44 protein-coding genes, 1 tRNA gene and 7 pseudogenes (1 of these 52 only partly in view) are annotated in these 57,671 nt (G+C 49.2%); 28 read left to right on the forward strand and 24 right to left on the reverse strand.

Annotated features, from left to right (window positions below):
• The 3 genes and pseudogenes from gndA to ON05_RS29950 form a co-directional block, all read right to left on the reverse strand.
• Positions 1-1,332, reverse strand: partial view of an NADP-dependent phosphogluconate dehydrogenase gene (gene gndA / locus ON05_RS29940; protein WP_010470771.1) — the 5' portion only. Its footprint begins 99 nt before the window's first position; the window shows 1,332 of its 1,431 coding nt (coding positions 1-1,332); it begins with the start codon at positions 1,330-1,332; its stop codon lies off the left edge, out of view.
• A 721-nt stretch (positions 1,333-2,053) separates the two neighbouring features.
• Positions 2,054-2,332 carry a hypothetical protein gene (locus ON05_RS29945; protein ID WP_262562478.1) on the reverse strand — a complete coding sequence of 93 codons (279 nt, stop codon included), beginning with the start codon at positions 2,330-2,332 and terminating at the stop codon, positions 2,054-2,056.
• Positions 2,319-2,516, reverse strand: a pseudogene (locus ON05_RS29950) (IS1 family transposase); the annotation flags it as partial. The pseudogene ON05_RS29950 and the gene ON05_RS29945, both read right to left, overlap by 14 nt.
• Before the next feature lie 51 nt (positions 2,517-2,567).
• On the opposite strand from ON05_RS29950, the gene ON05_RS29955 reads away from it, so the two are divergent.
• Positions 2,568-3,657 (forward strand): ISAs1 family transposase gene (locus tag ON05_RS29955; RefSeq protein WP_262561039.1). Its coding sequence is split into 2 segments (ribosomal slippage): positions 2,568-3,107 and positions 3,109-3,657, totalling 1,089 coding nucleotides; the frame shifts between segments, so codons are not numbered across the junction.
• A gap of 11 nt (positions 3,658-3,668) precedes the next feature.
• Here ON05_RS29955 and ON05_RS29960 read toward each other — a convergent pair.
• Positions 3,669-4,489: pseudogene (locus tag ON05_RS29960) on the reverse strand (IS1 family transposase); the annotation flags it as partial.
• Positions 4,490-5,178: 689 nt separating this feature from the next.
• On the opposite strand from ON05_RS29960, the gene ON05_RS29965 reads away from it, so the two are divergent.
• Genes ON05_RS29965 through ON05_RS29970 form a run of 3 tightly spaced genes read left to right on the forward strand, consistent with a single transcriptional unit; the run spans position 5,179 to position 6,385 of the window.
• Positions 5,179-5,400 (forward strand): hypothetical protein, encoded by a 222-nt coding sequence (locus tag ON05_RS29965; RefSeq protein WP_010477382.1) that lies wholly within the window; start codon positions 5,179-5,181, stop codon positions 5,398-5,400.
• Positions 5,401-5,412: 12 nt separating this feature from the next.
• Entirely contained in the window at positions 5,413-5,757 is a 345-nt protein-coding gene (locus ON05_RS38790) for a Uma2 family endonuclease (RefSeq protein WP_201767991.1), read from the forward strand.
• A gap of 4 nt (positions 5,758-5,761) precedes the next feature.
• On the forward strand, positions 5,762-6,385 hold the full coding sequence (locus ON05_RS29970) for a Coq4 family protein (protein ID WP_010477385.1): 624 nt from the start codon (positions 5,762-5,764) through the stop codon (positions 6,383-6,385).
• 80 nt (positions 6,386-6,465) lie between these two features.
• On the opposite strand, the gene malQ is transcribed toward ON05_RS29970, so the two are convergent.
• Positions 6,466-7,986, reverse strand: coding sequence for a 4-alpha-glucanotransferase (gene malQ, locus ON05_RS29975; protein WP_010477387.1), 1,521 nt, complete (start codon positions 7,984-7,986; stop codon positions 6,466-6,468).
• 15 nt (positions 7,987-8,001) lie between these two features.
• Positions 8,002-9,108 (reverse strand): FAD-binding oxidoreductase, encoded by a 1,107-nt coding sequence (locus tag ON05_RS29980; RefSeq protein WP_010477389.1) that lies wholly within the window; start codon positions 9,106-9,108, stop codon positions 8,002-8,004.
• A 205-nt stretch (positions 9,109-9,313) separates the two neighbouring features.
• Here ON05_RS29980 and ON05_RS29985 point away from each other — a divergent pair, with 205 nt between their 5' ends.
• Both ON05_RS29985 and ON05_RS29990 read left to right on the forward strand, forming a co-directional pair.
• The gene (locus ON05_RS29985) at positions 9,314-9,547 is read left to right on the forward strand and encodes a DUF4327 family protein (RefSeq protein WP_236619078.1); all 234 of its coding nucleotides are present in this window, start codon (positions 9,314-9,316) and stop codon (positions 9,545-9,547) included.
• 334 nt (positions 9,548-9,881) lie between these two features.
• The gene (locus tag ON05_RS29990; protein ID WP_010477395.1) at positions 9,882-10,103 is read left to right on the forward strand and encodes a GNAT family N-acetyltransferase; all 222 of its coding nucleotides are present in this window, start codon (positions 9,882-9,884) and stop codon (positions 10,101-10,103) included.
• A gap of 21 nt (positions 10,104-10,124) precedes the next feature.
• On the opposite strand, the gene ON05_RS29995 is transcribed toward ON05_RS29990, so the two are convergent.
• Positions 10,125-10,667, reverse strand: coding sequence for a cofactor assembly of complex C subunit B (locus ON05_RS29995; protein WP_029315473.1), 543 nt, complete (start codon positions 10,665-10,667; stop codon positions 10,125-10,127).
• Positions 10,668-10,980: 313 nt separating this feature from the next.
• Here ON05_RS29995 and sigC point away from each other — a divergent pair, with 313 nt between their 5' ends.
• Both sigC and ON05_RS30005 read left to right on the forward strand, forming a co-directional pair.
• A complete protein-coding gene (gene sigC, locus ON05_RS30000) occupies positions 10,981-12,252 on the forward strand; it encodes an RNA polymerase sigma factor SigC (protein WP_010477398.1) in 1,272 nt (423 codons plus the stop codon).
• Between the two features lie 224 nt (positions 12,253-12,476).
• Positions 12,477-12,926, forward strand: coding sequence for a Fur family transcriptional regulator (locus tag ON05_RS30005; RefSeq protein ID WP_010477400.1), 450 nt, complete (start codon positions 12,477-12,479; stop codon positions 12,924-12,926).
• On the opposite strand, the gene ON05_RS30010 is transcribed toward ON05_RS30005, so the two are convergent.
• The 4 genes from ON05_RS30010 to ON05_RS30025 are packed head-to-tail and all read right to left on the reverse strand — an operon-like array spanning position 12,902 to position 18,916.
• Positions 12,902-13,510, reverse strand: coding sequence for an ACP phosphodiesterase (locus tag ON05_RS30010; protein ID WP_010477402.1), 609 nt, complete (start codon positions 13,508-13,510; stop codon positions 12,902-12,904). The genes ON05_RS30005 and ON05_RS30010 overlap by 25 nt on opposite strands.
• On the reverse strand, positions 13,507-15,234 hold the full coding sequence (locus ON05_RS30015; protein WP_010477404.1) for a solute carrier family 26 protein: 1,728 nt from the start codon (positions 15,232-15,234) through the stop codon (positions 13,507-13,509). Before ON05_RS30015 ends, ON05_RS30010 begins: the two co-directional genes overlap by 4 nt.
• 59 nt (positions 15,235-15,293) lie before the next feature.
• Entirely contained in the window at positions 15,294-16,355 is a 1,062-nt protein-coding gene (locus ON05_RS30020) for a hypothetical protein (RefSeq protein ID WP_010477406.1), read from the reverse strand.
• Between the two features lie 17 nt (positions 16,356-16,372).
• Positions 16,373-18,916, reverse strand: coding sequence for a glycogen/starch/alpha-glucan phosphorylase (locus ON05_RS30025; RefSeq protein ID WP_010477408.1), 2,544 nt, complete (start codon positions 18,914-18,916; stop codon positions 16,373-16,375).
• A gap of 500 nt (positions 18,917-19,416) precedes the next feature.
• Here ON05_RS30025 and msrB point away from each other — a divergent pair, with 500 nt between their 5' ends.
• The 4 genes from msrB to ilvN all read left to right on the forward strand — a co-directional run bounded on the left by msrB (position 19,417) and on the right by ilvN (position 22,075).
• Positions 19,417-19,812: a peptide-methionine (R)-S-oxide reductase MsrB gene (gene msrB, locus ON05_RS30030; RefSeq protein WP_010477409.1), complete on the forward strand. Its 396-nt coding sequence runs from the start codon at positions 19,417-19,419 to the stop codon at positions 19,810-19,812.
• A 119-nt stretch (positions 19,813-19,931) separates the two neighbouring features.
• Positions 19,932-20,486 carry a DUF4333 domain-containing protein gene (locus ON05_RS30035; RefSeq protein WP_236619079.1) on the forward strand — a complete coding sequence of 185 codons (555 nt, stop codon included), beginning with the start codon at positions 19,932-19,934 and terminating at the stop codon, positions 20,484-20,486.
• A 43-nt stretch (positions 20,487-20,529) separates the two neighbouring features.
• Positions 20,530-21,501 carry an alpha/beta fold hydrolase gene (locus tag ON05_RS30040; protein ID WP_010477413.1) on the forward strand — a complete coding sequence of 324 codons (972 nt, stop codon included), beginning with the start codon at positions 20,530-20,532 and terminating at the stop codon, positions 21,499-21,501.
• A 55-nt stretch (positions 21,502-21,556) separates the two neighbouring features.
• Positions 21,557-22,075: an acetolactate synthase small subunit gene (gene ilvN / locus ON05_RS30045; protein WP_010477416.1), complete on the forward strand. Its 519-nt coding sequence runs from the start codon at positions 21,557-21,559 to the stop codon at positions 22,073-22,075.
• A gap of 42 nt (positions 22,076-22,117) precedes the next feature.
• Here the strand turns inward: ilvN and ON05_RS30050 are convergent, their stop codons facing one another.
• Both ON05_RS30050 and ON05_RS30055 read right to left on the reverse strand, forming a co-directional pair.
• On the reverse strand, positions 22,118-23,050 hold the full coding sequence (locus tag ON05_RS30050) for a Ycf66 family protein (protein WP_050857518.1): 933 nt from the start codon (positions 23,048-23,050) through the stop codon (positions 22,118-22,120).
• A 444-nt stretch (positions 23,051-23,494) separates the two neighbouring features.
• On the reverse strand, positions 23,495-23,617 hold the full coding sequence (locus tag ON05_RS30055; protein WP_010477420.1) for a photosystem II reaction center X protein: 123 nt from the start codon (positions 23,615-23,617) through the stop codon (positions 23,495-23,497).
• A 268-nt stretch (positions 23,618-23,885) separates the two neighbouring features.
• On the opposite strand from ON05_RS30055, the gene ON05_RS30060 reads away from it, so the two are divergent.
• Positions 23,886-24,170: a YggT family protein gene (locus tag ON05_RS30060; protein WP_010477422.1), complete on the forward strand. Its 285-nt coding sequence runs from the start codon at positions 23,886-23,888 to the stop codon at positions 24,168-24,170.
• 85 nt (positions 24,171-24,255) lie between these two features.
• Here the strand turns inward: ON05_RS30060 and accC are convergent, their stop codons facing one another.
• From accC to rpmI, 4 genes are all read right to left on the reverse strand, one after another.
• Positions 24,256-25,605: an acetyl-CoA carboxylase biotin carboxylase subunit gene (accC, locus tag ON05_RS30065; protein ID WP_010477424.1), complete on the reverse strand. Its 1,350-nt coding sequence runs from the start codon at positions 25,603-25,605 to the stop codon at positions 24,256-24,258.
• A gap of 276 nt (positions 25,606-25,881) precedes the next feature.
• Complete coding sequence (locus ON05_RS30070) at positions 25,882-27,828, reverse strand: hypothetical protein (RefSeq protein ID WP_010477426.1); 1,947 nt, start codon at positions 27,826-27,828, stop codon at positions 25,882-25,884.
• A 288-nt stretch (positions 27,829-28,116) separates the two neighbouring features.
• Complete coding sequence (rplT, locus tag ON05_RS30075; protein ID WP_010477428.1) at positions 28,117-28,467, reverse strand: 50S ribosomal protein L20; 351 nt, start codon at positions 28,465-28,467, stop codon at positions 28,117-28,119.
• Between the two features lie 84 nt (positions 28,468-28,551).
• A complete protein-coding gene (gene rpmI / locus ON05_RS30080) occupies positions 28,552-28,749 on the reverse strand; it encodes a 50S ribosomal protein L35 (RefSeq protein WP_010477430.1) in 198 nt (65 codons plus the stop codon).
• 293 nt (positions 28,750-29,042) lie between these two features.
• Between rpmI and clpB the strand changes: the two genes are divergently transcribed.
• Positions 29,043-31,667, forward strand: a complete 2,625-nt coding sequence (clpB, locus tag ON05_RS30085; RefSeq protein WP_010477432.1) for an ATP-dependent chaperone ClpB — start codon at positions 29,043-29,045, stop codon at positions 31,665-31,667.
• 103 nt (positions 31,668-31,770) lie between these two features.
• Here the strand turns inward: clpB and ON05_RS30090 are convergent, their stop codons facing one another.
• Entirely contained in the window at positions 31,771-33,243 is a 1,473-nt protein-coding gene (locus tag ON05_RS30090) for a NuoM family protein (protein WP_012162623.1), read from the reverse strand.
• A complete protein-coding gene (gene nuoL / locus ON05_RS30095; RefSeq protein ID WP_010477437.1) occupies positions 33,170-35,185 on the reverse strand; it encodes an NADH-quinone oxidoreductase subunit L in 2,016 nt (671 codons plus the stop codon). The genes ON05_RS30090 and nuoL overlap by 74 nt, the downstream gene beginning before the upstream one ends.
• 670 nt (positions 35,186-35,855) lie before the next feature.
• Between nuoL and ON05_RS30100 the strand changes: the two genes are divergently transcribed.
• From ON05_RS30100 to ON05_RS30125, 6 genes and pseudogenes are all read left to right on the forward strand, one after another.
• Positions 35,856-37,961, forward strand: coding sequence for an FAD-dependent oxidoreductase (locus ON05_RS30100; RefSeq protein ID WP_010477440.1), 2,106 nt, complete (start codon positions 35,856-35,858; stop codon positions 37,959-37,961).
• A 324-nt stretch (positions 37,962-38,285) separates the two neighbouring features.
• Complete coding sequence (gene ftsH2, locus ON05_RS30105) at positions 38,286-40,178, forward strand: ATP-dependent zinc metalloprotease FtsH2 (RefSeq protein WP_010477442.1); 1,893 nt, start codon at positions 38,286-38,288, stop codon at positions 40,176-40,178.
• Between the two features lie 151 nt (positions 40,179-40,329).
• Positions 40,330-41,142 (forward strand): carbon-nitrogen hydrolase family protein, encoded by an 813-nt coding sequence (locus tag ON05_RS30110; RefSeq protein WP_010477444.1) that lies wholly within the window; start codon positions 40,330-40,332, stop codon positions 41,140-41,142.
• A gap of 119 nt (positions 41,143-41,261) precedes the next feature.
• On the forward strand, positions 41,262-41,420 hold the full coding sequence (locus ON05_RS30115) for a hypothetical protein (protein WP_175307262.1): 159 nt from the start codon (positions 41,262-41,264) through the stop codon (positions 41,418-41,420).
• Positions 41,421-41,548: 128 nt separating this feature from the next.
• Positions 41,549-42,125 (forward strand): annotated as a pseudogene (locus ON05_RS38795) (cation:proton antiporter); the annotation flags it as partial.
• Between the two features lie 307 nt (positions 42,126-42,432).
• Positions 42,433-44,361, forward strand: a complete 1,929-nt coding sequence (locus ON05_RS30125) for an N-acetylmuramoyl-L-alanine amidase (protein ID WP_010477450.1) — start codon at positions 42,433-42,435, stop codon at positions 44,359-44,361.
• Here ON05_RS30125 and mdh read toward each other — a convergent pair.
• Positions 44,358-45,329: a malate dehydrogenase gene (gene mdh, locus ON05_RS30130; RefSeq protein ID WP_010477452.1), complete on the reverse strand. Its 972-nt coding sequence runs from the start codon at positions 45,327-45,329 to the stop codon at positions 44,358-44,360. The genes ON05_RS30125 and mdh overlap by 4 nt on opposite strands.
• A 61-nt stretch (positions 45,330-45,390) precedes the next feature.
• Complete coding sequence (locus tag ON05_RS30135; protein ID WP_010477454.1) at positions 45,391-45,600, reverse strand: NAD(P)H-quinone oxidoreductase subunit O; 210 nt, start codon at positions 45,598-45,600, stop codon at positions 45,391-45,393.
• A 251-nt stretch (positions 45,601-45,851) separates the two neighbouring features.
• Here ON05_RS30135 and ON05_RS30140 point away from each other — a divergent pair, with 251 nt between their 5' ends.
• Positions 45,852-46,319 carry a DUF4079 domain-containing protein gene (locus ON05_RS30140; RefSeq protein ID WP_010477456.1) on the forward strand — a complete coding sequence of 156 codons (468 nt, stop codon included), beginning with the start codon at positions 45,852-45,854 and terminating at the stop codon, positions 46,317-46,319.
• 411 nt (positions 46,320-46,730) lie between these two features.
• Here ON05_RS30140 and ON05_RS30145 read toward each other — a convergent pair.
• Positions 46,731-48,258: pseudogene (locus ON05_RS30145) on the reverse strand (IS5 family transposase).
• Positions 48,259-48,691: 433 nt separating this feature from the next.
• Between ON05_RS30145 and ON05_RS30150 the strand changes: the two are divergent.
• From ON05_RS30150 to ON05_RS30165, 4 genes are all read left to right on the forward strand, one after another.
• Entirely contained in the window at positions 48,692-49,156 is a 465-nt protein-coding gene (locus ON05_RS30150; protein WP_010467652.1) for a cupin domain-containing protein, read from the forward strand.
• Complete coding sequence (locus ON05_RS30155) at positions 49,157-51,139, forward strand: ComEC/Rec2 family competence protein (protein WP_262562482.1); 1,983 nt, start codon at positions 49,157-49,159, stop codon at positions 51,137-51,139.
• Positions 51,139-51,402: a hypothetical protein gene (locus tag ON05_RS30160; RefSeq protein ID WP_262562483.1), complete on the forward strand. Its 264-nt coding sequence runs from the start codon at positions 51,139-51,141 to the stop codon at positions 51,400-51,402. The genes ON05_RS30155 and ON05_RS30160 overlap by 1 nt, the downstream gene beginning before the upstream one ends.
• 59 nt (positions 51,403-51,461) lie before the next feature.
• Positions 51,462-51,548 (forward strand) — tRNA-Ser (locus ON05_RS30165).
• A gap of 37 nt (positions 51,549-51,585) precedes the next feature.
• Here ON05_RS30165 and polA read toward each other — a convergent pair.
• Positions 51,586-54,526 (reverse strand): annotated as a pseudogene (polA, locus tag ON05_RS38800) (DNA polymerase I).
• A 523-nt stretch (positions 54,527-55,049) separates the two neighbouring features.
• Here polA and ON05_RS30175 point away from each other — a divergent pair.
• Positions 55,050-55,352, forward strand: coding sequence for a hypothetical protein (locus tag ON05_RS30175; RefSeq protein WP_262562484.1), 303 nt, complete (start codon positions 55,050-55,052; stop codon positions 55,350-55,352).
• Positions 55,353-55,482: 130 nt separating this feature from the next.
• Here the strand turns inward: ON05_RS30175 and ON05_RS38805 are convergent.
• Positions 55,483-56,601, reverse strand: a pseudogene (locus ON05_RS38805) (phosphoserine transaminase).
• 199 nt (positions 56,602-56,800) lie between these two features.
• Here ON05_RS38805 and ON05_RS30190 point away from each other — a divergent pair.
• Together ON05_RS30190 and sixA are read left to right on the forward strand one after the other, a co-directional pair.
• Complete coding sequence (locus ON05_RS30190) at positions 56,801-57,094, forward strand: DUF3288 family protein (protein ID WP_010467646.1); 294 nt, start codon at positions 56,801-56,803, stop codon at positions 57,092-57,094.
• Between the two features lie 11 nt (positions 57,095-57,105).
• A pseudogene (gene sixA, locus ON05_RS38810) lies at positions 57,106-57,592 on the forward strand (phosphohistidine phosphatase SixA).
• Positions 57,593-57,671: the final 79 nt, after the last annotated feature.

Raw genomic sequence — 57,671 nt, forward strand, 5'->3', positions numbered from 1 at the left:
CTGAGTTAGGTTTTGGGGCAAGCGATCACGACGGTAGCTGTCGAAGTAATCCAAAGAGGCACTAAAGGCCGGGACCGGAATCCCGAGCTGAGCTGCCGTGGCCATCACTTCCCGCCAAGCCTGCTGACGGTCCAAAATGGTCTGCCGAAACTCAGGAGCAAGCAGCAGATTGGCCAAGGCTGGATCGTCAGCAAAGGCCGATTTAATTTTGTCCAAGAAGCCCGCCCGAATAATGCAGCCCCCTTTCCAAATCCGAGAGATTTCACTTAAATTCAAATTAAAATTAAACTCCCGTGACGCCGCACTCATCAAGGCCATTCCCTGAGCATAGGAACAAATCTTAGAGCAATACAGGGCATCTCGAACTTTGCCGATAAAGGCTTGCTTGTCGCCACTAAAAGTAGCAGTGGGTCCCGTCAGGATTTCAGCCGCCTTGACTCGCTCATCCTTAAAGGATGAGGTAATGCGGGCATTGACGGCTGCTGTAATCGTGGGGATGGGCACACCCAATTCCAAGGCACTCATCACCGTCCAGCGGCCTGTTCCTTTCTGGCCTGCCTTATCCAAAATCAGCTCTACCAAAGGCTGCTGGGTACCAGGATCAACATAGGTGAAAATTTCAGCCGTAATTTCAATCAAAAAGGAATTCAGCTCATCCGTGGTGTTCCACTCGCTAAAGACCTCATGCAGTTCCGTATGACTCAGTCCTAGAACATTTTTGAGCAGGTCATAGGCTTCAGCGATCAGCTGCATATCGCCATACTCAATGCCGTTATGGACCATTTTGACGTAGTGACCAGCACCCCCCGGACCAATGTAGGTGACACAAGGTCCGTCATCTACCTGAGCAGCAATCTTTGTCAGAATCGGGGACAGATCTTTGTAGGCAGCTTCTGTACCACCGGGCATTAGGCTAGGACCGTTGAGGGCACCTTCTTCACCGCCACTCACACCCATGCCAATATACCGGAGGCCGACCGCTTCCAGTTCTTCTGTGCGTCGCACGGTGTCCCCATACAAGGAGTTGCCGCCATCAATCAGAGCATCGCCGGGTTCCAGCAAGGGCTTGAGCTGCTGAATTACGGCATCCACCGGGGCTCCAGCTTTGACCATAATCAGAATCCGTCGTGGACGTACGAGGGATGCGACCAGTTCTTCCGGTGTAAACGCGGCGACTACTTGTCGTCCCTGGGCCCGCTCTGCCATAAAGGCATCTGTTTTTGCTCGTGTGCGATTGTAGACAGCAATGGGAAAGCCATTTCGCTCAACGTTGAGGGCTAAATTTTCCCCCATAACGGCGAGGCCAATTAGTCCAAATTGTTGCTGGGACATAAGGAATTTGCTCTAAATAGTGAGAGTCACAATGCGTTGACTACAGGGTAGCTCGATCCCCATGGGAACTACTGGAAGAAGAGATTAAAAGACGCCAAGAATCAGGTGAGAATCGGTCAGACAAGACTGATCAGACTTTAGGTGCCAGCGGTCTAGAATCAAAACAGTTAGGCAAGCTCAAGTCTCAGCCGATGCGTCTTGGGCCAGTGTTCAAGAGGTCAAATGAGTTTGGAGGATTTGATAGCAGATAACAAAACAGCGATTCCAAGCATTGAAGAAGGGCAGCAAGCTCTTGAGATGCTAAGAGTGAGCAACCAACAGTTGGAACTCACCGCTATAGCATTGGACGAACTGATAACCACAGTAGAGGGAGGTCTAAGCTGCCAACATCACCAGAGCTTGGAGAAAAGCAGGACAACAACCTTCAGCAACACTGCCACCTAACGGTGGTCGTCAGGGGCATGAGCAAAAAGTAAAAATATCCACATCAATGCTGGTCTCTTAGCAGCATCTAACAGGCTAAACCTCTTATCTAGTTATAGGCTTTAGGATAAACGCAGATAGAAGATCCAAATGCTTATTAAATCAGGATTAAGGGAATATAGAGCCTGTTAATAGACCAGTGCCAAACATAACGCAAAACAAACGATAGTATCGATAAAAATTTGCTGTTTTCTATGATTTTGAATAACTTTATTCAAAATGCAAAAAGATAATTCCTTTACATTAATAGTTCAGATGTTTTTGAGAAAAGTTGATTAGAATCTGTTTGAATAATTGAGCTTAATTCTAATAAAGGCAATATTTCTTGTTCTTCTTGTTCAACATCTTGATAAAACTTAGAACACTCTCTTTCCAATTCATCATAGATGATACTTAATTTCCCATTGAGTCGCTGTGAGATATCAATTTCTAGCTGAGATTTTCCAGCTTCAATGGCCTTATCAAATTTTTTGACTATTTTGTGGCGTTGCGGCACTGGTCTACTAACAGGGCACATACCTAAACCCTTTATTGGTGAGGAGTTCTAGTGTGCTCAACGGACGAGAACAAAATCCCATCTCCATTGCTGGTGTGGTCTGCTTACTGAGCCCCCAATGGGGTCTAACCCAGTTATGAATCAGGCGTTGTACATCTAGCACTCGCTGTAACCCCGACCGCTTCTTAGCCAGGGTTGTTTTACGTTACTCCTAGAAAAAATAGGATGGTTCTACTGACCAACAGTAGAGAGACCGATGAGCCATCTAATCGATACTTTGAAGCAAGTCCCGGATTTCCGCAGTGCCCATGGCCGTATTCATCCGTTATGGCTGCTGTTGCTATTGATGGTGATGGGCATGCTTGCTGGATATCAAGGGTACCGTCCGTTAGAAACCTTTGTGAGCGATTATCGCCAGCCTTTAAGTGAGCTATTGGGGCTTGAGAGCCTCGAAGTTCCGTCTCACTGTACCTTTCGTCGAGTGATGAAGGGGCTTGACTTCCAAGCGTTGAGCCACCAATTTGAAGCATGGATGCTCTCGAAAGCCCAGACTCACTCTCCCGATAATTATGCAGCCTCCATTGATGGCAAACGGATTCGTCAGGGGCTGACAGATGCCAAGGGGAAGCAGCGTTTTGTAGGGTTGGTGAGTTTATTTGCGGTGGAAGCAGGCATCACCCTCAAGCTCGAAGCCCTCACTCAGGAGGATAATAGCGAAATCAAAGTCGTCCAGGCTTTGTTGGAAACCCTTCAACTCGATGGCTTGCTGATTACCATGGATGCCTTACACGCCCAAAAAAACACTTGAGAAGATTGTGGCCTCGGGTAACGACTATCTTGTGGCGGTCAAATCCAATCAGGGAAGACTTTACGACCACCTCCAGACTTACTTTGAGTGTCTTAAACCCATGGCTGAGCACATCCACTCCGCCCAAAGTAGAGGACGAGATGAACATCGGTGTATACAGGTTTATGAGCCTGTCGGCATAGCCTTACAGGAATGGGAGGCAATTCGCTCTGTGCTTTGTGTCCAACGATGGGGCACTCGCAAAGGAAAGGAGTATCACAATACCGCCTATTACATCAGTTCAGCTGCCACCTCACCCCAGCATTGGCAATCTCTGGTCCGAGAACATTGGGGCATTGAAAATCGGTTGCATTGGCCGAAGGATGTTGTTTTTGGCGAAGATGATTATCGACTCGAAGATGAACAAGCACTGCTCAATTGGTCAGTGCTTAGAACTATTGGGATTAATATCCTGCGGCTAAACGACTATCAATCCCTCAAAACCGCGATGACTAAGCTTGCTAATCGGGTCGATATTATTTTTTCGCTGCTAACTTAAAACAGCCCTGGCTTCTTAGCGTAGAGATTCTGCCGTCTTCGATAAGCACTACATCGTCTCCTCAAGGCAGCATTGTGAGCCTCATTATGATTGGCATGGACCTCAGACCCTAGACTGATAGCGGTAAAGGGATGCTCTGCTTTCACCCACTCTACTCGCCGATTCCCCTGAGACCCTTTAACTTTCATCGCGACTTCTAACCCCTCTCGCCAAACCTTGCGATGCCCATAGTCAGGATGACACTCCTCACCATTGAGATAGACATTGGCGAGCTTCCAAAGTTCTTGTCCATAACGCCTCTCACCATCGGTAAACCATCGAATCCCATCACAGGCTTTGACCCACTCCCAAGCTGAGTAAACGCCATTTGCAAAAGTTGTGCATCCTTGAGGCCAGCTTGTGCTGTCAACCAATAGCGGCTTTCGCGTTCAAGGAAATGGATGGTCCAGCCCTGGGATTGGCTGGGGGGAAGATTTTTGCCTACACGCGTGTAAACTTCATCCCCTTCTACCGTCACATCAGAGGCTGCTGGTGCGGGAGGTGACCAGTTCTGTGCTTGGTCTGCTAGGCGTTTTTCCCAACGCATAATGGTGGTATGAGATTTACCGAAAGTTCGACCTGCAGCACGAATACCCATCCCTTCGGTGCGAGCTTTGATGGCATAGCTCACTACTGAACTAGCGGTGCGTAAGCGAGCCATTGGGGTACCCGTGCGTTCGTTGAAACGCCGATTGCAATCCTTACACTGATATCGCTGGACTAATGTCCCATCTTGCAGGCTATCAAAGCCGCGCTTTAGGATCTTCTCGCTTAGACAATATGGGCATTCCATTGATCTACATTAGGTTGCGTCGGAAGCATTATAGCTAGATCCTGCTAACAGACCAGTGCCTGTGAAAAGTACAAAGAATACACATAAGTCTTCTTTCATCAGTAAAAATCCGTTCATCTAGTTCAATAGACTCTTGCCTATATATCTGACTTGTTAAAATCAGTTACTAGGGCCTCAAAAGTTTAAGAAGATAGCAGCGAACGGAAGCCCAGTGGAGGCGAGAGATATAGTAAATAGTTCATCTCTGGGTTCTCTTGGACGAGTGTTCTGCCTGCATGGCATTATTCAGATTACTATTCCTGTAATTACAAGTTAAGAGAGTGAAGCGATAGCTTTGAACCACCAACAGGACAAGTCACTGCTAGCAATAATCTGCCAATTTAATATTTTTCCTGAGAATTCAACTATTGAAGAGATTATAGGAGTAAAGAAACAGAATAAAAATGCTTGTTAGTGCTCTTTTGTGATGTTTTAGCTATTAAGTTTGGTGAAGAAAGTGATCAAGATACAGCAAAAAAAGCGGAAAAGACTAATTTCAAAAGACTTGAGAACTTAATATTTCTTCCAGGTACTCCTTGATAATAGATTAGCCGCTCCTCTAGGGGAATTTGAATATCTGAATCAAGCCGCCTTGATCAATCTTAGAAATCAGGCCCGATACAATAGTGACAGTGTAAGTTATCCCGAATATGACACTTTCGCAGTCAATCCTCACTCAACCTATTGAGCATCTATGGTCCGTTGCTGACTATCACCGCATGGTCGAAGCGGGCATTTTGGGTGATTGCCATGTAGAACTGCTCCGAGGCAAAATTGTCGATCAGACACCCGAAGGTCCACTTCACACCCATAGTAGTGAAGGAACTGCTCAGTTTCTCCACCAACATCTTCAAGGACAGGCGTGGATCTGAGAGGCACGTCCAATTACCCTAAACACTTCTGAACCGGAGCCAGATCTTGCCATTGTTCGCTTACCCTGGTCCCAATATCGTCAGCGTCATCCAAACCCAAGTGAAGTATATTGTCTGATCGAAATCTCTGACTCTAGCATAGCGATTGATTCTGGCTATAAGCTCAAAATCTATGCTAGTGCTGGAATCCCTGAATATTGGATTGTTAATTTACGCAAACAACAAGTCAGTGTCTATCGACAGCCTGAGTCAGATCATTATCGTTCTGTAGAAACTTACCAAGATGGTGAGCTGATGCCCTTAGCCTTTCCAACGTTAAGGGTTTCTGTTTCGCTATTACTCGCTCAAGAGATCTAAAGATATGGATAGCAGTCATCAGTTAGTCTCTCGACAGCGCTTCTCTCTTTTTTCCCTAGCCGTACAAGCCTATCGCCAAGGCAAACTGGGGGACGTTGCCGCTTATAAATCTGCAATATTAGGCACTAAAGCCTATCCAGATATTGCGGAAACGCTCTCTAGATTAAAAACCTGCTGTCCCACCATTGACTTAACAGCCTTAAGAACCCTACCAGAAGGAACCTTTGGACAAATCTATGCCCAGCATATGGATGAATGTCATCTGACGCCTTTGGAGATTAGCGCAGATGTCATAGCTTCATTGCCAGACCAATCTTTGGGACTACGCTATACCCTTCTGCATGATGTGTTTCATGTGCTGCTAGGGTATGACACCAGCCTTATAGGAGAAATGGGGGTATGGGCTTTTGTCGATGCTCAGCACTATAGTCCTAGCTATAAAACAGCCGCCTGGCTGGCCCATTACTTATATCCTCTGGTCATTCCACATCGATACAGACAACTACGTGCCATCGAGCAGCACAGTCGTAAACTTGGACAGCAAGCAGCCTGCATCATCGCTCAACCGCTCGAAGACTATTGGTCAGAACCCCTTTCTACGGTTCGATCTCGCTTAGGTTTAGCGTGAAGACTTCTGCCCCAGATAAGCTGGGTCGATTCCAGGGGGTCAAAATTCAAGACCTCAAATTCTGAGATCCTAACGCGCCACTAATCCCAGGAGTCATCTGTTTTGACTGGAGCGCGACCGTAGGTGTCCGTGAGTTGTAGTAACCGTTCTGCGATCGCATCCGTCAATCCACCCGAACGATACCGCCAGGCCCAGTTGCCCCCTGAGGTACTGGGTAAGTTCATGCGGGCCTCCGTACCTAATCCCAGCAGATCTTGTACTGGAATAATCACTTGGTTGGCCACCGAACTGAGGGCCAGTCGAATTAAATCCCAGTGAATGCCTTCCGGGGACAAGCCGCCCATATAGCCCTCCACAAACACCCGCTCATGGTCAGGCATATCGCGAAACCAGCCCACTGTCGTGTTGTTGTCGTGGGTACCCGTATAGACCAAACAGTTCTGCACATGGTTAAAGGGCAGGTAAGGATTACCCGGGCCAGAGCCGAAGGCAAAATGGAGAATCTTCATGCCCGGAAATTCAAACTTATCCCGGAGTTCCTCCACATCGGGGGTGATGATGCCCAAGTCTTCCGCCAAAATCGGCAGCTTGCCCAGCTCATCTCGCAGGGCTTCGAACAGCTCATCTCCAGGAGCTACAACCCACTCGCCATTCATGGCAGTATTTTCCCCTTGCTTGACCTGCCAAAAGGCCCGAAAGCCCCGGAAGTGATCGACACGGATTAGATCCACATAGTCCAGCATGGTGCGGAAGCGCTGAATCCACCATTTGAAGCCTTGCTTCTCCATCCGCTCCCACTGGTAGATAGGGTTACCCCAGAGCTGTCCGGTTTCACTAAAGTAATCCGGGGGCACGCCAGCCATGAGCGCAGGTTCAAGGGTTTCTGGATCTAAGAAAAACTGATCGGGGTTCGACCAAACATCTGAACTGTTATGGGCGACGTAGATGGGAATATCACCAATGATTTGAATGCCGTTATCGTTGGCGTACTGTTTCAGATTGGACCATTGCTGAAAAAACTGAAATTGCCAAAACTTATGCATCTCGATATCGGACTGCAGCTTTTGCTGCCACTCCGCCATAGCAGCAGGTTGGCGCTGGGCAATTTCTTGGGGCCACGTATTCCAGGCCGCCCCCCAATGGGCATCCTTGAGGGCCATAAAAAAGGCGAAATCTTCCAGCCAGGCTCTGGTTTGGCAAAATGTCTGAAAAGCGAGGGCAAGCTCCGGAAAGACGCCCGCTTTGAAATTGTCGTAGGCTAACCGCAGCAGTCCCTGCTTCATGGGAATGACCTGCTCGTAGGCAATGGTCTCCGGGCGAAAGCCCACGCCTAGCTCCAGATCTTCCTCTTGCAATAGCTCCTGCTCTTGTAGTTGCTCCAGACTAATCAAGAGGGGATTGCCCGCCATCGCGGAATAACACATATAAGGGGAGTTACCAAACCCCGTTGGCCCTAAGGGCAGCACCTGCCAAAGCTGCTGACCACTCTGGACCATAAAATCAACGAATCGATAGGCTTCTGGCCCTAGGTCACCGACTCCAAATCGCCCCGGAAACGACGTCGGATGCAGGAGAAGGCCACTAGCTCGGGGGAAGGGCATACGCAAGAACTCACTTTAGTTCGATATCAACTGTCGCACTTTTTGGGCCGTAATGGGGGCTAATAAGACACCATTGCGATAATGCCCACTCGCCACCACCACATTGTCATAACCAGGGAGTCGTTCAATGATGGGCGCAGGCCGTTCATGGGGCCGAGGACGTAAGCCAGACCAGGTTCTGAGAATACTGGCATGGGCGAGGGATGCATCGAGTGCGATCGCACGTTGATGCAACTCCTTTAATTGAATCGGATCGGCTTCGATAGCGCCTCCCACCTCAGACGGAAATTCAACCGTCGCCCCCACCCATACTTCCGAAGCATTGAGGGGCACAATATGCACCCGATCACCATTGACCACAGGCAATGGGTCTACCAGCGGATGTTGGCGTTTGAGGTGCAGTGCTTGTCCTAGAACAGGATAGATAGGTACGGGTTGGTGAAGCGTAGTCGTTAGGGCCGTTGATCCCAGCCCCGCCGACACAATCACCCAATCCAGGGGATAGCTTTCGGTGGAGGAGCAGACATGAGTAAGAGACTGGGGATCATCTGTCCGCAACGATTTGAAGCCAGAAATCGGCGTATCGAAATAAAACTCAGCCCCATTATTCTGAGCCGCAGCAATCAAGGCTACTGATAACGCAACGGGATCAATTTGGCGATCTTGGGAAGAAAAGATGGCACCCACTACTGGGATTTTTGACGCCCTAAGATGGGCCGCGCTTAAATGAGGATAGTTGTGAAAAAGCTGACCTTGATCCAAAATTTCCAGCTGAAATCCTTGTTGGGCTCGAACTTGCTGGGTTCTAGACCAGCGACTCAGCTCATCACCATCAAAACACAGGCGTAAAATGCCTTGTTGGTTATAGGGTAAGGATGTTTTGGTGATCGCTTCTAGTTTGGGTATTAACGTGTCGTAGAACTTGAGGCTGTCTAGGCGCAGTTGCAGATGTTTGCCCTTAAGCTTCGGGGTAATCGCTGCCATCAGCACCCCCAGGGCCGCACCTGTCGCCTGCCATTGATGGGGCGACCGTGCATCCCACACGGTCACCTGATGGGTCTGACTGAGCTCAAAGGCAATTGCTGCCCCCACGACACCACAGCCAATAATGCCAATTCGCATTGCATTGTTTGTCTTGAGGAACTTATGAATAGCATGATTATTAAGGAAAAATCAATAATCTGCCGCCCAGGAAATTCATAAGCATGTGCTAGGATCATGAGCGAATTAAATCAGTCGGTTGCGCAACACCTCTTAGAAAGCGCAACGCAGCTGTTTCTAGTGTTTGCACTATTAGCAACCCGTTTAATCTTTCTACAATCCATATATGACAAACACCACCATAACTCCGGCGGTTCTGCACCCAATGGGTAAACTGCAGCGCCAAGTGCAGTCGTTAGTCAATTCTCAAAAGCTCAAGCCAACCGATAGTTTATGGAAAGTTGGATTGCTGTTTCCCGATAAGTGGTCCCATCTAAAAGATGAGTTAATCGACTTTGAATTTTCGATGCAAGATCCAATTGCCAGTTTCCTAGAAGTTGAAACCTGGGAAGACGAATAGCAGCACAGTTTTCACCTAGCATTGACTGAACCAAATCGCTTGCAACTCATTCAGCCTACTGCAGCCCTGAAATCTGAATTCCTAAACATAGTGAGCGACTTTCAGCATGCGGGTGAAACATTCATTCACGATCAAAACATCTCCTTTATTCAAAACTCTTTTCTGGCCTACCTTCATCAGCTAGAACAGAACGCCCTCGGTATTGGCCTGCAACCGGGATTTGTTCCGGCAACCACTTTTTGGCTGATCAATGAAAACAATCGAGTGTTAGGCGAAAGTCGGCTACAACATTGCTTAACGCCCTCTCTAGAAGAGGTGGGGGGCATATCGGCATATGGTTCGTCCTGCAGATCGAGGCCAAGGAAATGGTACTCAGCTGTTGGCACTGACCCTAGCGAAAGCCCAAAAAAAGGGAATTCAGCCTGTTTTAATCACCTATCATCCAGCCAATCGAGCCTCTGTAAAGGTCATCCAAAAGAATGGGGGTGCTCTCACCAGCAAGAGCTATGTCCCACGCATCAATCAGCAGTGGATTGAGTTGGGGACAATGCCCTAAATATCTGGAGACAACCGAAATTTATGGTGCAATGACGCCGAAGGTCTTTAGGGTTGGGCGCATCGCTGTAATTTCATCCCGGTGGGCAATCACCGTGAGTAGGGTTTGGGGGTCTGTCTCTCCAGACGAGGCCACCGATTCTACCTTGAGTCTGACCTGTTCAGGCCGTTGGGCCTTTTGCCAGTAAAACCAGCCTGCCACCGGTGAAATAACGGTGATCACCGTAAAGCCAAAGCCTACAGAGGGAAAGAGAATGCTAAACACTAGGCTTAAGCACAGGGTTGCCGTTAGCATCAGGGCGGTGAGGAAACAGGCCAACACCACGCTAGGCCGCACCGTTCCTTCAAAGGTAACTTGATCTAATTCTTTGTCTAAAGCCGAGAGCCGATAGGACCGATTCGTCAGGTGGTCTTCCACTTTCTTGAGTACGGCTTCTTCTGGCTGGCTAGACAGCCACTGCAGCTGTTCTGTTCGATCTTTCACCGAGGCGCGAATAAAGAAGAATAACCCCACCATCAGCAATAAGGTCAGCAGAAAGGTTGAGGGTAAAACAAAGGAGCGCATCATAGGTGATTTAAGCCCAGTGAATAAAACAAATGTGATGCAAGTTGCCAGATCGAGTTGACCTCAGTCACTGCAAGCACTTAAAAGAAGCCATATGGTATGGAAACACATCCAGTGAGAAATTGCTGCAATTTTGACTGTCTTCCAAACAAGAAACCATTATTTGGTAGCGGCGAAATAATCACTTGGATGTATCTTCTCTGTTTAGTTTACAGCCAAAACTAGAACTCTTCATATGCTTGAAAGTCTTATTTTTTGGGAACTATAGAGGAAGGGAGCTGTTTTCGCTTTAACCTGTTAGAGGTGATCTTAGATGTCGGCAATTCCGCAAAAAGCAGAAGTCATTCATGCCGTTTATGACGGTCAAGGGAACAGTCGTGACCTTGATCAAAATTCCAATGAACCTGAGGAAGTAGAGTTTGATCCAAACGCTGATTTAGATGATGATGCTTCCGAAGATCTTGCCGCTCTGAAGATGACTCCCATTTCTGCTGCCAATCGTCGGGGAACGACGGATTTGGTGCGGTTATATTTACAAGAAATTGGCCGAGTCAACCTATTAGAACGGGATGAAGAAGTCGCTGAAGCCCAGAAGGTGCAACGCTATATGCATCTACTGGAAACGCGAGAAGAATTTTTGGACAGTCATCCAGCGATTGCTGAGTATGCCCGTTTAACGGATGTCCGCGATCGGTTGACCGCGATGTTGGGGCATCGTCCTTCCTTTAACCGCTGGGCCAAGGAAGCTGATATTCCAGTCGCAGATCTGAAGCCCCGCCTAGCTGAAGGCAAAACCGCCTGGGCAGAGAAAGCTGAATTATCCAATGCGGAGCTTGACCAAATCGTTAAGCAAGGCATTAAAGCGAAGGAGCATATGATTCAAGCCAATCTGCGCTTGGTCGTCTCGGTCGCGAAGAAATACCAAAACCGAGGTTTAGAACTTCTGGATTTGATTCAAGAAGGAACCTTAGGTTTAGAACGGGCAGTCGAAAAGTTTGATCCCACTAAAGGGTATCGCTTTAGTACCTATGCCTACTGGTGGATTCGCCAAGGGATCACCCGTGCGATCGCAACTCAAAGCCGCACCATCCGCCTCCCGGTCCATATCACTGAGAAGCTGAACAAAATCAAAAAAGCTCAGCGTAAACTGTCCCAAAGCAAAGGCCGCACCGCCAGCATTGAGGACATTGCCCAGGAAATGGATATGACCCCGGAGCAAATTCGGGAACTCTTAGTCCGCGTCCCCCGCTCCGTCTCCCTGGAGATCAAAGTTGGTAAGGACAAAGATACGGAGTTGGGTGACCTGCTAGAAACGGATGATATTTCTCCAGAAGAGCTGATCATGCGAGAGTCCTTACAGCATGAACTCAAGCAGCTCCTCGCCGACCTCACCCCTCGGGAGCGAGATGTGATCACCATGCGATTTGGCCTCAATGATGGCAAAACCCATTCCCTTGCCCAAATTGGTAAGTCCTTAGATTTATCACGAGAGCGGGTTCGCCAAATTGAATCGAAGGCGCTACAAAAGCTTCGACAACCCAAGCGACGCAACCGAATCCGTGACTTTTTAGAGGCCTTTGCCTAACCCTTTCGGCCTTAACAATTGCCAAGATCACCCTAAGGGGATCGCTAAGCGATCCCCTTTCTTGCGTCAAGGGCAAATAGACTGCAATACAGGTCAGCGTATAGAATTACAGACTTCTTCAGGATTCACGCCCTCGCTTTACTTTTCTCAATAGAATCTTCTTGTTGCCAAAGGATCCATCATTCGTTAGACTTTCAATAAGCTCATGTTCTTGAGAAAAGACTATGTACAGTGCTAACTCACTTAAAGCAGAACTCAACGATCGAGGGTGGCGTCTTACACCTCAACGAGAAACGATCCTCAATGTGTTTCAAAACCTGCAAAAGGGAAAACATTTAAGCGCTGAAGATTTATACAATCTCTTGGAAGAACAGGGTGAGCCTATTAGTTTATCCACGATTTATCGAACGGTAAAATTAATGGCTCGCATGGGGATTTTGCGAGAGTTAGAATTCGCTGAAGGTCATAAACACTATGAACTGAATCAGCCCTATCCCTACCATCATCACCACCTGATTTGCGTTAAATGCAACAAAACCATTGAGTTTAAAAGTGACTCTGTTTTGAAGATTGGCTCAAAGACAGCGAAAAAATCAGGCTTCCATTTATTGGACTGTCAACTGTCGATTCATGCCATTTGCCCGCAATGTCAGCGGTCTTTACTGCCCACTTGATCCAGGGTGTGGCAATGCTGAATCATGTCTGGGAAAAATTGTGCAAAGTCCTGGGCAACAGTGGGGTAGTGGGTCAACCAATCTTCAATAGCGGGGCATAGGTTGACGGAACGCTGCCAACGGTGGCTAATTCTGCGAGATAAGCGAGACAAGGTAGTCTCGATGCCCTCAATGGATTGATATTGGGTTAGCCAATCTTCTGCGGCAATCCGATTCAAAAGAATGTGAACATCCGTAGGCAACCAGCCCGTATAGGTTTGGAAAGAACGGTAAATCTCCTGGGTAAACGTCGCCAGGGGCACATCACTATACTCTGGCCACTGGCAAGCCAGATGGTGATCGTAAAAAATATCTACTAATATGCCTGCCATCCGGCGATGCGCGGGACTGATCAGACGTTTGCTATGGCGTACCACCGGATGACGATCCGTAAAACTATCAATCTGTTGGTGGTATTTCATCCCTGCCTGCATCTCCAGAGAGAACTCCTGGCGGGCCGTCCCTTTAATGAAGTCTGCGAGTAAGTTACCTAGCCGATGGTCAACGGTCGGCTGAGCCAGGTAGAGATGGGCTAAAAAGTTCATGTAGATGGTTGATCCAAAGGATTAGCAGACGCTGGATATAGGGTCGTGTAGGCCGAAACTGCCGTGGGTAGCGTGGCAAAAATGTACTCTGGCGGAATGTTTTTCAGAAAAGCGGTGGGCTGCAGCTGACCATAAAGGTCTTGTTTCATCCGGGCAATGCCAAACTGAATGTCTTGCTTAGCGAGTTCTCGGCGCAGCTCTTCCAGCATATCGACCGCCGTAATATCAATATTGATGATGGCTTCCGTGTTGAGGACAAACCAGTGGACAGGGGGTTCTTCAGTTGAGATCGCAGCCAAGACTCGCTGCTTAAAATTTTCGGCATTAGCAAAACAAAGGGGCGCATCATAGCGATAAATCACTAAACCTGGCCAGGTCGCCGTCCCCTCCCAATCGGCAATATCATGGAGGCCAGCCATGCCAGGAACTTTCCCCAACACGGCATCATGGGGGCGGGCAATCCGAGCAAACAGATCAATCACCGACAAGCCCACCGCCACCGCCACCCCTAGTAAAATATCCGTTCCCAACACGCCTAACGTAGTGATGATGGCTAACCCCCACTCCGTTTTTCGAAACCGCCAGAGTCGCTTAAATTCTGCCCATTCAATCAGTCGGGTTGCCGCAAAGATCACAATTGCCCCGAGTGCTGCGGTCGGGAAGAGCGCCAGTACAGGCCGTAGAAGCAGCAAAACAATGACCACCACCCCAAACGCGACCAAGGAAAACACTTGGGTCTTACTCCCCAACGCATCGCCAATCACGGTACGGCTACCACTGCTGCTGATGGGGAAGCCTTGCAGCAACCCCGTGGCCAAATTCGCGATGCCTAAGGCCAACAGTTCTTGATTCCCGTCGATTTGGTAGCCATTACGGTTAGCAAAGGATCGGGCCGTCAATACATTATCCGAATATCCCACCACGGCAATGCCCACTGCTGCCGCGAGCAAAGTAGAAATTTTGTGAAGTGAGAAACGGGGCAGGAGTGGCGTGGGCAAACCCGCTGGGATGGTACCTACCACCTTGACGCCTTGCTGATCGAGCTGAAATACAGCGACCGCTGCCGTTGCCAATAAAACTGCAATCAGCGGCCCCGGCCATTTGGGAAAGCGAATTTGAATCACAAAGAGAAAAAACAAGACAGCGGTTGCCAACACAAAGGTCGGTAGATGCAGCTGATCGAATTGAGTCACAAAGTCTTGCACCTCTCCCACCAAACTCTCAGACTGAATGGGAATACCGCTTACCTTGCCTAGCTGGCCAATGATCATAATCAGGGCGACCCCTGCCATATATCCCACTAAAATGGGCTTCGACAGCAAATCAGCCAGAAAGCCCAGTCGAGCGATATAAGCAATCAAATAAACCAGTCCGACACATAAGGCTAAGACTGCAGCCCAACTCGCCGCCTCATAGGCTCCATCGGCCACTAAAGGCCTAATGGCAACAGCTGTCATCACAGCAGTTGTCGATTCAGGCCCTAAAGAGAGTTGCAGCGAAGATCCGAACATTGCGTAGATCACCATGGCAGGCAAAATAGCCCACAAACCAGCCACAGGCTCCACCCCCGCTAACTCCCCATAGGCCATACATTGAGGAACCAAATACGCCGCGACCGTTATCCCCGCGATGCTATCCTGCCGAAACCACTGCCATTGATAATGGGTCAGCTGCCACCAACCCGGTACCAACGATCGCAGCCCAGACTTACCGTTCTTAGTCACAGTTTATGCTTCTGTTCAGTCTGGATTGATATTAGCTTGAATTGAATACGGCAATGGCCCTAGGCCGTATCCAACCTCCGAGCCGGTTGATAAATATCACCCAAGGTGTGATCTGCATTGACTGTAATCACCAGATCGGCCCCGTGCTCCTGGGTAGTCAAGGGTTTTACAAATAGCTCTGGGTGCAGCGTTTTCCAGAAGTAATCCACAAATTCATCGATTTCCCCATCGCTCATGCCAGCGTTACCAGCTGCGATCGCTTTATGTTCTGCCTCTTTTCGCCACTGTTTACTAAGCTGATAATCCGCTAGATTCAGCACCATCAAGCGGTCAAGACGGTCCCAGAGAGGCAAGTAATCCTGTAAGCGTCGGTTCATATCTATGGCGAACTGGCGATCAGCAGGTGTATCAATCGGTGCAGGGGCCTGTTCCAAGACCTCCGGTGAAATGGGCTGTGCCCCCACAAACCAGCCCTCAAACAGGACAATATCGACAGTCGGCACCGATTCAAACCCACTGCGATCACCCTGGCCGCCAAAGGCCGACTTATCAAACCGAGGAATCTGAAGTTGAGTATTTGCCTCATTGGCTCGCACCTGATCTAGAATTTGAAGACCCAAATCAACATCATGGGTTCCCGGTGGCCCTCGCCATTTCAGTCGAGGATCCTCCTTCTGCAGCTGTTGACGCTCACCATAGGTCTTATAGAGATCATCGATGGACAGGCAGCAGCACGAATAGCCTAGCTGTTCCAGAACGATCTGCAACACCGTGGTCAGGGTCGTTTTTCCAGCCCCCTGCATGCCCAAAATGCCTTGAATCAGTGGGCGATTCAGCTTCCGTCTCGCTTCCGCTATCTGGCAGGCTAGCGGCATCCATACCCGCCAGAGAAGCTGTAGGGGCGAAGTCGAAATTTGGCAGTCTCCACACCAAAACACCTCCACTGGGGGGTAGATTCGGGGGAGGAGCTGGGCGAGCTGATAAATGGTTGTGTCTACTGAGGCTGGGGTTAGGCCAAACGCCGCTGCCCGATCCGGCTCAGACAGCATCCATTGGCCTAATTCAGCCTTTTGAGACTCTGTGAGCACCTGTCCTTGAACCAGCTGTTCTAAACTGTCCATGATTTAGGTGCTGATGCCTAGCACTGGCGCAATTCAACGTTCACAGGTTCAACTTTCCAGATATCTCGACAATAGTCTTCAATCGAGCGATCCGAAGAGAACTTACCCATACGGGCTGCATTTAGAATCGACATGCGAGTCCACTTCGTCTGATCTTTATAGACCGCAGCCACCTGATCTTGACAAGCGATATAGGACGCATAGTCCGCAAAGAGGAAATATTGGTCCTGGTTGAGCAGATCATCAACCAAAGGTCGAAACAGCTCTGCATCTCCCTGGGAAAAGAAACCAGAAGCGATCCGATCAATCGCCAGCTTTAGCTCAGCGTTGGTATGGTAGTAATCCCGAGATCGATAGCCATGGGCTCGCTTGTGATAGACCTCTTCAGTCGTCAAGCCGAATAAGAAAAAGTTTTCTTCACCCACTTCTTCTCGAATTTCCACATTGGCTCCATCTAAGGTGCCAATGGTCAGAGCACCATTTAGGGCAAATTTCATATTGCCTGTGCCTGATGCCTCTTTACCCGCGGTGGAAATCTGCTCCGATAAATCAGCAGCGGGGTAAATTCGCTGGGCCAGTTTGACGTTATAGTCCTTCAAAAAGACCACCTTAAGCCGTCCTCGCACATCCGGATCGCGGTTAACCACATTCCCCACAGAGTTAATAAGCTTGATAATCAGCTTGGCCATAAAATAGCCTGGCGCTGCTTTACCGCCGAAGATAAAGGTGCGAGGCGTAATCTCAATATCTGGATTCTCCTTAATGCGGTTGTAGAGGGTAACGATATGGAGCAGGCTTAAGTGTTGGCGCTTATATTCATGGAAGCGCTTCGCCTGAATATCAAAGAGAGAATCCGGGTCAACGGTGATGCCGTTATTGTTTTGGATATAAGTCGCCAGCTCAGTTTTACTGTGCTGCTTAATCCGCCGCCATTCCACTTGAAAACCAGCGTCATCCACAAACTGCTCTAACTGCTGCAGTTCCTTCAGATTTTTGATCCAAGAATCACCAATTTTGCTCGTAATCAGCTTGCTGAGTTGAGAATTGCTGAGAACCATAAACCGACGGGGGGTCACCCCATTGGTTTTATTGGTGAACTTATGGGGATACATTTCATAGAAATCCCGCAGTACATCTTTTTGCAGCAATTCTGTATGCAGCGCTGCCACCCCGTTAATGGCATGGCTACCGACACAGGCCAGGTGAGCCATGCGCACATACCGTTCCCCACTTTCATCAATCAGAGACATGCGAATCATGCGCTCTTCATCGTCAGGGAACTTAATCCGCACCTCGTCTAAGAAGCGCTGATTAATTTCATAAATCAGTTCTAAGTGACGGGGCAACAGAGACCCAAACAACTCAATGGGCCACCGTTCTAATGCTTCAGGCAAAAGCGTATGGTTCGTATAGGCAAAGGTCTGATGGGTGATAGCCCAGGCTTGCTCCCAGTCCATTTGGTGATGATCGATCAGCAGCCGCATCAGTTCAACCACAGAGATGGCGGGGTGAGTATCATTCAGCTGCACCGCAAATTTCTTGTGGAAATTTTCTAAAGGCAAATTCTGACCATGGAGAATGCGAATCATATCCTGCAATGAACAGGAGACAAAGAAAAACTGCTGGGTGAGACGGAGTTGCTTACCTTGGGATGAATCATCATTGGGATAGAGGACCTTGGAAATATTTTCCGAGATCATCTTTTCGTAAACGGCCCCTAAATAATCCCCTGAGTTAAAGGACGTAAAGTCAAAGGACTCCGGTGCTTCAGCTGTCCACAGACGCAGGGTATTGGCCGTATTGGTCTGGTAGCCCAAAATTGGGGTGTCATAGGGAATCCCTTTGACGACTTGATCCGGCACCCAACGAGACCGATAGTTACCGTGATCGTCTGTGTAATGTTCGGTGTGGCCGCCTAATTTAATCTCTACGGACCATTCTGGACGGGCGATTTCCCAGGGATTGCCAGCGCTTAACCATTTGTCGGTCCGCTCGACTTGCCAGCCATCACGAATATCTTGATCAAAAATGCCAAATTCGTAGCGAATGCCATATCCCAAAGACGGAATATCCAAGGTGGCCAAGGAATCCAAGTAGCAAGCAGCTAAGCGTCCTAGACCACCATTACCTAAGCCTGGCTCTTCTTCTTCCTCTTGCAGCTCATCCAAGCTGAGGCCCAATTCTGCCATGCCTTGCTCAACTTGGTCATAAATACCGAGGTTAATAAGGTTATTGCCCAGATGCGGTCCCATCAGGAACTCTGCAGAGAAATAGGCGACGGTCCGGGACCCGAGTTCGGTATAGGTGGCAGCTGTATTGATCCACCGTTGGAGGAGGCGGTCTCTAACGGTATAGGCCAACGCCATATAGTAGTCATTGGTGGTCGCCAGGGCAGGGAATTTACCCTGGACGTAGAATAGATTATTCAGGAAAGCCCGCTTAAGGGTTTCGCTATCCATGCCGGTGCGATTGCTTAGCTCGCAGCGATCTTGTAGGTCGATAGCGTCGAGGGACAGTTCGCTAGAAGAACCATGAATTTGGGCTGAAGGATTGCTGGTCATTGCATTAAATAAAGAAAGTACCAGGAATAAACGGTCAGCCTCAATCGCACTTGAGAGCTGTGCTCAGATTATTATCATTCAATGTTAATCATGTTTGTGCTGTGCAGCACTAGAAGCCACCCCTTAACTTCATAATTTAGGATTTGCTTTAGATCCCCACCCTTTATCTCCGATCCTGCAGGCCCATGGGCTGCATTTGTTCCCCACGACCTCCCAATGGGGATAGGGAACAGTGAGATCCAATGCATTTACCCTCATCGACCTGTTTAGAGACGAAGGATTCGTTCTAACTCTGAGTCATCCTACCGAGTAGAAAGGGCCAAGGATATCGGTTATCCAACCTCCCTGGGGGGAATCACCCCCAAACAACCCCAAAGATGGAAAAAGTAACGTTAGGATTTAGAGAAGAGACACAAATAGTTCGCTCAATTGTGGCGGCTGTAGATGTTTCTCCTGATATCGCTTAAGCAATATTGCCCTTCTGACTCAACACAAGATTTATGGAAAAAGTACAAAAAACGGAACAGGAATGGGAAGCCCAACTCACTCCAGAACAGTTCCGTGTGACCCGTCACCATGGAACAGAGCGGGCCTTTACTGGGGAATATCATGACCTCAAGGCAGCAGGCACCTACCAATGTGTGTGTTGCGGTACAGAATTATTCACATCCGACACCAAATTTGATTCTGGGACGGGCTGGCCCAGCTTTTGGGCTCCGGCGGATAAAACTCATGTCCAGGAAAAGACGGATCGCAGTTTGTTTATGGTTCGAACTGAGGTACTCTGTGCCGCTTGTGATGCTCATCTAGGCCATGTCTTTAATGATGGTCCAAAACCCACGGGCTTAAGATATTGCATGAACTCTGCTGCCCTCAAGTTTATTCCCCAAAGTTAAGGGGTGAGTCGAACATGGGGTTTTAGATCCCAGGCTGTGCTGTCGCCTAGCCGCTGGCATTTATAAACCCAACAGCCCTCATCGTCTTCTGAAGTCTCATCGTCTTTTGCTAAACGCCCGTGAACAGAAATCGTGGCTTGCAATATTTGCAAGGGTATAGTCTCATCTTCCTCCCCACCATGCTTCTAGCTTGTGCTCCCATCGTGGATGGAGATGAAGTGGGTCGCCGAATTCACAAGGAATTTGAGCGCAAAACTGAAATTGCAGTGCACTCGGTGAAATGTCCCCAAGATATTGAGAGCAAAGTCGGTAAAAGGTTTGTTTGTGAGATCTATGCCCTAGAAGGGAATATTCTCAAAACCCAAGTCACCTTAAAGGATGACCAAGGCGATATTTCATGGTCTGTACAAACGGGCCTAGTGAATTTAGGAGTGATTGAAGAGAATATTGAGAAGACCTTCAAAGATGAGCGTTTAAGCAAAGTCAAAGCCTCTTGTGAGGGCAAGTTCAAAATTGCTCATCAAGGGGACACCTTTGAGTGCGGGGTCCAAGAAGGGAATGACGACCCAGGCAAGGTGATGGTCAAAGTCACGGATGAGCAGGGGAAAGTCAATTTTCAGTTTTTAGATCATTCTGATCCAGCTCCAGACAATGAACCGTCCTCTGCTCCGTAGGGGTATCACTAGAATTGAGTCGACAGTAAGGTAGGCAATCGGATTGAGTACATTCAGAACTTGGCAACAGCAAATCGGCCACCAGCGAGACTGGGCTTGGCGGGGATGGCAAATTCGCTATACCTTTATGCGCGGACAACAGGAGACGACGCAACCCCCCATGTTGCTATTACATGGGTTCGGAGCTTCGATTGGCCATTGGCGCTTCAATATACCGGTGTTTGCCCAAGACCGAACCGTCTATGCGCTCGATTTACTGGGGTTTGGGGCATCCGAGAAAGTCTCTACCGACTATTTGGTGACCCTATGGGTGGAACAGGTTCATGACTTTTGGCAGACCTATATCCGCACCCCAATGGTTTTGGTGGGTAATTCTCTCGGGTCCTTGGTCAGTCTTACGGCCGCAGCGCTATATCCAGAGATGGTGGCGGGATTGGCCATGCTAACCCTGCCGGATACATCGGTGTTGAAAAATCCTTCATGGGTCAAACCTGCGATCGCACCTTTGAAACTCGCCCTCAATCCCATAGCTGCATTTGCCAAAGCCTTGTTCACTGCGCCCCCAATCTTCAACCCGTTTTTTCAATTCATTCGCCAGCCCAAGATTATTCGCTCCTGGGTCAGGAAAGCCTATATCGATACCACGTCCGTTGAGGATGATCTCGTCGATATCCTTTCCAGTCCGGCTTATGATCAGGGGGCCGCAGATGCCCTCCGAGCCATGGTCAACACTATGTCCAAGCCCCAAGTCCCTCAACATTCGGCCAAGGAGATGCTGCCTCAATTAACGATTCCGATTCTGTTGGTGTGGGGGCAGCAAGATGTCATGATCCCACCCAAATTGGGACCGCTCTTTGCCCGCTGCAATCCTCGAATCCAGCTAGTCGAATTAGCCCATGCGGGCCATTGTCCCCATGACGAATGTCCAGACCGACTTAACCCTATTCTTATAGACTGGCTTGCCGCTCACTTCCCTATCCAGCAGCCACAGCCAGAACAGTTGCACTGCGCCTAGATTTGATCGCATAATCAGGCCATTACACCACCCCAAGCTGGGGCTGAATCAAACCATGAAACATACACTGTCCGTCTTAGTTGAAGACGAAGCTGGCGTTCTCACTCGCATCGCCGGACTTTTTGCCCGACGAGGATTTAACATCGAAAGTTTAGCCGTTGGACCTGCCGAGCAAATTGGGGTCTCTCGCATTACGATGGTCGTTCCCGGTGATAATCGCAGCATTGAGCAGCTCACCAAGCAGCTCTATAAGCTAATCAATGTTCTTAAGGTTCAGGATATTACTGAAGTCCCCTGTGTGGAGCGGGAGCTGATGTTGATTAAAGTAAATGCCGCGGCGTCTCTACGCTCTGAGATTGTGGAAATTGTCCAAATCTTTCGTGCCAAAGTGGTGGATGTTTCTGAGGACGCTCTCACCATCGAGGTCTCAGGTGACCCAGGCAAGATGGTGGCAATTGTGCAAATGCTGAATAAGTTTGGCATTCAAGAAATTGCCCGAACTGGCAAGATTGCCTTAACCCGAGAATCACGCGTCAATACTGAATATCTGAAATCTTTAGCAGCCAAGGTTTAGCAACTCAAAGATCTGCCAGCCTCAAAGGATTCAAGAGCAGTCTTAATAACTGCCGTCGTCATTCTCTGGTCCACCTGAACCCGGGCCTGGGTACTTGGGTAAATCCAGAGGCTTATAGTCTACATAATCATCATTGCCGTTCTGGCCGTAAGCATCGTCTGAACCGCTATCGCCAGCAGCATTGGCTGAATAGCCGTTCGCACCTGTGTCATCAGCATCTGTGTTTTTACGTCGACGGTTTCTCATGGCTTTGACCGCTGATGAGTAATCATCGGGAGTATAGTCTTGATCTTCCAGCTCTCCCGTTAATTGCAAAGGACGACGACGGCGAGGTCGCTCTTCTGATGAAGGTTCGGGCGGGGCATAAGACGTTGACGAAGAATAACCTTGGTCATAACCATAGCTAGCCTGATCCTGACCATAGCTATCTTGGGAATAGCTGTTGCTGCCTTGCTCATAGTCATCATAGGCAGCAGCCCGTCGCCTAGACCGCCGGCTGGGCGAATCATCATAGTCATTCCCATAGGCATATTCATCCCGTCTTGACCGACGGTCCCCTTCCCCTCGAATGCGACGAGGTCGAGCAGGCATATCGTCTTCAAACTCCAGTTGAGCTTCAGACCGCATACGGCTAGAGCGCTGAGGGCGTTTAGGGCGATAGTCGTCGTCTCGATCCCGAGGTCCGCCTCGCTCTCGAGGCTGTCTCATGGGGCCATTATTGGGCAGACGGTTCTGGATATTCTCAATCATCAGCGCCACTAACATCCCCACTACAATCATCTGCTGCAGGGACAGGGTAAATTCCATACCCAAGTGGGCCAAGAGGATAACACCCGCTAGTAAGCCGAGAAAGGCATAGACATTATCGGAATCTCGACGGTAGCCCGGCTTGATTTTATCCAAAAAGAATAATGCGATCGCACCGACGATCAAAATAACTCCAACAATAAGTGGAACAGGAGTACCGAAATTCACTTGGGATGTCTCTCTGGGTGACGACTGATAGCCAAGGTCCGCATACTCAATCAGTAATGGAACGAAGGAGAACGGCTAGGTTGGCTGTAGGGAAGCAAATTGTAATTTAACCGATACAACCCCACCTGGATCAAACTCTATGCTAGCGAGTTATGGGTCCAAATGGGATGAGCGGGGTATCTCAGTTTCTTTATACAGTTGAAATCTCACCCAGCAAGTAGGGGGGAAGTGACAAAAAGGAATGATGAGGACGCTGCGGCATATCAACCTATAAAAACGAAGCACGGCTGAACAGTATTTCCAGCCGTGCTTTAAGAAAACATATTTTAAGATATTTTGCCCCAAATGGCATTAATAGTGAAGCTACCAAAACGCTGAGGTGATTATTGCGCTAGAGGTGGACTGAGGTAGCCCACGCTAGAGATCAACAATCACCCTAAAAACCTAGCGTCGTACAATCTTATCTTTTTGGCTAAAGAAGATGAATCCACCGCCGAGTAGACCCAACACGATGGCTCCAAAAAGAATGCTATAAAAGAAACCCTGTAAAGAGGGGGTAATGGTCATTAACATGGAAGTCATATTTTTTTGATATTACGACAGCATCTCTAATCTTAAAGGTTTGTAAGGATATTGAGAAGTCTTCCTTAACGGCAACTTAGACATAGCCCCCATACCAACCTTGTATTCACATCACTTTTTTGCGCCTCGCCAGCTGCATAGTGAGCTGCCCCTCTCCAGCTCAAGTCAGCTTCAAACGACTGCTGCTGCTATGCCAACCCTAGACAACGCGCTACACTGAAACATATCAGGGTACTGGGTTGGACACCATTTTATGACCATAGAGACACTACTTATTTGGGGCCTCAGCTTTTGCCTAGGGCTGTTTATCTTTCTCTTTATTTTCAGAATTATCCTCACTTGGTATCCCCAAGTGGATCTCAATCAGATGCCGATTGCCTTGGCGACCTGGCCAACGGAACCCTTTTTGATCCCCACCCGTAAACTGATTCCACCCATGGGAGGGGTCGATATCACACCTATTATTTGGGTCGGTATCACGAGTCTGCTTCGGGAGGTCCTCCTCGGGCAGCAAGGTCTACTGAGAATGTTGTTCTAGGCTGCTTTTGTCCATCTCACCTTATTGAGGTGGAAGAAAGTCAGAGTCGATGTAAGCAATCCACCTAGCAGCCACATCAAGACCATCATTGCAATCCCATCACTTCTTGAATGAAATTGGTATACACCTCACCTTGAATAAATTCTGGAGTGTCTAGAATTTTTTGATGAAAGCCAATAGTGGTGGGCAATCCAGTAATTGCACATTCTTGCAGGGCGCGTTTCATCCGTGCGATCGCAGTCGGTCGATCTCGTCCCCAAACAATGAGTTTGCCAATCAGCGAATCATAATAAGGGGGAATCTCATAATCCGTATACACATGAGAATCAACCCGCACCCCAGGCCCACCAGGGGGTAGATAGCCATTGATACGTCCTGGGTGGGGGCGGAAATTATGGTCAGGATCTTCGGCATTGATGCGGCACTCGATGGCATGGCCCGTTAGCTTCACCTGATCTTGGGTCACACTTAGTTTTTCACCCTGGGCAATGCGGATCTGCTCCGCAATCAAATCTAAGCCCGTTGTTACTTCCGTCACCGGATGTTCCACCTGGATTCGGGTATTCATCTCCATAAAATAGAACTCTCCTGTCGAAGACAGCAGGAACTCAACGGTGCCGGCACCGACATAGCCAATCGATTGAGCTGCCCGGACAGCGGCGGAACCCATTTTTTCTCTTAGCTCTGGGCTTAGGGCTGGGCTGGGGGATTCTTCCAGTAACTTTTGGTGCCGTCGCTGGATCGAGCAGTCCCGCTCGCCCAAATGAACCACATTGCCATAGCTGTCAGCAAAAATCTGAAATTCAATATGACGAGGGTTTTCGATAAATTTTTCAATATAGACCCCAGGATTACCAAAGGCAGCCTCTGCTTCGCCTTGGGCCGCTAAATAGAGCTTGCCTAAGTTTTCAGGTTCCCGCACTAAGCGCATCCCTCGACCACCGCCCCCGGCCGTGGCTTTGACCATAACCGGATAGCCCATATCATCCGCAATTTTTTTAGCCGTCGCTTCATCCGGTACCAGGCCATCGCTTCCTGGGACGGTAGGAACCCCAGCCTTTTGCATCGTTTCTTTGGCCGTAGACTTATCTCCCATCGCCCTCATGGCTTCGGGGGTAGGACCAATAAAGTGAATCTTATGATCGGCACAGATCTCGGCAAAGCGGGCATTTTCGGCCAGGAAACCATATCCCGGATGAATGGCCGTCGCATTCCGCGTTAAGGCAGCCGAAATAATATTGGGAATATTGAGGTAACTCTTACTGCTGGCGGGTTCTCCAATGCAGACTGCTTCATCTGCCAACTGCACATTGAGAGATTGCTGATCCACGGTGGAATGAACGGCAACAGTGGAAATTCCCATCTCTCCACAGGTTCGGAGTATCCTCAAGGCAATCTCGCCCCGATTCGCAATTAAAATCTTAGAAAAACGCATGTTTTAACAGGAGCGTAACGCTCAATAACCTTCTCGCAATGACCCAGGACGAACCTGCTACACGCCCCAAGTCTGAACCCCTAAGGAGCTGCGTGAAGCGAAATCCCACCACACATTCGTCCAGTAGCGGTAAGCAGTGTCAAAAGTAAAATCCAGAGCTATCGTATCATGCAGATGCAGCCAAGATTCCTCTTGTCATTTTAGGAATGAGGGGTAGGGCAAATACATGAGGATAGCCTTTCCTACCTCAGCCATCAACGTTCATTTAAGTCGCTGCTATTCTGCAGCCGTGGGATCAAGGATGACCGGTCGAGAGAGCTCCGCATCGGGATCCGGGGCATAGGTTTCAGCCGGTGGCGGTGCTGCCGGTGGAGCCTGCTGCTGAACTGGAACGGGTTCCTGTTCATATCGAGGTTCGGGCTCATAGCGGGGTTCAGGCTCATACCGAGGCTCTTCTCGTCGCCGTCGAGACGCATAAATTGCATCCCGTTCAGCAGCCCACGCAGCAATCTTATCCTGCGCCTCGTAATAGAGGGCTCGACCGTACCCAATCTGGGAGGCCGTTGCGATCGCATCAGACAAACGTCCATTTCGCGCTAGGGCATTGGCTTCGCTCAGAATGGGGCGGTCTTCCACGGATTGAATTTCAGCAACCCAGGTATAGATATCGTCTTGGGCTTCTCGATGGAGGGATCGTCCTGATTCAATTTGTTCAGCGGTTTTAATTGCGTCATTGAGCTTGCCAGCCTTAGCAAGCTTACGAGCTTCATCTAGAATCGGCTGATCTTCCACCTTCTCAATAGAGCCTTCCCATTCTTGCATCAGGGTTTGGGCTTCATCCCGTAACGGATTGCCAAACTCTACTTTCCGTGCCTCTACAATGGCCGCTTGGAACCCTGCCGTCGTATTTTGGGTGGCAAATTGACGAGCCCGAGCCAAGACCTGACGATCTTGGAAGGTATTGATCTGTTGATTCCATTGGGCAATCAAGGTTTGGGCCTGAATTCGACCCGGTTTCTCTGTACCAATCAGGGCCGCATGATCCATGGCCAACTGATAGGTATGAACGTTATCAATATTGGCGAAGAATTTCGCCAAATGGAGCTGGCCAGTATTTTGAATTTTTTGTTCCCAGGCTTCAACGCGATCGCGATTTTTTTCAAACAAGTCACTCTTGCGATCAATCTGCTCCGCTAAGGTCCAAGCATGGATATAGCTGTAGAAGTCATCCTCCTCCACTGTTGCTTCAGCCCGACTGAGCTGCACTAATGTCGTTGCGTTCTTAGCCGCTTTAGTATTGGGTGGAATCCGTTGAGCAGCCGCAATGGCTTCTTGGAACTGGCCATACTCTTGGTGCTCTTCTGACAAGTCCAGAAGCTTCTGACTCCACTTTTCAATATTTTGTTGGACTTCTTCTTTAGCAAGGCGCTTGGGATCAATTTTGCTGGCCAGCTGAATCGCTTCCGATAAGTCTTTAGCGCGACCATAGGCAGCGATATCTTGCGCTTTATAAAGATCTTGAAAGGCTTTTTTCTCAATCGCCATATCCCCCAGGATCTTATCGGCTTGATCGGACCAATAGCCATCTCCCAGTTGGACTAGAGACCGAACCTGTAGAGCCGCCTGGGTCCAATCCTGCTTCTTAATGGCTGTTCGAGCATTCTCTAGGGATTCTTCTCCCGCGTCCCAATTCGCTTCCCAACGTTTGATCAGGCGTTTGGACTCAGGTTGAATGCTACTTGCCTCTGGCACTTCTTTCGCCAGACTAATGGCTTCTTTGAGATTACCTTTGGAGATTTCTCGCCGCGCCAACCCTAAAATCGAACGAGACCATTCGTCAGATAGCAGAGATACCCGGGGATAGAGAGGATGTTCCTCATCCCATTTATCCGCAATGGCTAGGGCCGCTTTAATATCTTTAACCGTCCCTTTACGAGCAAGCTTGTCAGCACACTCCAACTGCTCTGCCTCAGAGAGGGTAGCGGCAATCTGCTTGCAATTAGGTGTTGGCGGTAAACTGGATAACCATTGCATGGCAGTCATGCCGGTCACCCAGGACACAACAATGGTGATCAACCAGGGCCACCCTTTAAAGGTCACAATCTTACCCAAGACGTTTTGGACCTTCTGAATTTTGGGGTTTTGTCCAGGGTCAGGCAGCTCAGATCCTTGTCCAGGCTCTAAAGCGGGAGGGTTACTGTCGGCAGGTTGGTTACTCGTCATATCCTAAGGATTAAAGCAGAAAATCACACAAAGACTGGCTCAGTATTATTCACACATCATTTGATGTATCCCGCACATCCTCTGTAAAGAGGTCTAGCGGAAATAAGCCTCATGTAGATAATAGGCTAGAAAACTGAGAATTGACAGTTCATCAAAAATAGCCCATCTCTCCAAGGATTAATAATGGCTGCGGGAACACCTAGGTGATCCAGCGTTTTCCTTGGAGATTGGGCTATAAATATGGGTTGATGCTGTGAGGACCAAGTCGATCGCTCTAAGGACGAAGTGTTAGGCTTTGCCAGCCAGTTCAACGATTTTGCTAAAGCTGTCTGGATCCGTCGCAGCAAGTTGGGCTAGCATTTTGCGGTTGAGCTGAATATCAGCCCGCTTAAGCTGTCCCATAAATTTGCTGTAGCTAACGCCATGTTGACGAGTTGCAGCATTGATACGGGCAATCCACAGACGACGAAAATCTCTTTTACGCTTGCGGCGATCACGATAGGCGTTACGTAAGGCCTTCATCACCTGCTGATTCGCAATTCTAAACAGGCGAGAATGGGAGCCTCGGTAGCCTTTAGCAAGCTTTAATATCTTTTTGCGGCGCTTACGAGCGACGTTACCGCGTTTAACGCGAGTCATGGTCTTGGTCCTTGTTGATGATTTTTTAGGTAGGGAAAACTATTTATATAGGTATAAAGTCAAAGCCTGGCTCGGGTTCTGCCCCTAGGAGTAAGGCATCATGGCTCTAACGTTTTCTGCGTCTTGCTCGCTTACCACACATTTCTTAGAGAGGCGACTCTTACGGTCGGGACCTTTATGCTCTAACAAGTGGTTCTTGTATGCCTTGCGACGCATAAATTTGCCACTTCCGCTTCGTTTAAAGCGTTTGGCAGCGGATCGTCGGGTTTTTAGTTTGGGCATTGTTCGTCTAGAATCGCAGCATCGACACAAACTAGCATCATAGTATATGTGACAACCGATTGCCAATAGCTGTTCAAACTGTCCAAACACATAGTGTGTCACCTGAGTTGGATGGGCAGTCTGAGAGAAGAATCTTAAATTTGGGCCAAGGCTGCTGACTGACTGCAGGACGGCAATACCTATCCCTGAAGGGGGGAAGACCGATCTTAGGCAATGTCCTCTCCTCCCTACAATGGCAGTAGGCACTAGGCCCGCCTAATATTAATCCCCACTGTCCAGGAGGTTCCCCATTCATGCAACCCACAAATCATGATCAATTTACGGAAAAGGCTTGGGCTGCGATTGTACGAACCTCCGATTTGGCAAAAGAGGCCCAGCAGCAGCAGATTGAGAGTGAACATCTGCTGCAAGCCCTGGTTAAAGACGATGGTTTAGCAGGACAAATTTTTACGAAAGCAGGTACCGATGTGCAGCGAGTTCGCGATCGCACCACGGAATTTATTAATCGCCAGGCTAAGTTAACGTCCCCGAGTGAGTCAGTCTACCTAGGACGAAGTCTAGACACCCTCTTTGATCGGGCCGAAAGCTTTCGCCGCTCCCTTGGGGATGACTTCATTTCCATTGAGCACTTGGTCTTGGGCTATATCGAAGATGATCGCTTCGGCCAACCTCTCCTTCAAGGTTTGGGCATCACCGAGCAAATGCTGAAGCAAGCCGTTACAGACATCCGGGGCAGTCATAAAGTCACAGATAAGAATCCAGAAGGCAAGTATGAATCCTTAGAAAAATATGGTCGCGACCTAACAGAACTGGCGCGGGAAGGAAAGTTAGACCCGGTGATTGGCCGAGATGACGAGATTCGACGCACGATTCAAATTCTCTCCCGACGCACCAAGAATAACCCCGTCTTGATTGGGGAACCTGGGGTGGGTAAAACAGCCATTGCCGAAGGGTTAGCCCAGCGGATTGTGGCCCGAGATGTGCCGGAATCCTTGCGCGATCGCAAATTGATTGCCCTAGATATGGGGTCCCTGATTGCTGGGGCCAAATATCGGGGTGAATTCGAGGAACGACTCAAGTCCGTCCTGAAAGAAGTGACGGAGTCAGACGGGTTGATGATCTTATTTATTGATGAGATCCATACCGTCGTTGGCGCAGGGGCCAGTCAAGGTGCCATGGATGCGGGCAATCTTCTCAAACCGATGTTGGCCCGAGGGGAACTGCGCTGTATTGGAGCCACCACCCTCGATGAATACCGCAAATATATTGAAAAAGACGCGGCCCTAGAACGACGGTTCCAGCAGGTGTATATCGACCAGCCCAATATTCAAGACACCGTCTCTATCTTGCGGGGTCTAAAGGAACGCTACGAGGTTCATCACGGGGTCAAGATTTCTGATAATGCTCTGGTTGCTGCCGCTACCCTTTCTACTCGCTATATCAGCGACCGCTTTCTCCCCGACAAGGCCATTGACCTAATGGATGAAGCGGCAGCCAAACTGAAGATGGAGATTACCTCTAAACCGGAAGAGCTAGACGAAATTGATCGCAAAATCCTCCAGCTGGAAATGGAGCGTTTATCCCTAGAAAAGGAAAGCGATCGTGCCTCTCTAGAACGGCTGGAACGGATTGAGCAGGAGATTGCCAATTTACAAGAAGATCAGAAGACCCTAAATGCCCAATGGCAGTCGGAGAAACAGATCATTGATGATATCCAAACCATCAAAGAAGAGATTGACCGGGTCAATATTGAGATTCAGCAAGCCGAGCGTAACTACGACCTCAACCATGCCGCTGAACTCAAATATGGCAAACTTACCAACTTACAGCGGCAGCTAGAATCAGCTGAAACGCAACTGGCCCAGCGCCAAACCAACACCAACTCCCTCCTAAGGGAAGAGGTCACCGACGCTGATATTGCTGAAATCATCTCTAAATGGACGGGGATTCCTGTCAGTAAGCTAGTGGCCTCAGAGATGGAGAAGCTACTGCACCTAGAAGATGAGCTACATCAGCGCGTGATTGGTCAGGAAGAAGCAGTGACGGCCGTGTCTGATGCGATTCAGCGATCGCGAGCCGGTCTCGCAGATCCCAACCGCCCCATTGCCAGCTTTATCTTCTTAGGCCCCACAGGCGTCGGTAAAACAGAGCTGGGTAAGGCTTTAGCTGCCTACCTATTTGATACGGAAGATGCCATGGTCCGCATCGACATGTCGGAATATATGGAGAAGCATACGGTGGCCCGGATGATTGGAGCTCCTCCCGGCTATGTCGGCTATGACGAAGGCGGTCAACTCACCGAAGCCGTGCGTCGTCGTCCCTATGCGGTCATCCTCTTTGATGAAATTGAGAAGGCCCACCCCGATGTCTTCAATATCATGCTGCAAATCCTCGATGATGGCCGGGTGACAGATTCTCAAGGTCGCACCGTCGACTTTAAGAATGCGGTGATTATTATGACCAGTAATATTGGCTCCCAACATATTTTGGATTTGGCGGGAGATGATAGCCGCTACAGCGAAATGCAAAATCGCGTTATGGATGCCATGCGCTCCCACTTCCGACCTGAATTTCTGAACCGGATTGACGAGCTGATTATCTTCCGTAGTCTGCGTAAGGATCAGCTGCGCCGAATTACCCAACTCCAGGTACAACGACTGGCGAAACGACTCAGCGATCGCAAGATGTCTCTCAAACTCTCAGAATCGGCATTAGATTTCCTAGCCGAAGTGGGATACGACCCAGTCTATGGTGCCAGACCCCTGAAGCGGGCCATTCAGCGGGAGCTAGAAACCCAAATTGCCAAGGCCATTTTGCGAGGCGACTTTGGTGAAGGCGACACCATTTTTGCTGATGTCGAGAATGAGCGGTTAATCTTTAAGCGCATGGGGGCAGAAGTCTTGACCACTTCGGGTTAATGCACTATTCACAACCTAGCCATAATCAAGCCCCTTAGAACCATCGTTCTAGGGGGCTTTGAGTGAGGAGTTAATGTGAGTGAGGATTGAAAAGATGAAAAGTCTACATCAAGGTGCCGCCAATGCTAGCTAGCAGATCCTGCAGCGTCGGAATAAAGAAGCTGAGGAGATAGCGAGGATAAATTCCAATGCCTAGGGTGATAATCAGTAGCGGAACAACTGTGACCACCTCACGCATATTGATATCGGGCAAGCTTTCCCACTTGGGATTGGCAGGTCCCAACAGCACTCGGCGCACCATAAACAGGAGATAACAGGCTGCTAAGAGAATGCCCATGCAGGCAAACGCGGTATAGAGCTTGCTGTATTCATAGGAACCCAGCAAGACCAGAAACTCACTGACAAAGCCGCTGAGGCCCGGTAGCCCCAAAGAGGCGAGGGAGAAGAATACCAAAAATCCTGAGTAAACCGGAAGTTGAGCATTCAGCCCACCAAAGGCGTTCATATCGCGGGTATGAGCCCGGTCGTAAATGACGCCGACCAGTAAGAACAAGGCTCCAGTGATCACACCGTGACTAAACATTTGGAGCATGGCACCATTAAAGCCATTGGTGGAGAAAGCTGCTAAGCCCAACAACACGAACCCCATGTGACTGATGCTGGAATAGGCCACCATCTTTTTGAAGTCTGTCTGGGCCAGGGCAATAAACCCACCATAGACAATACCAATGGCTGCTAACACTGCGAGATAAGGACGGAACCAGTTCGCTGCTTCGGGCAAAATAGGGAAGCTAAAGCGAAAGAATCCGTAAGTTCCCATTTTGAGCAACACGCCCGCCAGAATCACGCTGATAGGGGTGGGGGCTTCCACATGGGCATCGGGTAGCCAAGTATGGAAGGGGAAGGTGGGAACTTTGACTGCAAAGCCCACAAAGAGAGCCAAAAAGACAATCTTTTGGAATCCAAAGCTAAAGTCTTGAGCCACCAGTTCCATAATATTGAAGGTGTGGGGAGCGGAATTAAAGTACATCCCCAAAATGCCCACCAACATCAGCAAGCTACCGGCAAAGGTATACAGGAAGAATTTCATCGCTGCATATTCTTTCCTGGGGCCACCCCAAATTCCAATCAAGAAATACATGGGGACGAGAACGACTTCCCAAAAGACATAGAACAAAATCATGTCTAGAGCTAGGAAGGTGCCCATCATGCCTGTCACGAGAAACAGGTAGAGACAGTAGTATTCTTTTTCCCGTTTCTTGATGCTGAAGGAGCCAATACTGGCCAGGGTAGAAATTAAAGCGGTTAACACCACCATCGGAAAGCTAATGCCATCAGTTCCCAGCAGGTAATAAACATTGAGCTGAGGAATCCAGAGGGTCTTTTCGACTAGCTGAAAGCCAGTCTGATTCGGGTCAAATTGGAGGAATGCTGCAAATGTAAGCGCACTCACCACGACCATATTGGCCAAAGATATCCATTTGTAAAGGCTTTCTTGGGCCTTAGGGAGCAAAAGGATTATGACCGCCCCAACGAGCGGGGAAAATATTATCAAGGATAAAAGATGAGATGCCATACAACTCCTCTCTGAGCAAAGGAAGTTCTTGGAAACCTGAGGTTAATTCAACCGACAGGAAGGCCAGAACGCTAACGCAAGTAATCAGTAAATAAAATTGGGTAGAACCCGTTTGGAACAGCTTGAGGATATCGCCGCCAATGACGGTGCCTCGGCCAGTGAGATTAACGAGCCCATCGACAATGTTGCGATCAATCCAAAGCTGGATTTGGCTCATTTTCTGCATGGCAGTTGCTGAACTGTTGACTAAGCCATCAATCACGAGCCGATCAAACCCAAAGAGGAATTCTCCAAAGGCTTGAAAGGGATTGAGGATTAAAACGGAATAGATATCGTCAATCCAGAATTGGTTAATCGATAACAGATAAAGAGGACGGAACGTATTTGCGATCGCAACGGGCCATTGAGGCTTAGCCAGGTAAAGCACTGCAGCTAGACCAATACCCAAAACACCGGCAGCAATCGAAGCTCCCATCACCATCCAGTCAATCGCAGCTGCATGGTGCTCACCGGTCAAGAAGGTTTGGAACCAGTTATTCATAAAGGGGGAGCCCGGAATACCCACAAAGATGGCACCGATGGCGAGACACCAAAGGGGCACGGTCATCAAAGCGGGAGACTCATGGGCATGAATCTCAGGGTTACGAGCTTTGCCAAAGAAGGTCATAAACACCAGGCGGAACATATAGAAGGCGGTCATAAAGGCCGTCAACAACAGCACGCCATAAACCACAAAATGACCTTCTTGATAGGCTTCTAGCAGGATTTCATCCTTAGACCAAAACCCCGATAGCGGCGGCACACCCGCAATCGCCAGGGACGCAATCACAAAGGTGGCTCCCGTATGCTTCATCTTGCCGAACAGGCCGCCTAATTGACGGATATCCTGTTCATGGGCCCCGTGAATAACGCTGCCTGCACCAAGAAAGAGCAAGGCCTTAAAGAATGCATGGGTCATCAGGTGAAAGGTGCCTGCGGTCATACCGCCTAAGCCCATGGCTGTCACCATGTAACCCAACTGGGAAATCGTGGAAAAGGCCAGGACTTTCTTGATATCTGTCGCAGTTAAAGCAATATAGGCCGCCATAAACGCGGTCAAGGTGCCGATCCCCATCACCCAGGGCATCACCATGGGGAAGCTGGTAAATAGCACGAAGGAACGAGCCACCAGATACACCCCTGCCGCCACCATTGTTGCCGCATGAATCAGGGCACTCACTGGCGTCGGACCTTCCATGGCGTCTGGCAACCAGACGTGCAAGGGAAATTGAGCCGACTTACCAACGGTTCCACAGAAAATCAGGGGAGCTGCCAGCCACAGCAACGGAGCACCCGTTTCTACTGCATTGGGCAGATCCACAAAGCTGAGGGTACCGCCAGTCACAAACAGGGTCATAATGCCGAGGAATAAGCCCACATCCCCCACACGGGTGGTTAAAAAGGCTTTCCGAGAGGCATTCGCTGCTGAATCCTTGTGGAAGTAAAAACCAATCAGTAAATAAGAGCAGAGACCCATGACTTCCCAAGCCATAAAGTACTGCACATAGTTATTGGCAATGACCAAGGTGAGCATGGCCGCCATGAACAGGGACACATAGGCAAAAAACCGGTGATAGTATTTCTCACCATGCATATAGCCAATGGAATAGACCTGAATTAGGGTACCAATCACCGTCACCACAAACAGCAAGGTGGCTGAGAGGGGATCCAGTAAATAACCAAAATTGAGGTCGTAATTTCCTAAGGTCAACCACAGCCACTCATGGGAGTACTGGCCACCCTGGGCGACTGCCCAAGCTGCCGGTAAAGCAATGGCCGAAGAGGCAACACTTGTCAGGACTGAAATCCATCCAGAGAAACTACCTAAACGATGACCAAAGAAAAGATTGATTGCAAACGCAATCAGGGGAAATAAGGGTATTAGGTATGCAAAATCAGTCATAGTTTCCCATTTCAAGAGATCGATTAATTTATCCCCACAAACTGTCTTCCTAATTCGGGCGGTAGCGGTTAAACATCAAGCTAAACTGCTCCGTGGAATCGATAGACCATTAAATAAAACAAAGATAAATTTCAGGAAATTTACATAATTCATGGGTGGATGGAAATATCGACGACCAAACCAGATGAGTGGCTGAGTCGATTTTTCATTTCGTTAATCGTACTTGCTAAAAAAAAGTGTGTAGCCAAGCAGGGTAAAGGCCTAAAACCCTTTCTCTGCCTGCAAGACCTTATTCTAACAGCAACATTTTTGAGGTGCCGAGCTGTCTATCAGCAGGGGTGTAAAAATGGGAATTCACCCATCAATTTTGGTCAACATTCTGTTAATGACGCCTATCTTTCTGGCGGGATTCAAGGGCTGATTCTATAGACGCTTACTTGGTTTGAGCAGAGTCATGATTTTTGCTTAGTTACTGTAAAAAAACTGATCCTGAAGAAAATCTTTTATTTCAAATTTTTCGGAGTTAAAACTTAAGTTTCATTAACATAAGAAACATGTTCCCAATGTAAACAAATGTATCTTTGTTATTGAGACTTAAAATGCGGTTGTCCAAGCCATAATGCAGTTGACTTTCTAGCCTAGTTTTAGTGAAGCACCCCAATCGCGGAATATGAGTAAGACGGGTAATGGCATTCTTGAAGCGCATTTTTTCCTTCGGCCCGCCGCTGACCAGGAATTAACCACCCCCATCCTGATTGTGGGGGGATCGACAGCAGCCTATGCCGCCACCTTAGGTGCATTGCAAGCCGGAGCAAAGGTATGTTTAGTGCAGCCTCAGCTCGTCTTAGGGGGGCAGTTCACTGCCCAAGGGTTACCAGCCTCTGATGATGGCAAGTTATTGATGCCCTATGAGCTTATTTCACCGGATCAACGAGATCCAAATCAACTCAAGGATAGTGAGTACTTTGCATTGTCGCGATCGCAACGACAATTCCGGCAATGCCAACGTCAGCATCAACCCGTTGCCCACCAAATTCTTCAGAACCCTGGCGGTAGCTGGGTGAGTCACCTATCGGTCACGCCAACCGTCGCTGCAGACTGCTTCAATACAGCGATTCGGCCCTTTTTAGAACAGGGATTATTAACGCTTATCCCTTGGTCTATACCAATACGGGTATTGAAGGAAGAATCACCCCGCCGCATCCTAGGTGTTCAATTCAAGGATAAACAGACCCATCATCAATTCACGGTTAGGGCGAAACTCACCATTGAAGCTACGGATCTAGGAGAGCTGCTGGAACTGGGAAAGATACCCTCCCGGGTGGGGCAAGAATCTCGTTCCCAAACCCAGGAAGCCGCATTGCCTGAAGACCCTCGCCCTGAATGCCAACAGGCCATCACCTTTTGCGTTGTAGTTGAGCGGAGTTCCAAAAGTCCACCACCCCTGCCAGCACCATCAGGGTATGACCATCAACCCTGGCTGCAATCTTGTGACTTCACTGATGAGTTTTGGATCCACCAGCCCGATCGATGGCAAAAACATGACTTCTACGATCCAGACGGTATGTTTCGGTATCGTCGGCTGTATCGTAGCCAGAATAGTGATAATGTTCAGCCCGGAGATATCACCGTTCTTAACTGGGCAACCAGTCCACTAGGGGTTAATGGTGGACCGCCAGATCCTTCAGCCCCACTGGGGTGTGGCAATGATTATCCCTTTGGTTGCCTCCTTGGTGTCAGTCCAGAGCAACGACAAGAACAAGTGATACGGGCGCGCGATCGCACCCAAGCCTATATCCACTATCTGCAAACCCAAGGTCATCCCGAACTGAAACCGAGGGGCGATTTAACCTGGACCGAGGATGGCATTGCCCTAGAACCCTATATCCGAGAAGCCCGCCGCGGCATTGCCCTCACCACCATTCGCCATGAAGATGTGGCTACTAAATTTTTTCCCAATCAAGCTCGGGCTCGGACTTTTACCGACAGTGTGGGCATCGGTCAATACCATTACTTAGATGTTCACCCCAACCATGCCCAAGGCCATGTAGAGCTAGGCGATGGTCACGATGCCTTGCCGTTCACTCTACCCTTATCGGCCTTAATCCCCATAGATACCTTAGGGCTGATTTTATCGGCCAAAAGTATCGGCACCACTCACATCACCAATGCGGCTTATCGTATGCATCCCATGGAATGGGCTATTGGTGAAGCTGGAGGGCATTTAGCCGCCTTTGCAATCACAAACGGTGTGGCCGTGCAAGACATCACACAACAGCCAGCACTGGGAAGGGCGTTCCAAGCCCATCTCACCCATCAGGGAATTCCTATTGTTTGGTTAAACGACGTCAGTCATGAGGATCCGGACTTTGCTGCGATTCAAGTGTTAACCACCACCGGAATCCTCCCGCTCCAGAACCTGCAAACCTTAAATTTTATGCCCGAGCAATCTATCATCTGGGGTCGATTTCGGAACGCCTTAACACAGGTATGGCAATGGTCCCTTGAATCTAACAACTCGTCCTTATCAAATCTTGCTTCTACAGAATCAGCCTCCTCTTCTGCCCAAGATCGACTGGTAGGGCAGAACAATCTAGACCGTTTTCAATTCGACCTTGAACAACCCATCACCTGGAGCCAATGCCAGCAGTTACTGGAGCAGCTATCTCTAGTACCAGCAAACTTTAAGGTTTCATGGGCTGATAACCAACCGATAACCAACCGTATCGCTGCCCAGATTGTGTTGCAACTGTGGACGTCTACCTCCGACCTTTAACCTTCAATCGTCGGTAGGAAGGGTCACGGCAGACCTACTTGGCAAAACAGGATATCGAAATGAAGACCCAAGCAGGCAACTAAATTGACTCCTACTTTGTCAGCAGAAACTCTCTATATGAGTTGTCCACCACCTGAGAATTAAGTTAAATTTAGTTAAGATTGATGTTCGACTTGCCTCAAATTGGCCTTTTACCAGGTCCAACCCTGAGGAAACGCTCTAAGCGTATGTAACAAGTCGGTTGAGATCGTTCTCGCTTCGCTTCAGACATGCCAGACCTCTAGCAAGGCTGTGCGTTGCTTTTACCGAAAGGGCCCATAAACGATGAAATCTTCTTGGAAAATACTTCTTCTGTGGCTTTTGCCATCTCTACTGATTGTGTTCTTCCTCTGGCAAAGTGTTTTTGCCCCTGCAGCCACTACCACGCCAGAAATGAGCAATGCTGCAAACTCACGGATGACCTACGGTCGGTTTCTTGACTATTTAGAAGCAGGTCGAATCCAGAAGGTCGACCTATTTGATGGTGGTCAAACCGCCATTATTGAGACAACAGACGTAGAAATTGGCGGTCCAGTTCAACGAGTTCGTGTCGCCCTTCCTGGGTCTGCACCTCAGCTCATTGCCAAGCTCAGAGAAGACAAGGTTGACTTTGACATTCACCCCGATCGCAATACAGGCGCTGTTTGGGGCTTGCTAGGTAACCTGATTTTCCCCATTTTCCTGATTGTGGGCCTCTTCTTTATCTTCCGACGGTCCAGCAACGTTCCCGGTGGACCAGGCCAAGCCATGAACTTTGGTAAGTCCAAAGCTCGCTTCCAAATGGAAGCCCAAACCGGAGTCATGTTTGATGACGTCGCGGGTGTCGAAGAAGCCAAAGAAGAACTCGAAGAAGTCGTCACCTTCCTGAAAAAACCTGAGAAATTCACCGCTGTTGGCGCTCGAATTCCTAAGGGTGTCTTGTTAGTGGGTCCTCCTGGAACAGGTAAGACTTTACTCGCCAAAGCCATTGCCGGTGAAGCAGGGGTTCCGTTCTTCAGTATTTCTGGTTCAGAATTTGTCGAAATGTTTGTGGGTGTCGGTGCCTCTCGGGTCCGCGACCTATTTAAGAAAGCCAAAGAAAACGCGCCTTGCATCATTTTTATCGATGAGATTGACGCCGTTGGTCGTCAGCGGGGTGCCGGTATCGGTGGTGGTAATGATGAACGGGAGCAAACCTTGAACCAGCTCTTAACAGAGATGGATGGTTTTGAAGGCAACACTGGAATTATTATTCTGGCAGCCACTAACCGCCCCGACGTCCTAGACAGTGCCCTCCTTCGTCCGGGTCGATTTGACCGTCAAGTTACTGTGGATGCCCCGGATATCAAGGGTCGTCTAGAAATCCTGTCCGTTCATGCTCGGGACAAGAAGCTGGCGGAAGAGGTTTCTCTAAAGACGATTGCCCGTCGTACTCCTGGCTTCACGGGCGCTGACTTAGCAAACCTGTTAAATGAAGCAGCCATTCTAACCGCGCGTCGTCGGAAAGAAGCTATTACTCTTTCTGAGATTGATGATGCCGTCGACCGTGTTGTTGCCGGTATGGAAGGCACCCCCTTAGTTGACAGCAAGAGCAAGCGACTGATTGCTTACCACGAGATTGGTCATGCCATTGTCGGTACGTTGATGAAAGAGCATGATCCGGTCCAAAAAGTCACCCTAATTCCTCGCGGCCAAGCCCAAGGTCTAACCTGGTTTACCCCGTCCGATGAACAGGAATTGGTATCGCGATCGCAACTCAAAGCCCGAATGGCAGGTGCCATGGGTGGGCGCGCTGCAGAGCAAGTGGTCTTTGGTGATGCCGAAGTTACCACGGGTGCAGGCGGTGACTTACAGCAAGTCACAGGTATGGCAAGGCAAATGGTGACTCGATTTGGTATGTCGGATTTAGGTCCCCTGTCCTTAGAGGGGCAGCAAGCGGATGTATTTCTCGGTCGAGATCTGATGTCCCGCTCTGAATATTCTGATGAGATTGCAGGTCGCATTGATGCCCAAGTGCGCGAACTGATTCAGCATGCTTACGAGGAAGCGATTCATATCGTCCGGGATCACCGAGCAGCGGTGGACCGATTGGTGGACCTCTTGGTGGAGAAGGAAACCATTGACGGTGATGAGCTACGACATATTCTGGCAGAGTACACAACTGTCCCTGAGAAGGAACGTTTCGTACCCCAGCTATAAACTCAATCACTAGAAAATTCTTGAAAAGAGGGTGAGTTGAACTCACCCTCTTTTTTCGCAAATATGTTCTTTTACGAGGATCTCTTGACGAGGATGGTCCGCAAAGCTTTACGATGAGTTAGTTTATGCCTTTCATCGTTCGCCACACGCTATGAAGCCCTACCTTGCTGCCGCAGTTCAAATGACCAGTTTGCCAGATTTACACAAAAATTTGGCACAAGCGACGGATTTAATTGAGCTAGCAGTGCGCCGCGGAGCCGAATTAGTATGTTTGCCTGAGAATTTTTCTTTTCTTGGAGATGAATCAGCCAAAATTGAGCAAGCTGAAACCATTGGTTTAGAATCTGAAAAATTTATCAAAACCATGGCTCAGCGCTTCCAAATTACGATTTTGGGAGGGGGCTACCCTGTGCCTGCAGAGGCAGGCAAAGTCTACAATACGGCTCTACTAGTAGCACCAGACGGGAGTGAACTAGCTCGATACCATAAAGTCCATCTCTTCGACGTCGAACTCCCTGACGGCAATATTTATCATGAGTCAGGCATTGTGCTCGCTGGCTCGGAAATCCCCCCCATTTACGCTTCCCCCAAATATGGCAACTTGGGTATGTCTGTCTGCTACGATGTTCGATTTCCTGAGTTTTATCGGGCCTTGTCTAAGGCTGGAGCAGACGTACTGTTTGTGCCAGCAGCATTCACAGCCTTTACGGGCAAAGATCACTGGCAAGTGTTACTCCAAGCCCGTGCCATTGAGAATACGACTTACGTTATCGCCCCAGCCCAAACCGGCTTCCACAACTCTCGTCGCCAATCCCATGGCCATGCTCTGATTGTCGATCCCTGGGGAGTTGTCTTAGCAGATGCCAGTATTGAGCCAGGAGTCGCTGTAGCCGCCATCGAACCCTCCCGTCTGGATCAAGTGCGGCAGCAAATGCCTTGTTTAAACCACCGCGTATTTGGTTAAGTCTTTTACCACCAATGGTCTTGCATTCCTGTACTGCAGGATATAGAGCAGTCTGCGACGGTTGGGGCAATGTGGGTTAATATCTTGCTTACTGTGGGTCTTTCTGCACTATTAAGTCATTGATACTTCTAGAAGCGGGGGCGGTAGACACCACGCCTTCCATGCTGGTCTTTTTAGGGTCAACCACTGAGGCAGGTATTGAAACTGCGATCGCAGTATCGCAAACCTATAGCAAAGTCATCTCCACTTTCGCCGAGTTAGGCATGGTCACTCTCTAAAATTGGTTTAGAGTCGTATCTACAAGTCCTAATGGGACCGGGTCCTCAAACCACCATTATTGCGGTCGTTGGGGTAGCTATCCCCTTCATTTAATATATGTTTGGATTAATCTATTGTTTTTATTTGAATCGACAAACTACAAACTCGCGGTGATCTACTCCTGTCTGCTTTAATCCTTGTTAGCGTTATAAAGCTATCCATTTAGAAGCCATTCTAGGCACCTTTACCGCTGAATTAGTCCTAGCTGGAACCAACCAATATAAAGAACAAGTAATCCCCTTAGCAGGCATACTTGTCTCTATCTTTATTTGTCTGTGTGGGGGCAAAAACCGATGTCAGCGTTCTCAACCTTCTGATACCAGAGAATCGTGAAGGACTGAATCATCGCCGCATTTTTGATTATTGTTGCTATTATTGGCAGAGTGATCACAGGATTCACTATTTTGGGGCAACCTGAGATTAATCGTCTAGCCATTGGCGTAGGGATGATTCCCAGGAGAGAAGTTGGACTGGTCTTTACCGGTGTTGGTTCAGTAAGTGGCACTTTATCGCGTCCACTAGAAGCAGCCATCATTGTTATGGTGATTTCGACAACGTTTCTAGCACCACCCATGCAGCACGTTGTATTCCAGTCGTCCGATACAGGTGAACCAGCCTTGAGTGTAAAAGTTGCATCTGCAGTGGTCGGTGATATTGACACTTAAAGCAATGTCACGACCGACGGGGCACTGTTCAATCAAGACCTTGAGCGACCTACTGTTCTCCTAAATACAGATAATGCTTGATCAAAACTTGATTGAGATCAAAGCTCTGTAACTCCTACCTGATATGGCATCTAATGCCATTATTGGGGTGCAGTCGCAAGTCATCACAGAAACTTTGATGCTCAATTGGGCGTCCCGAAGCTTGCAGACTGCCATACCCCTTTTGCGGACTAGGCGAACGTCAAGTGCTCCTACATTGAGACAGCTTGAAAGCGTTAGGGGGTCGATTTATCCATGGAGACATTGCATGCGCCACCATTTACAGACTGTCCATAGACAAAGGAGGACCACTCACTCGTTACGTTGGCTACTCCCCAGTCTATGCGGGCTCTTTCTCAGTTGCTTACCGGCGGAAGCAGCCCAACTTCAGTCTTGGCGGTTTGACCAAAATCAAAATCGATTGGAATTCACCACAGATGAAGAAATTCGGCCTCGGGTACAGCTCATTCCCAACCCCACTCGCTTAGTCGTCGATCTACCTGGGATTGTCCTAGGTCAGAGAACCTTAAAGCAACGTTTGGGAAGCCAGTTTCGCTCCATCCGCCTCGGACAAGTCAATGCACAAACCGCACGGATTGTAGTGGAATTAGATCCGGCTTATACCCTCGATCCACAGGAAGTCAAAGTGGAGGGGAATTCACCCACCAACTGGTCGATCAATTTACCCACTCCCCAGCGGTGGCAGTCCTCAAGTGAAACGCCTGACAATAGTTCCACAGCATTGGCTCCAGCCCCTCTACCCCCATTCCAGGCCGTTCAGCCAGCACCTGCTCTCTCACCAAAAATCGTCGCAACAAAATCTCCGTCTCCTCCCCTCCAAATTGCCCAAAGCTCATCGGGGATCAGTGATATTTTAGTGACCGTTGATGGTCTTTTCTTACCAACAAAGAAGAGTAAACCCAAAGTAAAAGTCAAGCGCAGCCGCAATAAAAAAGAGATCACATTCAAGATCTCTGGGACCACTATTTCCCCTCAACTGGCGAAGACCTTCACGCCGGGATATCACGGCATTAAAAGCATGACTTTGAAATCTGTCTCTGATTCAGAGGCGGAGCTGTTGCTAATGGTAGATCGAGAGAGTCCAGACTGGATGGCAAGTGTCAGTCGCTTCAGCGGCATTGTCCTGTTGCCCAAAGGTGGTCCATCGGCCAATCGTTCAGCTCGTCGTCCGGGGACAACCGTCAGTTTAGTTTCACCTAATCGCCCGACCCCTTCCACCACTGCAAATAGCCGACTGAATACGGTTCGCCGTATCGATTTAGGCGGTCGGCAGCTCCTTATTCAAGCCGATCAACCGATCTCTTACAGCACCCGTTGGTCTGGTCGGGCGTATCAAATTACCATTAATTCTGCCAAACTAGCAGATGACTTAAGAAAACCACGATTAGGGTCTGGCAGCCCCTTATCTGACATTACTGTTACGGAGTCAGATAGCAATACGGTTACTATTCTGGCCAAACCCAGTACCAATGTCAGAGTGACGGGGGTCCAGAAACTATCAAATCAGTCGATTGCCCTCAATCTCCTCCGACCCGGTCAACGTCCGATTACCCGCATTCCGAGTAATCCTTTTCCCTCAACAACCCCATCCCCCCCTCCTGTGACGGGTCGCCCCGTTCGTGGTCGAAAAGTGATTGTCATTGATCCTGGCCATGGAGGTCCCGATCCAGGTGCAATTGGCATTGGCGGTTTGCGGGAAACGAATGTGGTTTTGGATATTAGCTTAGAAGTCTCTCGAATTCTTCAGCGTCAGGGAGTGGTGGTTTATCTCACCCGAACACGGGAAGTGGATGTTGATCTGCCTCCCCGTGTCAGCCTGGCTGAGCGAGTGAATGCTACAGCTTTTGTCAGTATCCATGCCAATGCCATCAGTATGAGCCGTCCGGATGTAAATGGCCTAGAAACCTATCATGCGCCCGGCGCTCTCTTAGGATCCCGCTTAGCACGGACCGTTCATAACACTATTCTTCGTCGTTTAAGGATGCCGGATCGCCGAGTTCGTCCAGCCCGATTCTATGTGATTCGGAAGACCTCAATGCCAGCGATTCTGGTTGAAACAGGGTTTCTCACCGGTGCTCAAGATATTGTCGGACTGAGGAATCCTGCTTGGCGAAAACAAATGGCCCAAGCTATTGCTGAGGGGATTCTCAATTATTTGAACGGTCGTTACAACTAATTGCCAGACCTTAACAAGGTTTGGGCAGTGGTAATATTCTGCCGAACCGCCTGAGCTGATGTCTGCAATGACTGATAGTCCTCTGCGGATAATTCAAGTTCTAATACTTTTGTCACTCCCTGACGGCTTAAACAGGTAGGAACTCCCAAGAAAAGATCAGACAGCCCATATTGCCCATTCAGGTAGGCTGCCGCAGGCAAGATGCGCGAGCGATTAAATAGAATGGATTCCACCATTAAGGAAGCAGAGGAAGCTGGTGCAAAATAAGCACTACCCGCCTGCATAAGACTAACGATTTCCGCGCCTCCATTACGGGTTCGCTCGACGAGACGCTGAATTGTCGCCTCATCCATCAATTCAGTGATCGGGATGCCGCTAACAGTGGAATAGCGGGGCAAAGGCACCATTAGATCCCCATGTCCACCAAGCACCATGGCATGAACGTTGGCAATCGAGACTTTGAGTTCTAGGGCAATAAAGGTTTCGAATCGAGCCGCATCTAGAACCCCTGCCATACCAACGACACGTTCTGGAGGTAATCCACTGGCTTGCCAAGCCAGATAGGTCATCACGTCTAAGGGATTGGTGACCACCATCAAGATGGCATGGGGGGATTGAGCTATCGCTTGGCGAGTGACATTGGTAATAATTTGGGCATTTACCTTGAGTAGATCGTCCCGACTCATCCCCGGTTTGCGAGGAAGGCCAGCCGTAATTACGATGACATCTGAGTTTTGAGTATCGGTATAGTCTGCTGTGCCGATAATGGTGCGGTCGTGATGTTCGACGCCGCGGGCTTCCATTAAATCTAGGGCTAACCCCTGAGGACGACTCGCTTGAATATCCAGCAGGACAACGTCGGCAATATTCTTTTCGACAATTCGCTGGCCCAAGGTACTACCAACATTGCCTGCACCTACAATTGTGACGCGGGGGGCTTGAGTGCCGGGTAAGCAGATGAGGTCCATACCTCTATTGTGGTGGGATAAGATGCGATCGCACTTAATCCGTAACCAATCGTTGAGATGATTAGGCCGCTTCTAGCTGATCAACCCGGAGCCAAACCGTTGGCACAGGGACGCGAAACTGAATCTGGGCATAGTCACCCTTAATTTCTAGTACTTCGCCAGTACCCTCAAATACATAGGGCGGCAAGCGGCGATCGCTGGCCTTGGCCTCTAAGCTATTTTCAAATTTTTCGGGAACGATACGGACTAGACTTCCTTTCTTTACAGCCATAATTGCGGGTAACTTTACCAAAGTGAGAGCCATCGTCATTGTAGTCGCTTTCCCCTCCCTGATCCTAACTTCAGTGATTCCCACTACTAATCAAGCGTTTGATGAAGTCGCAACTTAGAGCCGTTTTTACTGCGCCCCAACCGTTCGCAAGAAATCATTACACTTAGAAGTCGTAGCGGTTGTATCACCCAATTGAAGGGAATCACGCTGTCATAAGAACACTGCCGAAGCCTTGAAGGAGCACTTTAAAGATGGAAGAACTACTGGCCCCCATTGCGGGATTTTTTCAAAGTTTAGGCTTGCCTGAGCCGATCGTGCATTGGGGGCATCCCACCATGATGGGAATTGTGGTGTTTGTGATGGGATCCTATGCCGGTGTAAAAGGCTGGCAAGGTCGCTTAGCCACTGACGAAGAAGACGGTAACAAAAAACGAGCTGCCCATGCCCAAGTCGTGCCTTGGATGTTTTTGTTTATCGTCTTGGGATATACCGGAGGCGTGCTGTCTTTGGTGATGCAGGAACAGCCTATTTTCGAGAGTCCCCACTTCTGGTCGGGGACCGCTGTGATTGGTTTATTGGCGACTAATGCGGTGCTGTCGCTCAGCAATTTCTGGGGAGAAACGAGTTTTCGCTCTGCCCATGCTTATATTGGCAGCTCTGCTCTAGTTCTGCTAGTGGTCCACACACTACTAGGTTTGAAACTCGGCTTATCGTTTTAACCCAGCAGGGAATCACAATCATTTAGCCCACCCTCCACTCCCCTATCTATGCAAAGAAGCCACATCAATCTTGCAGCCAAGCACAAAGATGGAGTGGACCTTCCCCATTTTGGGAGGGGTACCAAAAGAGAGGGTGGGTTAATGGCCAAAATTCAGGTTAATCTCAACAGGCTTGATACTTTAGCAGCAGTAAGAACGATAAATCGATTATGAAACGATCAATTCTGCCCGATATCCCCAAATGAGTTCAAAAGGTCGTTATCTCAGGCAGGATATGACTCCGGGTGAAGTTTCACTCTGGCAATGACTAAAGGAGAAACAGCTGTTAGGCTATGACTTCACTTGGCAGCGCCCTATTTAGGGTTTGCTGAAAAAGTAAATTGAGCTAATTCCTGGCATCAAATCGTACAATCAACCCAGTTGTGACGGCCAGGGCCATATTCCTTCACTGGCCCTAGAAAAGCCCCAAGGCAGCCCTGGCAGCTCCATAACGCTTTCCAACACCAGCAATCCCACCCAAAAATGAATGATAAAAGGTGGCGGAGCCACCGCTCTAGATTCATCACCAAGAACGTGATAGCAATCGCACTAGCAGCCGTATCCGCTAACTTCGCCATCACTCGATTCAAGCCAAATCTTCGCTTGGCCTGCCCAAACTTGCCCTCAATTTGGACTCTCACCTTTTCGTCCTCCCGTGCTTGTTGCTTGAGTTGGCCCTGCACCTGGGGGTCTTGTTGAGGTCTTCCTAACGGTGGTCCACTCAATCGGATACCTCGAGCTTTACACCATCGTCGATTAGCTCGGGTTCGATAGATTTGGTCGGCATGGACTGAGAGAGGATAATGGCCAAAGCGACGATGAAAGCTTCCACTTGATATTGAAGATGCTGGGATTCATTGAACGCATCCCAGCTTAAACGTTCCAGAAACACACATCCGTTGACACAACTGAGGGATAGCTTGGCCCCAAACTCAACAGGTACTCCAGCTTTGCCTCGGACCATCGGTCGGACATGAGGCTGAGTGAGGCTGACAATACGGTCATCTACTCGACGCACGTGCTGTTGATACATCCACTCTTGCTGTCGAAAGACTTCATGAATCACCAGCAACAGACGGTACTGTCGCCGGGACAGTCGGGACAGAGACGCTCCTAAAGCTATCAATCCATCAATGTGGGCTAGATTCCGACGCACATAGCCCAACTGCTGACGAATCCCTTTACGAATCAGCTTGCGACTCGGTTGACGTTTCTTGGCAATGGCCAGATAAGCTTTGCGGGCCTTTTGGCGGTAGGTGCGAGGTTTGCCCTTGAGAGACAGCATGACTTGAGCATATAAAGCATCAAGGATGGCTTCACTCGCTTTGCGGGCATCATTGAGCAGATCTAAGTCTGTCGGATAGCGAATATCGGCTGGCGCACAGGTCGCGTCTATCAACAATTGGCCCTGGTTGGGAGGGGCAGGAGGCTCATCTTCGTCATCTTCAGGAGAAGGAGATGACTCAGGGGACATCACAACAGGAGAACCCTCAGATGCGAGCACTGATTCCACGACTGCGTCGTTGACTTGAGTCAGTAGCTCTAGATTCAACCGTTGGCGAAAGTGAACCAGCATGGAGGCATCAAACGGAGCACTCTCTCGATATTCACTAAAACCCAGAAAGTACTGCAAGTAGGGGTTCTCTCGAATCTGTTCTACGGTCTCTGCATCGGATACACCCAGTTTCTCTTTGATGATTAAGGTCCCTAAGGCCACACGAAAGGGTTTGGCAGGTGCCCCCATGGTCTGACTGAATTGCTCTGCATACTCTGACTCAAAGCTCTCCCAAGGAATCAGCTCGGCGAGTTTGACCCAGCGATTCTCTTCTGATAGTTTGCCTCCGAAGGGCAAGTAGAAGTTCTTAAAGGACAGTTGACCGGGGGATGGACGACGATACATTGGGGTGCATGTGCAAAGGTTTTGAGTATTTTGAACGATTTTCCTTGCACTTCTCAAGGGCGCTCAACACTTGGATACACTGCAAATATTCAACCTTAGACTTTCGAAGCAAGCCCTATTTATCAATGTATTGTGGATTTTCACTACAAAGCTTTAAAGCTAGCGATAGAAATTGACGCGGCATCCCACAAAGGGGAAGTTGCATAAATAAGAGACCGAGCGATTAAAGTCTTGAGGGATCCACTTTTTAGGGTTTTCTGAGAGACTGGCACAAACTCAGCCACCGCTGATTTTTGAAGAGATTAAGATGTGGATTTAGCAAAAATCATCCAAATGAGTCTTGTTCTGTAGGATATTGGAGAGACCCACCCTGCTCTTCGAGCATTCCTCCCAGGAAGGGATGGGACGTCCTATGTGACTCAGGAGTGTATCTATGCCTCACTTAGTCAAAGCCTCCACGATTCAAGAGTCCCCCGAACAACATTTTCAACATCCTTTAAACTCTAATGCGGTACGACACACTAAATCGATTGGGGACTGGGTGGGACTTGAACGGCTGGGAGTTCATCTGGTTAGAGTAGAGCCGGGTCGGGACACCACGCAGTTTCACTACCATCATCAAGAAGAAGAATTTGTTTATGTCCTTTCGGGAAAAGGGATTGCCGAGATTGGCAATGCTTCATATGAAGTTGGTCCAGGCGACTTTATGGGATTTACAGCACCTTCCCAGCCCCATAGCTTGTCTAATCCTTTTGACCAAGACTTGGTCTATTTGATGGGGGGAGAACGACGCTCTGTCGATATCTGTGACTATCCCAAATTGCAGCAGCGGTTAATTCGTAGCGGTGAAGACCGTCAACTCTACAACTGTGATGATCTGCAGCAATTTAGGATCTAAATGCAGGCGTTGAATGGGGCCATTCTCTGTATCGCCTGGATAGTCGGCTTACTCTCTACGGCTCATCCTTATGGCTGGGTAGGGTTGATGGGCTTAGGGCTGGGGCTAATGGGAATACGAGTGCTTAGCTTACGAACACCCTGGCCGCTTCTTTATCCCTGGCGACGAGGCCCAAGGGTTGCCTTTTGGCTATTGGCTTTAGCCATCGCATTATTTGCGAGCCTATATTTCTTCGTCCGCACCCCAACTCCAGGCTCAAGAGATATCAGTCGAATCGTCTCTGAAGTCTCGCGATCGCCCGTGACGGTTACAGGCAAAGTCAAAACCATGCCTCGCCTGACACGGAGTCAAACCGTTCAGTTTCAGCTTCAGGCGTTAAAACTACAAGCAAAGCCAATTCAAAAAACGGTTCGTGGCTTACTCTATGTATCCTTGCCTCCAAAGCAGGGGCAAGAACTGCATCCAGGACAGCGATTGGAAATTTCTGGCTATCTATACAAGCCTCGTCGCTCCACTACACCCCAAGGCTTTGATTTTGAAGATTACCTCACTCGTTCCGGTATTTTCGCAGGTTTGCGAGGTAAAACTGCTACAGTCAAGCAGTCTAGAGGAACTTGGGGCGGATGGGCAGTTCGGCAGCGCATTGTGCGATCGCACGCCCGATTCCTGGGACCCGAAAAAGGTGCGTTAGTCAGCGCCATGGTCTTGGGCCATCGTCGGGTTGATTTACCGTTCGATCTCCGCAATCGCTTTGTCAAAGTCGGTTTGGCTCATGCCCTAGCCGCGTCAGGATTCCATGTTTCTATCATTCTTGCAGGACTGTTAAAGATCACGGGTCGTCTATCGTCTCGAACTCAACTGTTCACCGGGCTGATCGGCTTAATCCTGTTTATCTTCTTGAGTGGATTTGAGCCCTCGGTTTCCCGTGCAGTCTTAATGGGGATGGCAGGTCTGGCTGCCGTTGCGGCCAACCAGAAGTTAAATCCAGTGGGCGTATTGCTGGTCGTGGCTGTGGGGCTGCTCGTTATCCAACCCCAATGGATCTGGGATTTGGGGTTCCAACTCAGCTTCCTCGCCACTTTGGGACTGATTGTGACGGTGCCACCCTTAACTCACAAACTGGATTGGTTACCGCCTGCGTTCGCATCCCTATTCGCGGTGCCTATCGCCGCTATGTTGTGGACCTTGCCCTTACAGCTCTATCAGTTTGGAATCGCCCCGATTTATTGTTTGCTGGCCAATATTTGCACAACGCCGCTGCTGATTCTGCTGACGGCAGGTGGATTTTGCAGCGGTATCGTAGCGGTGGTGTGGCCTTTGGCAGGGGGGCTATTGGCTTGGCTGCTGGCAATACCGACTCAAGGACTGATTTGGCTGGTCACTCAGATCAGCCAGTTACCGGGAGCCTCCTTAACCTTGGGCATGATCTCCATTGGGCAGTTGGTAGTGCTCTATGGGCTGCTGGTGTCGGCTTGGCTCTTACCCATTTGGCAGCAGCGCCTACCGCTATTGATAACCTTGGCCTTGGGTATCATCATTCTGCCCATTTGGCATCATCAAGTCCATCGCTTCCAAATCACGATTTTTGACCGGGCCACACCCCCGATGATGGTGATCCAGCAACCCAGATCGACGCTGGTATTGAATAGTGGCGATCGCAACACCGCATCACAAACCCTCGTTCCTTTTTTACAACGCCAGGGCATTGATCAAGTGGATCTGGCCTTAGCCACAGACTTACGATCTCGCTGGAGAGACGGATGGCCCGCGTTACTCCAGCAGGTCTCCCTAAAGAAGTTGATTCCCATCTCTGTAACCAACAACACCGCACTACAAGAGCAACTTCTTGGATCTCAGGTCCAACCGGAAAAGCTACGTTTCCTTCAAGTCGGTGAGCAACTGGTTCAAGACCAAACTCAAATTAGCGTCTTGCGTCACCAACCGACTCTGTTGCAGTTCACTATCAATCAACAAACTGGCTGATGGTTTCGGGTAGGTATCAAGGATTATTACCTTGGCTGCAAACGGCCCAAGTCCCCTCGCCGCAAGTGCTATGGTGGTCCACACAAGTTGATCTAGAAGCGATTCACCACTTGCAACCTAAAGTTCTTATTCTCACGTCTCGCAATATTGATGCCGAAAGCTTGAGCCAGTTAGAACGCCGAATCTCCAAAGTTTATTGGACGCCCAGAGATGGGCAGTGCAGTGGACTCGCGATCGTGGTTTTGAATCCACCTTCCCCTTAGTGAAAATCCGGCTTCTCCCCTGTAGAATAGGCGTTAGACTAAACCAAAATCACCAACCTGGAGAGGTGGCAGAGTGGTTGAATGCGGCAGACTCGAAATCTGTTTTAGGGTCAAACCTAACGGGGGTTCGAATCCCCCCCTCTCCGTTTTAATTAAGATACCGCCAGCAAGCGGCTTTTAATGCTATTTGGCTTCCATCCAGTTGGCCCCAGTATGGACTTCAGCTACCAAGGGGATGCTGAGGGGGAGCGCTGTTTCCATGGTGGTTTTGATTTGCGATCGCACATCGTCCACCTCATCTACAGGGACTTCCAACACTAATTCATCATGGACCTGCATCAGCAGTCGACTCTTATAGGGTTCAAGAGCAGCCTGGAGTTGAACCATGGCAATTTTAATCAAGTCAGCACTAGAACCTTGGATGGGAGCATTGGCTGCTGCCCTCAGCAGACCTCGATCATAGCTACTCATTTTGATATCACTGAGATCGACTTCTGCTAACTCTTCTAGAGCTTTACCGCGATATTTTTTCAGACTCCGACTATCAAACTCAAAATAGCGTCGGCGTCCAAGAATCGTTTCCACATAGCCTTGGCTCACCGCTTCTCGCTCCATCCGCTGCAAATAGGCAAAACCTCTGGATAGCGATCGTAAAACCGCTGAATAAAGTCTTTGGCCTCGCCATATTTAACCCCAGCCTCACGGGCAAATCGATGGGGTCCCATGCCATAGATAACACCAAAGTTGATAATCTTCGCTAGCCTTCGTTCCTCGGCTGCAATTTCATCTTTTTCCAACAGCAATTGAGCCGTCAGAGAGTGAACATCCTGACCATTCCGATAGGCATCTAATAGCCGTGGCTCTTGGCTGAGGTGGGCAAGGATCCGCAGCTCAATTTGGGAATAATCCGCTGCCATCAGGATCCAGCTCGATTCGGGAATAAATGCAGCTCGGATTTGACGGCTAAATTCAGTCCGTATCGGAATATTCTGCAAGTTGGGATTCGAGGAAGACAGGCGTCCCGTCGCGGTCACCGCCTGATTAAGTCCGTATGGATACGATGGGTATCTTCTCTGACCAAGGTGGGTAAGGCATCCACATAGGTAGATTTGAGTTTGGCTAAGGTTCGATACTCCACAGCACATCGATAATCGGATGATCACCCTGCAGTTTTTCCAAAGTGGCGGCATCCGTAGAGTAGCCCAGCTTGGTCTTGCGGGACTTCTTAACATCCAGCTCTAGGCGGCCAAATAGGATTTCACTCAACTGCTTAGGGGAGCCTAAATTGAAGATTTCTCCGGCTAGCTCATACGCCCGGCCTCCAAGCGCTGGAGATCCGCCTCTAATTGGGTAGAGAGGGTTTGCAAATAGTCTTGGTCAATGCGGACACCCGACGTTTCCATCACCGCCAACACCGCTTCCAAGGCAGCTCTACTTCCTGGAAGAGGCCATATAGGGAGGGAATTGCAGCCAGTTCAGCTTCCAGCTTCTCCCTCAGCTGATAGGTGGTGAATACATCCAAGCCGCAATATTCTGCCACTTGAGAAATGGATAAGTCAGCAATGGTTTGCCCCTTTTTGACCAATTCCTTATAGCTTTTTGCCGTTATTTGCAGATAATTTCGAGAGAGATCCGTCAGGTTATGGCTACGTTCTGGATTTAGCACATAACTAGCCAGCATCGTGTCAAAGACAACCCCCTGAAGATGAATTCCCTGGAACTGGAATACCAACCGATCAAATTTGGCATTTTGGAGCACCTTGGGATAAGCATCACTTTCTAAAATGGGGCGTAACCCTTCCAGGGCCGTCGCAAGCTCTAAGTTGTCACCCTCTTTATGGCCGACTGGAATATAGGCAATCGCCTGTTCATCCCCCTGCCAGCAACAGCCAATACCAACGAGATGGGCATCTCGGGGGGAAAGGCTATCGGTCTCTGTATCCCAGGCCACAGGACGGTTGACATCGGTGCACGCTTCCAAAATCGTGATTAACTCTTTCAACTGGCCGGCGTATCCACAATTCGAGGGACCAGTTGAGGAGGTGGCGGCGTTTGAGCAGCCTCCGTATCTTCAGCACTAAAAAACCAGGTGTCATCTCCATCGTCTGTAACCGGAGACGCGGTAGGGGCAGGTGGGGCGATGGCTTCTCCCCCAAACTGCTTTTGTAACTGGTTAATTTGGCGCAGGAAAGACTGAAATTCTAGCTTCTCCAGCACAGGAGACACCTTATCCGAGGTGAAGCCTTTGAGTTCAAAGTCTTTTGGCCCCACCTTTAAAGGCACATCCAAGACAATACGAGCCATAAATTGAGAATGATAGGCAGCCTCTTTGCCCGTGATCAGTTTTTTCTGAACAGCTCCTTTAATTTGATCAACCGAGGCATAGATATTATCGAGGGTGCCATACTCCGTCAGCAGCTTAACGGCAGTTTTATCGCCAATCCCCTTCACCCCCGGAATATTATCGGACGAGTCTCCACAAAGCGCCTTGTAATCGACAATCTGCTCAACCATGACGCCCATCTTTCTTGGACTTCGGTGGGGCCAATGACCCTGGTGGGGCTCCACTCCGAGAGGCAGCACTATAGATATTGCTCATATAGAGAATACGAACCCGATCGTCAGGCTGAACCAGCTGAAATAATCGCGATCGCCACTGAGGATCTTCACCTTAAAGCCTTGCTGACTCGCCTGATAGGCCAACGTGCCTAGCACATCATCCGCTTCATACCCCGGCTCAACCACAATGGGCAAATCCATAGCGGTCAAAAGCTCTTGCAATTTTCTAGATCTGGGATGAAGTCCTCGGGGGTTTCGGCTCGGTTGGCTTTATAGGTTTCATCGGCTTTATGGCGAAAGGTCGGTCCCCCCAAGTCAAAGGCGATGGCTAAATAATGGGGTTTTCGGTCTTCAGTAAATCCAGTAGGTTCTTAAGAAACCCATAACAGACACTCGTGGGAATCCCTGTAGAGGTTCGTAATCCGCCTTCTCGGCCTTTAGCAAAAGCATAGTAAGCCCGAAAAGCCAGGGAATGTCCGTCAACCAAAACCAGGGTGGGTTTGGAGTCTGCGCTTGCGGAAGACTGAAGTGCAGCGGGTGCTGGGGAAGTAGAGGTGGGAGTCATGACCCTATTGTACGGATTTACAAGGCTTTATCCGTGATAGACAAGACTTTCCACACGATTCCTCATGCAACTCAGCACCTCGCCGCTCACGCAAATGGGTCAGAGGAAAAACTGTTATGGGGAACAATAGGCTCAGCCTATGGCATTTCGTCACTTTCACAGCCCTATTCCATCACAGCGAGCAACAATGACCCAACACAACCGTCTCACATATCTTGGCAGTCTAATGTTTGCTTCCTTACTCCTGATCAGCTGCCAAAATAAAGAGCTGGTTACCCAGGAGCAATACAACAGCTCCAGTTAAATATGTCCTATGAAGACGTCAAGAAAATTATGGCAGTCCCGGAAAGGTAAAGAAGTTTCCAGGACAACCTCCACAGAAACAACCTACGTCTGGCAACAAAAGATTCTTCTTACCGCATTCTCGTAACGCTCAAAGATGGAAAGTCGGCAGTCTAGTGGATATCAAGTGAAGCTCCAAAGACTGACACCCCTTACTTTTCCCAGCAATGACTGATAAAAGATGGCGCTAGTCGTCCAGATTTCGGCTTCACCTTACGATACAGACTACGGCATGGCCTATGTTTACGGTTTTGATAAGGCCAAGAATTATTGTTTTTCTCTCTCAAGATTTCCTCATTCTGAGCATATTGAGGTGATGGTCGTTGACCAGTTAGTGAGTCACGTCGATGATTTGACAATATCTGTAACTCACAATTTGATGACAGCCACGTTAGATGAAAGACGGCTTTATTCCTGGATGGATATCATCACTATGACCTTCACTTTGATTGACTCCTCCAGAGATGACTTGCCTCATCAATAGCCTGCAGCAAATTTTTGCTGGGAAGTCAGGATTATCGATTGATATTCCTTGAAAAATGGGAGCGTTGGGCTGACACACTCCCATCTCCGAATTTGTATAGATGTAGAAAATGAGTAGATAGCCGCGCAGATTAACCGTGACTAGCCTTCATCTGTTCGTAAGCCCAATCTAACCAAGGCGTCAAGGCTTCCAATCTGCCGTATCGACTGTGGCTCCGCCCAAATTCTCAGTCCTGGGGCGCATCCCGATAAGACCCGATATCATAAGCAACCCCTCCTTATCTAGCAGGTCGCTAATTGCTTAGCTCTTTGGCCTGATCTTCGGCAGAGAGCCGTATACCAGGATCCACGATTTTAAGACAGATAGACGTATTGGAGCGGGTGGTCGGATCTACGGCAAGGAATCCACCATCTGTGCGGTCAACCCAGTTAGTGATTGCGGTCAGGTTTGCTTGCGATTCTCGCGATCAATGCTGAGACTCCACCCAGGCTCTCCGCCATTTCAGCCATCCAAAGCATCTTCCACACGAGCATAGAAGGAGTGTGATGGTGAACCAGTGAAAATCGCTGCATTCAGCTTGCCTTTTTCGTTAACTGAAATCTTAGGGAGTGGCCACGCGGGGCTATAGGCTCTATCGCTCGACTGCCCGAGGGCTCAAAACCAACATGCGTGGGCGCTTCTCCGCCCATTACCTTTTGCCAGGACCAGGTCACCACATCCAGCTTGGTCCAGGAATTCCATGGCAAGGTGGCAGAAGTAGCATCCGCAATCGTGAGGCCCTGACGATTGTCTGCATCCAGTCACCGTTGGGGACTTTGACCCGGAGGTGTACGTTCCAAGTGAATACATGTCGCGATCGCAATCCAGTTGCGACAAATCCGGCAAATGACCATATTCGGCTTTGGTAATCCGGCAATCCGGCAGTTTCAATTGCTTTTGTACATCCGTTACCCAGCCAGAGCCGAAGCTTTCCCAAGCCACCATCTCTACACGCGAACCCCGAAGCGACCACATGGCAATTTCTACCGCACCCGTATCGGAGGCGGGGACATGCCACAGACATAGTCTTCAGGAATGCCGAGGATAGATTTCGTCCGATCAACCTCTTTCAGGCGGGCCTTCCCTGGACCAGACCGATGGAGCGGCCACCAACGCATTATTCAGGGCTTCCAGACTCCAACCAGGCGCTTGGAGCAAGGGCCTGAAGAAAAGTAGGGACGTTGGGGCGTTGGCTAGGTTGGGACGTCATATCAAATTCCACGTTGGGGGTAGGACTATCGAAATGCAGCAGAACTTGAGTCGCTTGCCACAGGGTTGCTAGAAGTAAATTAGTCTAAGCTGCTTCATCCGGGATCCAGCGTTCCGAATTATTTTTTTAAGATCCGGAAGGCCCCACTAGGGCACTGGTAAACTTAAATCCTTCATTGGTCATATTCGGTTGATATCCTATGCCACCAGAGAATAGTCTTAAGGATCAACGTCATCCGCAACAAGATCGCGATCGCAACACTCTGAATCGCCTGCTACGGGAAGAGCCTAATGCGCTAAATTGGGCTGAGCTGGCCCGACTCCGCATTCGCTATGCCGGATTTCCAGGGAGTCGAGACATCCAAAAGGATCTGGATAAATTACTCGAAAAATGGGATGTCACCGAAGACCAACTTTTTGAGAAGACCCGCGAAATCCACGCCACTCAGAAAATTTACACCGTACGGACGAATAAAAAAGAAGACTGGACCTAATGGCACAGCCCCTGAAGCTCTATCTCATTCGTCATGGAATTGCCGAAGAGCGACAGCCCCATCTCCCCGATCGCAGCGGGCCTTAACCGCTAAAGGTCGACAGAAAACCCAGAAAGTGGCCCAGCGTTTGCAGGAGCTGGCCTCCAGTTTGATGACTTGCAGACCAGTTCCCTAGTACGCGCCTATCAGACTGCCGAGATTCTTCAACACCAAGGCTAGTCACGACTATCCATATCTCTGATTTATTACGTCCCGACGGCAACTGGCAAGAGTGGCTCCAATGGTTACAGAACTGGCGAAACCAAGGTTTGACTCGTTTAGCCTTGGTCGGACATGAACCGAATTTGAGCACATGGGCGAGATTTTAGTCTGGGGGCAACCCCGTCGGCAACTGGTTTGAAGAAGGCTGGTATGATTGGACTACTCCTGCCTGAGCACCACAACCCTGTAGGGCAAAGCACCCTGTTTTGGTTGACTGCTCCAAAATTGCTGTTTTAGAACCCATACCCTCCTTCGCTCTGCCCAGCTCCCTCAGTGCTTCCAGGCGGTCGGCGATCTATCCACCTTCATTTGAGAG

It is taken from the genome of Acaryochloris sp. CCMEE 5410, from assembly GCF_000238775.2.
In the GTDB taxonomy this organism is placed as follows: domain Bacteria; phylum Cyanobacteriota; class Cyanobacteriia; order Thermosynechococcales; family Thermosynechococcaceae; genus Acaryochloris.

What these genes read in the sequence shown, in the direction of transcription:
- ilvN (WP_010477416.1), top strand. Translation starts at nt 21,557, where the DNA reads ATGAAACATACACTGTCCGTCTTAGTTGAAGACGAAGCTGGCGTTCTC.
- ON05_RS30160 (WP_262562483.1), top strand. Translation starts at nt 51,139, where the DNA reads ATGGTTTCGGGTAGGTATCAAGGATTATTACCTTGGCTGCAAACGGCC.
- ON05_RS29965 (WP_010477382.1), top strand. Translation starts at nt 5,179, where the DNA reads ATGACACTTTCGCAGTCAATCCTCACTCAACCTATTGAGCATCTATGG.
- ON05_RS30155 (WP_262562482.1), top strand. Translation starts at nt 49,157, where the DNA reads ATGCAGGCGTTGAATGGGGCCATTCTCTGTATCGCCTGGATAGTCGGC.
- ON05_RS29995 (WP_029315473.1), bottom strand. Translation starts at nt 10,667, where the DNA reads ATGCGCTCCTTTGTTTTACCCTCAACCTTTCTGCTGACCTTATTGCTG.
- ON05_RS29980 (WP_010477389.1), bottom strand. Translation starts at nt 9,108, where the DNA reads ATGCGAATTGGCATTATTGGCTGTGGTGTCGTGGGGGCAGCAATTGCC.
- ON05_RS30005 (WP_010477400.1), top strand. Translation starts at nt 12,477, where the DNA reads ATGTACAGTGCTAACTCACTTAAAGCAGAACTCAACGATCGAGGGTGG.
- ON05_RS29990 (WP_010477395.1), top strand. Translation starts at nt 9,882, where the DNA reads ATGGTTCGTCCTGCAGATCGAGGCCAAGGAAATGGTACTCAGCTGTTG.
- sigC (WP_010477398.1), top strand. Translation starts at nt 10,981, where the DNA reads ATGTCGGCAATTCCGCAAAAAGCAGAAGTCATTCATGCCGTTTATGAC.
- ON05_RS29970 (WP_010477385.1), top strand. Translation starts at nt 5,762, where the DNA reads ATGGATAGCAGTCATCAGTTAGTCTCTCGACAGCGCTTCTCTCTTTTT.
- ON05_RS30110 (WP_010477444.1), top strand. Translation starts at nt 40,330, where the DNA reads ATGAAGCCCTACCTTGCTGCCGCAGTTCAAATGACCAGTTTGCCAGAT.
- ON05_RS30090 (WP_012162623.1), bottom strand. Translation starts at nt 33,243, where the DNA reads ATGGCATCTCATCTTTTATCCTTGATAATATTTTCCCCGCTCGTTGGG.
- ON05_RS30125 (WP_010477450.1), top strand. Translation starts at nt 42,433, where the DNA reads ATGCGCCACCATTTACAGACTGTCCATAGACAAAGGAGGACCACTCAC.
- ON05_RS30150 (WP_010467652.1), top strand. Translation starts at nt 48,692, where the DNA reads ATGCCTCACTTAGTCAAAGCCTCCACGATTCAAGAGTCCCCCGAACAA.
- mdh (WP_010477452.1), bottom strand. Translation starts at nt 45,329, where the DNA reads ATGGACCTCATCTGCTTACCCGGCACTCAAGCCCCCCGCGTCACAATT.
- ON05_RS30055 (WP_010477420.1), bottom strand. Translation starts at nt 23,617, where the DNA reads ATGACCATTACCCCCTCTTTACAGGGTTTCTTTTATAGCATTCTTTTT.
- ftsH2 (WP_010477442.1), top strand. Translation starts at nt 38,286, where the DNA reads ATGAAATCTTCTTGGAAAATACTTCTTCTGTGGCTTTTGCCATCTCTA.
- nuoL (WP_010477437.1), bottom strand. Translation starts at nt 35,185, where the DNA reads ATGACTGATTTTGCATACCTAATACCCTTATTTCCCCTGATTGCGTTT.
- clpB (WP_010477432.1), top strand. Translation starts at nt 29,043, where the DNA reads ATGCAACCCACAAATCATGATCAATTTACGGAAAAGGCTTGGGCTGCG.
- malQ (WP_010477387.1), bottom strand. Translation starts at nt 7,986, where the DNA reads ATGCCCTTCCCCCGAGCTAGTGGCCTTCTCCTGCATCCGACGTCGTTT.
- ON05_RS30020 (WP_010477406.1), bottom strand. Translation starts at nt 16,355, where the DNA reads ATGGACAGTTTAGAACAGCTGGTTCAAGGACAGGTGCTCACAGAGTCT.
- ON05_RS29985 (WP_236619078.1), top strand. Translation starts at nt 9,314, where the DNA reads ATGACAAACACCACCATAACTCCGGCGGTTCTGCACCCAATGGGTAAA.
- ON05_RS29945 (WP_262562478.1), bottom strand. Translation starts at nt 2,332, where the DNA reads ATGTGCCCTGTTAGTAGACCAGTGCCGCAACGCCACAAAATAGTCAAA.
- ON05_RS30175 (WP_262562484.1), top strand. Translation starts at nt 55,050, where the DNA reads ATGGCGCTAGTCGTCCAGATTTCGGCTTCACCTTACGATACAGACTAC.
- rplT (WP_010477428.1), bottom strand. Translation starts at nt 28,467, where the DNA reads ATGACTCGCGTTAAACGCGGTAACGTCGCTCGTAAGCGCCGCAAAAAG.
- msrB (WP_010477409.1), top strand. Translation starts at nt 19,417, where the DNA reads ATGGAAAAAGTACAAAAAACGGAACAGGAATGGGAAGCCCAACTCACT.
- ON05_RS30060 (WP_010477422.1), top strand. Translation starts at nt 23,886, where the DNA reads ATGACCATAGAGACACTACTTATTTGGGGCCTCAGCTTTTGCCTAGGG.
- ON05_RS30070 (WP_010477426.1), bottom strand. Translation starts at nt 27,828, where the DNA reads ATGACGAGTAACCAACCTGCCGACAGTAACCCTCCCGCTTTAGAGCCT.
- ON05_RS30010 (WP_010477402.1), bottom strand. Translation starts at nt 13,510, where the DNA reads ATGAACTTTTTAGCCCATCTCTACCTGGCTCAGCCGACCGTTGACCAT.
- ON05_RS30190 (WP_010467646.1), top strand. Translation starts at nt 56,801, where the DNA reads ATGCCACCAGAGAATAGTCTTAAGGATCAACGTCATCCGCAACAAGAT.
- accC (WP_010477424.1), bottom strand. Translation starts at nt 25,605, where the DNA reads ATGCGTTTTTCTAAGATTTTAATTGCGAATCGGGGCGAGATTGCCTTG.
- rpmI (WP_010477430.1), bottom strand. Translation starts at nt 28,749, where the DNA reads ATGCCCAAACTAAAAACCCGACGATCCGCTGCCAAACGCTTTAAACGA.
- ON05_RS30135 (WP_010477454.1), bottom strand. Translation starts at nt 45,600, where the DNA reads ATGGCTGTAAAGAAAGGAAGTCTAGTCCGTATCGTTCCCGAAAAATTT.
- ON05_RS30025 (WP_010477408.1), bottom strand. Translation starts at nt 18,916, where the DNA reads ATGACCAGCAATCCTTCAGCCCAAATTCATGGTTCTTCTAGCGAACTG.
- ON05_RS30140 (WP_010477456.1), top strand. Translation starts at nt 45,852, where the DNA reads ATGGAAGAACTACTGGCCCCCATTGCGGGATTTTTTCAAAGTTTAGGC.
- ON05_RS30100 (WP_010477440.1), top strand. Translation starts at nt 35,856, where the DNA reads ATGAGTAAGACGGGTAATGGCATTCTTGAAGCGCATTTTTTCCTTCGG.